Source organism: Pirellulales bacterium (genome assembly GCA_036499395.1).
Lineage (GTDB): Bacteria > Planctomycetota > Planctomycetia > Pirellulales > JACPPG01 > JACPPG01.
Window position 1 is genome coordinate 57,672 of sequence record DASYDW010000017.1, and the last position, 57,671, is coordinate 115,342.

43 protein-coding genes (2 of these 43 cut by a window edge) are annotated in these 57,671 nt (G+C 59.0%); 22 read left to right on the top strand and 21 right to left on the bottom strand.

The features are described from left to right. From VGN12_03160 to VGN12_03175, 4 genes are all read left to right on the top strand, one after another. On the top strand, positions 1-893 hold the 3' end of the coding sequence (locus VGN12_03160; GenBank protein ID HEY4308428.1) for a DUF1549 and DUF1553 domain-containing protein. The gene continues 1,324 nt to the left of window position 1, outside the view; the window shows 893 of its 2,217 coding nt (coding positions 1,325-2,217); its start codon lies beyond the left edge, outside the window; it ends in the stop codon at positions 891-893. A gap of 66 nt (positions 894-959) precedes the next feature. Then, positions 960-2,381 (top strand): DUF1501 domain-containing protein, encoded by a 1,422-nt coding sequence (locus VGN12_03165; protein ID HEY4308429.1) that lies wholly within the window; start codon positions 960-962, stop codon positions 2,379-2,381. Between the two features lie 30 nt (positions 2,382-2,411). Then, complete coding sequence (locus VGN12_03170) at positions 2,412-4,205, top strand: cytochrome c peroxidase (GenBank protein HEY4308430.1); 1,794 nt, start codon at positions 2,412-2,414, stop codon at positions 4,203-4,205. Positions 4,206-4,364: 159 nt separating this feature from the next. Next, positions 4,365-5,555: an acetyl-CoA C-acyltransferase gene (locus VGN12_03175; protein HEY4308431.1), complete on the top strand. Its 1,191-nt coding sequence runs from the start codon at positions 4,365-4,367 to the stop codon at positions 5,553-5,555. Between the two features lie 111 nt (positions 5,556-5,666). Here VGN12_03175 and VGN12_03180 read toward each other — a convergent pair whose 3' ends face one another. The 7 genes from VGN12_03180 to ligD all read right to left on the bottom strand — a co-directional run bounded on the left by VGN12_03180 (position 5,667) and on the right by ligD (position 20,033). Beyond that, complete coding sequence (locus VGN12_03180) at positions 5,667-7,346, bottom strand: response regulator (GenBank protein ID HEY4308432.1); 1,680 nt, start codon at positions 7,344-7,346, stop codon at positions 5,667-5,669. Further along, the gene (locus tag VGN12_03185) at positions 7,331-13,048 is read right to left on the bottom strand and encodes a HAMP domain-containing protein (GenBank protein HEY4308433.1); all 5,718 of its coding nucleotides are present in this window, start codon (positions 13,046-13,048) and stop codon (positions 7,331-7,333) included. Before VGN12_03185 ends, VGN12_03180 begins: the two co-directional genes overlap by 16 nt. A 410-nt stretch (positions 13,049-13,458) precedes the next feature. After that, entirely contained in the window at positions 13,459-14,124 is a 666-nt protein-coding gene (locus tag VGN12_03190) for a UdgX family uracil-DNA binding protein (protein ID HEY4308434.1), read from the bottom strand. 123 nt (positions 14,125-14,247) lie between these two features. Continuing rightward, on the bottom strand, positions 14,248-14,691 hold the full coding sequence (locus VGN12_03195) for a PRC-barrel domain-containing protein (GenBank protein ID HEY4308435.1): 444 nt from the start codon (positions 14,689-14,691) through the stop codon (positions 14,248-14,250). A gap of 478 nt (positions 14,692-15,169) precedes the next feature. Beyond that, a complete protein-coding gene (locus VGN12_03200) occupies positions 15,170-16,597 on the bottom strand; it encodes a mechanosensitive ion channel domain-containing protein (protein ID HEY4308436.1) in 1,428 nt (475 codons plus the stop codon). A gap of 336 nt (positions 16,598-16,933) precedes the next feature. Further along, the gene (locus VGN12_03205; protein ID HEY4308437.1) at positions 16,934-18,217 is read right to left on the bottom strand and encodes an anion transporter; all 1,284 of its coding nucleotides are present in this window, start codon (positions 18,215-18,217) and stop codon (positions 16,934-16,936) included. 193 nt (positions 18,218-18,410) lie between these two features. Next, positions 18,411-20,033 carry a non-homologous end-joining DNA ligase gene (ligD, locus tag VGN12_03210; GenBank protein ID HEY4308438.1) on the bottom strand — a complete coding sequence of 541 codons (1,623 nt, stop codon included), beginning with the start codon at positions 20,031-20,033 and terminating at the stop codon, positions 18,411-18,413. A gap of 422 nt (positions 20,034-20,455) precedes the next feature. On the opposite strand from ligD, the gene VGN12_03215 reads away from it, so the two are divergent. Together VGN12_03215 and VGN12_03220 are read left to right on the top strand one after the other, a co-directional pair. Further along, complete coding sequence (locus tag VGN12_03215) at positions 20,456-21,181, top strand: polysaccharide pyruvyl transferase family protein (protein ID HEY4308439.1); 726 nt, start codon at positions 20,456-20,458, stop codon at positions 21,179-21,181. Between the two features lie 21 nt (positions 21,182-21,202). Continuing rightward, complete coding sequence (locus tag VGN12_03220; GenBank protein ID HEY4308440.1) at positions 21,203-23,032, top strand: hypothetical protein; 1,830 nt, start codon at positions 21,203-21,205, stop codon at positions 23,030-23,032. 95 nt (positions 23,033-23,127) lie between these two features. Here the strand turns inward: VGN12_03220 and mug are convergent, their stop codons facing one another. Both mug and VGN12_03230 read right to left on the bottom strand, forming a co-directional pair. After that, positions 23,128-23,667, bottom strand: coding sequence for a G/U mismatch-specific DNA glycosylase (mug, locus tag VGN12_03225; protein HEY4308441.1), 540 nt, complete (start codon positions 23,665-23,667; stop codon positions 23,128-23,130). Between the two features lie 119 nt (positions 23,668-23,786). After that, a complete protein-coding gene (locus VGN12_03230; protein ID HEY4308442.1) occupies positions 23,787-24,878 on the bottom strand; it encodes an alkene reductase in 1,092 nt (363 codons plus the stop codon). 595 nt (positions 24,879-25,473) lie between these two features. Between VGN12_03230 and VGN12_03235 the strand changes: the two genes are divergently transcribed. Further along, positions 25,474-26,115 carry a sigma-70 family RNA polymerase sigma factor gene (locus VGN12_03235; GenBank protein HEY4308443.1) on the top strand — a complete coding sequence of 214 codons (642 nt, stop codon included), beginning with the start codon at positions 25,474-25,476 and terminating at the stop codon, positions 26,113-26,115. Then, a complete protein-coding gene (locus tag VGN12_03240) occupies positions 26,096-29,539 on the top strand; it encodes a protein kinase (GenBank protein ID HEY4308444.1) in 3,444 nt (1,147 codons plus the stop codon). Before VGN12_03235 ends, VGN12_03240 begins: the two co-directional genes overlap by 20 nt. 126 nt (positions 29,540-29,665) lie before the next feature. Here VGN12_03240 and VGN12_03245 read toward each other — a convergent pair whose 3' ends face one another. The 4 genes from VGN12_03245 to VGN12_03260 form a co-directional block, all read right to left on the bottom strand. Further along, complete coding sequence (locus VGN12_03245; GenBank protein HEY4308445.1) at positions 29,666-31,729, bottom strand: alpha/beta fold hydrolase; 2,064 nt, start codon at positions 31,727-31,729, stop codon at positions 29,666-29,668. Between the two features lie 134 nt (positions 31,730-31,863). Next, positions 31,864-33,126, bottom strand: coding sequence for a hypothetical protein (locus VGN12_03250; GenBank protein ID HEY4308446.1), 1,263 nt, complete (start codon positions 33,124-33,126; stop codon positions 31,864-31,866). Between the two features lie 195 nt (positions 33,127-33,321). Then, on the bottom strand, positions 33,322-35,004 hold the full coding sequence (locus VGN12_03255; protein HEY4308447.1) for a serine hydrolase: 1,683 nt from the start codon (positions 35,002-35,004) through the stop codon (positions 33,322-33,324). A 679-nt stretch (positions 35,005-35,683) separates the two neighbouring features. Next, positions 35,684-36,502 (bottom strand): hypothetical protein, encoded by an 819-nt coding sequence (locus VGN12_03260; GenBank protein HEY4308448.1) that lies wholly within the window; start codon positions 36,500-36,502, stop codon positions 35,684-35,686. A gap of 445 nt (positions 36,503-36,947) precedes the next feature. Between VGN12_03260 and VGN12_03265 the strand changes: the two genes are divergently transcribed. Together VGN12_03265 and VGN12_03270 are read left to right on the top strand one after the other, a co-directional pair. Continuing rightward, entirely contained in the window at positions 36,948-37,427 is a 480-nt protein-coding gene (locus tag VGN12_03265; protein HEY4308449.1) for a hypothetical protein, read from the top strand. Then, positions 37,403-38,344, top strand: a complete 942-nt coding sequence (locus tag VGN12_03270; protein ID HEY4308450.1) for a TlpA disulfide reductase family protein — start codon at positions 37,403-37,405, stop codon at positions 38,342-38,344. The genes VGN12_03265 and VGN12_03270 overlap by 25 nt, the downstream gene beginning before the upstream one ends. Positions 38,345-38,466: 122 nt before the next feature. Here VGN12_03270 and VGN12_03275 read toward each other — a convergent pair whose 3' ends face one another. Then, positions 38,467-39,327: an abortive infection family protein gene (locus VGN12_03275; GenBank protein ID HEY4308451.1), complete on the bottom strand. Its 861-nt coding sequence runs from the start codon at positions 39,325-39,327 to the stop codon at positions 38,467-38,469. 275 nt (positions 39,328-39,602) lie between these two features. Continuing rightward, positions 39,603-39,800, bottom strand: coding sequence for a helix-turn-helix transcriptional regulator (locus VGN12_03280; GenBank protein HEY4308452.1), 198 nt, complete (start codon positions 39,798-39,800; stop codon positions 39,603-39,605). Positions 39,801-40,649: 849 nt separating this feature from the next. Between VGN12_03280 and VGN12_03285 the strand changes: the two genes are divergently transcribed. The 9 genes from VGN12_03285 (at position 40,650) to VGN12_03325 (ending at position 50,353) form a co-directional block, all read left to right on the top strand. After that, the gene (locus VGN12_03285) at positions 40,650-42,992 is read left to right on the top strand and encodes a redoxin domain-containing protein (GenBank protein ID HEY4308453.1); all 2,343 of its coding nucleotides are present in this window, start codon (positions 40,650-40,652) and stop codon (positions 42,990-42,992) included. Positions 42,993-43,131: 139 nt separating this feature from the next. Then, entirely contained in the window at positions 43,132-44,106 is a 975-nt protein-coding gene (locus tag VGN12_03290) for a c-type cytochrome (protein ID HEY4308454.1), read from the top strand. Between the two features lie 7 nt (positions 44,107-44,113). Then, the gene (locus VGN12_03295; protein ID HEY4308455.1) at positions 44,114-44,743 is read left to right on the top strand and encodes a hypothetical protein; all 630 of its coding nucleotides are present in this window, start codon (positions 44,114-44,116) and stop codon (positions 44,741-44,743) included. After that, positions 44,740-46,158, top strand: coding sequence for a cbb3-type cytochrome c oxidase subunit I (locus VGN12_03300; protein HEY4308456.1), 1,419 nt, complete (start codon positions 44,740-44,742; stop codon positions 46,156-46,158). The genes VGN12_03295 and VGN12_03300 overlap by 4 nt, the downstream gene beginning before the upstream one ends. Before the next feature lie 12 nt (positions 46,159-46,170). Beyond that, positions 46,171-46,821, top strand: a complete 651-nt coding sequence (locus tag VGN12_03305) for a cbb3-type cytochrome c oxidase subunit II (protein HEY4308457.1) — start codon at positions 46,171-46,173, stop codon at positions 46,819-46,821. Next, positions 46,818-47,159 carry a hypothetical protein gene (locus VGN12_03310; GenBank protein ID HEY4308458.1) on the top strand — a complete coding sequence of 114 codons (342 nt, stop codon included), beginning with the start codon at positions 46,818-46,820 and terminating at the stop codon, positions 47,157-47,159. Before VGN12_03305 ends, VGN12_03310 begins: the two co-directional genes overlap by 4 nt. Next, a complete protein-coding gene (locus tag VGN12_03315) occupies positions 47,146-47,322 on the top strand; it encodes a hypothetical protein (GenBank protein HEY4308459.1) in 177 nt (58 codons plus the stop codon). The genes VGN12_03310 and VGN12_03315 overlap by 14 nt, the downstream gene beginning before the upstream one ends. Then, positions 47,319-49,658, top strand: coding sequence for a cation-translocating P-type ATPase (locus tag VGN12_03320; GenBank protein HEY4308460.1), 2,340 nt, complete (start codon positions 47,319-47,321; stop codon positions 49,656-49,658). Before VGN12_03315 ends, VGN12_03320 begins: the two co-directional genes overlap by 4 nt. Beyond that, positions 49,655-50,353 carry a sulfite exporter TauE/SafE family protein gene (locus VGN12_03325; protein ID HEY4308461.1) on the top strand — a complete coding sequence of 233 codons (699 nt, stop codon included), beginning with the start codon at positions 49,655-49,657 and terminating at the stop codon, positions 50,351-50,353. The genes VGN12_03320 and VGN12_03325 overlap by 4 nt, the downstream gene beginning before the upstream one ends. A gap of 49 nt (positions 50,354-50,402) precedes the next feature. On the opposite strand, the gene VGN12_03330 is transcribed toward VGN12_03325, so the two are convergent. The 4 genes from VGN12_03330 to VGN12_03345 all read right to left on the bottom strand — a co-directional run bounded on the left by VGN12_03330 (position 50,403) and on the right by VGN12_03345 (position 52,448). Then, entirely contained in the window at positions 50,403-50,804 is a 402-nt protein-coding gene (locus VGN12_03330; GenBank protein HEY4308462.1) for a DUF4405 domain-containing protein, read from the bottom strand. Positions 50,805-50,821: 17 nt separating this feature from the next. Then, positions 50,822-51,214 (bottom strand): hypothetical protein, encoded by a 393-nt coding sequence (locus VGN12_03335; GenBank protein HEY4308463.1) that lies wholly within the window; start codon positions 51,212-51,214, stop codon positions 50,822-50,824. A 96-nt stretch (positions 51,215-51,310) separates the two neighbouring features. After that, complete coding sequence (locus VGN12_03340; protein ID HEY4308464.1) at positions 51,311-51,763, bottom strand: hypothetical protein; 453 nt, start codon at positions 51,761-51,763, stop codon at positions 51,311-51,313. 97 nt (positions 51,764-51,860) lie between these two features. Further along, a complete protein-coding gene (locus VGN12_03345; GenBank protein ID HEY4308465.1) occupies positions 51,861-52,448 on the bottom strand; it encodes an adenine phosphoribosyltransferase in 588 nt (195 codons plus the stop codon). 256 nt (positions 52,449-52,704) lie between these two features. Here VGN12_03345 and VGN12_03350 point away from each other — a divergent pair, with 256 nt between their 5' ends. Continuing rightward, entirely contained in the window at positions 52,705-54,087 is a 1,383-nt protein-coding gene (locus tag VGN12_03350) for a sigma-54 dependent transcriptional regulator (GenBank protein ID HEY4308466.1), read from the top strand. A gap of 51 nt (positions 54,088-54,138) precedes the next feature. Here the strand turns inward: VGN12_03350 and VGN12_03355 are convergent, their stop codons facing one another. After that, complete coding sequence (locus VGN12_03355) at positions 54,139-54,522, bottom strand: response regulator (protein HEY4308467.1); 384 nt, start codon at positions 54,520-54,522, stop codon at positions 54,139-54,141. A 146-nt stretch (positions 54,523-54,668) separates the two neighbouring features. Then, positions 54,669-55,901: a protoglobin domain-containing protein gene (locus VGN12_03360; protein ID HEY4308468.1), complete on the bottom strand. Its 1,233-nt coding sequence runs from the start codon at positions 55,899-55,901 to the stop codon at positions 54,669-54,671. A 449-nt stretch (positions 55,902-56,350) separates the two neighbouring features. Between VGN12_03360 and VGN12_03365 the strand changes: the two genes are divergently transcribed. Together VGN12_03365 and VGN12_03370 are read left to right on the top strand one after the other, a co-directional pair. Next, positions 56,351-56,812: an Hsp20/alpha crystallin family protein gene (locus VGN12_03365; GenBank protein ID HEY4308469.1), complete on the top strand. Its 462-nt coding sequence runs from the start codon at positions 56,351-56,353 to the stop codon at positions 56,810-56,812. 415 nt (positions 56,813-57,227) lie between these two features. Then, positions 57,228-57,671, top strand: the 5' end (the start) of a protein-coding gene (locus VGN12_03370; GenBank protein ID HEY4308470.1) for a hypothetical protein. It continues 744 nt past the right edge of the window; only the first 444 of its 1,188 coding nucleotides appear in the window; it begins with the start codon at positions 57,228-57,230; its stop codon lies off the right edge, out of view.

Consider the following 57,671-nt stretch of genomic DNA (forward strand, 5'->3'; position numbering starts at 1 on the left):
ATGGTGACGTGACCAATCCACGCACTGATGCGCCGGCCGTGCCAAGACTCCTAGGGGACACGGCGCCGCTATCGACTGACGCAAACGACGACCGTCTGGAAGCGCTCGCGGCTTGGGTAGCATCGCCTGCGAATGTGTTTTTCGCCCGCGCTCAGGTCAATCGCGTCTGGTACCAGCTCTTGGGACGCGGCATCGTCGAACCGATCGACGATTTTCGCGAGACGAATCCGGCCAGCAATCCGCCGCTGCTGGAAAGTCTGGCTCGCGACTTTGCGGCCCACGGTTTCGATCTGCGGCATGCGATCCTCGCAATCATGAATTCGCGCGTCTACCAGTTGGATAGCCGCCCGAACGAGACGAACGAAGCCGATGACCGCAATTTCTCGCACGCGCTTGTCCGCAGACTCTCCGCCGAGCAATTGCTCGACGCCGTTCACCAGGTGGCGGGCGTGGCGCCAAAGTTTACCGGCTACCCCATCGGTGTTCGCGCGGGCGAAGTGCCGGGCGTGTTGACGGTGCAAGCGCGCGGCGAAAGGCCCAGCATGGACGATCACTTTCTTACGGTCTTCGGTAAGCCGCCCCGTTTGCTGTCATGCGAATGCGAACGATCTACCGGCACGACGCTGGGGCAGGCGTTTCAAATGATTAGCGGCCCGTTGGTCAACGAATTGTTTGCCAAGGGGGACGGAAGTGTGGCGCGGTTGGCCGGTGATGGTTGCAGTGCGAAAGACCAGGTCGACCAGTTATATTGGAGCGCGCTGTCCCGGCCGCCTTCGGAAGCTGAACTGACGGCGACCGTTGCCTATGTAGAAAGTGCGGCGGACCGGCGGCAAGCGATCGAAGACGTGGCTTGGAGCCTGGTGAACGCGAAGGAATTCCTGCTGCGACATTGAGTAGTGGGCAGAGGGCAGCAGGCAGAGGGCAGTAATCGGAACTTCGGCTTTGTCGCGATTCCATCGATGACTCTTATGCACGAATCGGCCAAGAATGCTGCGAGTTACGCTTGTCACGGCTTTCGCCATGCGCGGCCGTCGCGCCGCCAGGCATTGAAGATCGGCGGCGCCGGGCTACTGGGCCTGAATATGCGGCGCGTGTTGCATGCTGCAGAGTCTGTGGCGGCGCCAGTCGCGCGGGCTAAGAGCGTTATCTTTCTCTACCAGTTTGGCGGGCCCAGCCATCTGGATATGTTTGACATGAAGCCCAACGCGCCGGATGCCATTCGCGGCCCCCACCGTGGCATTCAGTCCAGTGTGCCGGGCCTGATGATTTCCGAGCATTTGCCGCGCATGGCGCAGGTGATGGACCGGGTGACGCTGGTGCGTAGCGTGCATCACCCGATGAAGAATCATAACTCGGCCTCGTATTATGCGCTGACCGGACGTGCGCCGCCGTCGGATGATATTCGTTTGCGCGACACACTGGAGCTGTTTCCGGCCTATGGGTCGGTGGTCGACCGCTTACTGCCATCGAGCGATGACATGCCGTCGTTCGTGGCGTATCCCTATGTCATGCGCGACGGCGAGGTCACGCCTGGCCAGCACGCCAGTTTCCTGGGTAAGGGGCACGATCCGTTCCTCGTGACCGAGGATCCGAATCGCAAGAATTTCCGATTGCCGGAATTGAGCTTGCCCGAAAATCTTTCCATCGATCGGCTGCACAATCGGCGTGAGATGCAGCAATTGATCGATCGGCAGTCGCGATTGTTGGACTACTCGGCCGAAGCCCGCGGCCTGGATTCTTATTACGAACGGGCGCTGGGGATGCTTGATTCACCCCGGGTCCGCCAGGCGTTTGATCTATCGAGCGAGCCCGACGAGGCGCGCGATCGCTACGGCCGGACGACCTATGGGCAGAGTTGTTTGTTGGCGCGGCGCCTGGTCGAGTCGGGCGTGAAGTTCGTTAACGTTTACTTCTCGAATACGATCGGCGGTCAGAGCAATACATCAGGCGGCTGGGACACACACGGCTTCAACAATACGCGGATGTTCCCGATCATCGAGCAGTTTCATTTGCCGCTGACGGATCAAACGCTGCCGACATTGTTGTTGGATCTCGAAGAGCGCGGCCTGCTAGATACCACGCTCGTGGTCTGGATGGGGGAATTCGGTCGCACGCCCAAGATCAACGAAAACGTCAGCCGCGACCACTGGCCCGGTTGTTATACGGTCCTTTTGGCCGGCGGCGGCGTGCGGCGTGGATTCGTATACGGTGCTAGCGACAAGAATGGCGCGCGACCCGACCGCGATCCTGTCCGGCCCGACGATCTGGCGGCCACGATGTTTCATCTATTGGGCATCAATCACGAGACCGAGGTCCACGACGCCAATAACCGTCCCTTGGTAGTCGCGGCCGGTCGACCGATCACGGGCATCTTTGCCTGACCAAAGCGCCAACAACGATAGCGAACTGACATGCGTCGGACGTCTATTCTGCAGTTAGCGTTATTCACATGCTTTGTGGCGGTCGCCGCGGCGCACGGTCGCGAGGTGGAATTGGCGACCTCGTTGCGGCGTCCTGTTGCGCTCGTCGTAGCTGGCAACGACCGCTGGATTTATGTGGCCAACCAAGCCAGCGGCACGATTTCCACCATCGACCTTTCGGCGAGCGAAGTCGATACAGGCGAATCCACCAATGCCCCCGTCCTCGCCGAAGATAAGGTCGGACAAACGCTCACGGACATGGTTCTTTCTCCCGACGAACGATTTCTATTCGTCACTGACGAAGCGGCCGGTCAGTTAATCGTGATCGAGCGACAAGAAAAGTCGCTCGTCGTCGCCGCACGAGTTCCTGTCGCACAAGCTCCCCAATCCGTGCGTGTGACGCGCGATGGACGAACCTGTTACGTGACGTCGCTATGGGGGCAAGCGGTCACCGTGGTGGATCTGAGCGGCCTCGCGTCCATCGACCAGACAAATGCGGCTGTACGCGTTATCGCCGAAACCCCGTTGCCGTTTGCGCCGCGCTGCCAATGTCTGGTCGAGAACGATACTCGCTTGATTGTGACTGACGCTTTTGGCGGTTCGGTCGCGGTGTTCGATACGCAGAATTTGAAAGTCGTCTCTGTTCGCGAACTGCTCGGGCACAATATTCGTGGAATGGCAGTATCAAACGACGGGCGGCAGCTCTTATTGGCTCACCAGGTTTTGAATAGCTATACCGAGACACTGCAGAAGAACGTCTTCTGGGGAGCGGTCATTACGAATGTGGTCCGCACTTTGCCGATCGAGACATTTACCTCGGTGGCAGGCGAGCCATTGCCCGCGACAGGTGCGCAAACGATCGGTGGGCTCGGCGCCGGGGCAGGAGACCCGGCCGGGTTGGCCGTGACCGCGGCCGGTGATGCGATACTGACACTTGCGGGCGTCCAGGAGATCGCATTGCGTCGGGCGGGGCAATTCGGTTGGCAGCGAGAGCGCGTCGGCAGGCGCCCGACTGCTCTCGCGCTTTCGAGCGATGGCAGGCGCGCTCTGGTGGCGAATACGTTCGCAGATTCCGTCACAACGCTCGACGTCGGGGCGTTTCGTGTCGAACGCACCATTAAGCTTGGGCCGCAGTCCGAGCTTTCCGCGGCCCAGCGTGGTGAACAATACTTCTATGACGCCCGCCTGTCCTTGGACGGATGGTTTAGCTGTCACAGTTGCCATACGGACGGTCATTCGAACGGATTAACCAGCGATAACTTCGGCGACGGCGCGGCCGGCGCTCCCAAGAGGATTCCTTCGCTGCTGGGAAGTGTCGAAACCGGGCCTTGGGCATGGGACGGCCACGTGTCACTTATGGAAGATCAAATTCGCAGCTCGTTAGTTCGCACGATGCGATCGCCGAATCCCACGGACGCGCGCGTCGCAGGACTTGCCGAATTCGTTCGCAGCCTGTCGGCGCCGCCGCGGCCAGAGAACGTCAAACCCGACGATTCGCTCGCACGGCAGGGGGAACAAATCTTCGCTCGCACGGGATGCACCGATTGTCATCGACCGCCGACGTACACATCGCCGGCGTCGTATGATGTGGGTATCGTCGATGAATTGGGGCGGGACCGCTTTAATCCACCGTCGCTTCGCGGCGTACGGTTGCGTCCCGCGTTATTTCACGATAACCGTGCGGGCTCGCTCGAGGATGTTTTACTGCGGCATCGACACGGGCAGGCGTCGGAGTCGCCGGCAGAAGATGTAAGGGCACTGCTTGCGTTTTTACGCGGCCTGTAGCTGTTTTGCTCGCGTAATGTCGGAACGTTTGCCATGCCTGCTTGAAGCGCACGGTGCTCGTCGGTACGCTGACGCTGTCTAGCGATGGTCGCGCGTGGTCAGGCGGGTCTGGCAGCGACTTTCTTTTCTTTCAGCACTCACGCCCCCGGAGTGTCAATTATGCGAGAAGCCGTTGTCGTTGCCAGCAGCCGTACGCCGCTTGCCAAGTCGTTTCGTGGCTCGTTCAATCTCACACGGCCCGATGATTTGGCCGCGTACGTCATTCGCCACGTTGTCGATAAAGTTCCGGCGCTTAACCCTGCCGACATCGAAGACGTCGTCCTCGGTTGCGGTTACCCAGAGGGTTCGCAGGGGATGAATGTCGCGCGGATCGCGGCCTTGCGAGCCGGGCTGCCGGTAACGGTGGCGGGTGCCACGGTGAATCGATTTTGCTCGTCAGGATTGCAGTCGACCGCGATGGCCGCACACGAGATTCTGCACGAGGGTGCCGACGTGACAATCGCCGGTGGCGTGGAAAGCATCACCACGACGGCATCGATCAAGACCGACGTAAACCCGTGGATTCTGGAGCATAAACCGGCGCTCTATATGGCGATGGGAGATACCGCCGAGGTCGTCGCCAAACGATACAAAATCAGCCGGCAGGCGCAGGATGAATATTCCTTGCTAAGCCAGCAGCGCACGGCGCGGGCCCAGCAGGAACATTTCTTCGACGAAGAGCTGGCGCCCATGAAAGTGGTGCGCGGCGTCCTGGACAAGAAAACGGGCGAGGTTGTCAGCAAGGAAGAGCACACCATCGATAAGGATGAATGCAATCGGCCCGATACAACGCTGGAAGGACTGGCAGGGCTGAAACCGTATTTCGATCCCAACAGCGGGCAGGGGACGGTGACGGCTGGCAACGCCTCGCAGTTGTCCGACGGGGCCAGCGCCACGCTATTGATGTCGCGCGAGAAAGCGAAGTCGTTAGGCATCAAGCCCAAGGTCGCGTTCCGCGGCTTTGTCGTGGCCGGCTGCGAGCCGGATGAAATGGGGATCGGTCCCGTGTTCGCCATTCCCCGTCTCTTGTCGCGGCACGGGCTGGCGGTGAAGGATATCGACCTCTGGGAGTTGAACGAAGCGTTTGCCGTCCAAGTGATTTATTGCCGCGACCGTTTGGGTATCGCCCCAGAGCGGCTTAACGTCAACGGTGGCTCGATTTCGATTGGCCATCCGTTCGGCATGACCGGATCGCGGCTCGTCGGGACGCTGGCCAATCAGATGCAGCGTCAGCAAGCCCAGTGGGGCGTGGTCACGATGTGCATCGGCGGCGGGCAAGGAGCGGCCGGTTTGTTTGAACTGGTCGACTAGTGGTCACGATCGGGCTGCGGCAACACGTCGCCGGGACGCAATCCGATATCGGCGAAGCGCGATAAGGTCGCGAGCGGTACATCGCGCCTTTGAGCGATGACAACGACCGCTTCAACTACAGATCTGCGGCACTGGTTGGCGGCGGACCCGCTCGACCAAGTTGGCAAGCTCGTGAATGTCTAGCGGCTTCGAGATGAAATCATCCATGCCTGCAGTGCGGCAGCGATCGCGATCATCACTCAGGGCGTGCGCCGTCAGGGCAATAATCGGAATGTCTTTGCCCTCGGGCAGGTCACGGATCGCGGCTGTAGCTTGGAAGCCATCCATGACGGGCATTTGCAGGTCCATCAGCACCACATCGAAGTGCGTGCTTGTCACGAGTTCGACCGCCTGACGCCCGTTTTCGGCGATCACGACGGAATGCCCCCGCCGTCCGAGGGCGCGCTTGACGATTTCCTGATTCGTGCGAGTGTCTTCGGCGACCAGCACGTGCAAACTAACGCCCGGCGAGTCTTGTGGCTTGGAAGAATCTAGCGGTTTCTCCGCCGGCGTCGACAGAGTTTGCGGTGGCTGGTTCTGAGGCGACTGGTTTTTGGGCGTCTGGCTCAGGCCATAGGCCAGCGGCACGACGAAGCCGAATTCGCTGCCGCTCCCTGGCGTGCTGGCCACGGAAATGCGTCCGCGCATGGCGGCGACCAACTCGTTGACAATCGCCAATCCCAGGCCCGTGCCCCCATGCCGCCGCGTGCTCGAAGCATCGACCTGCGTGAAAGGGGCGAAGATCCGTTCCTGATCCGCCTGCGAAATGCCGATGCCGGAATCACGTACGGCGAAGCGCAGCCACGACTCTTGCATGGTGGCGGACTCGACCGTGACCCGAAGACTAACCGATCCGATGTCGGTAAATTTGACGGCATTGGACAACAGATTATCGAGCACTTGTCGCAATCGCAGTGGATCCCCCAGGAATTGATCGGATGCATCGGCTGCGATTGCGCAAGAGAAGAGCAGCCCCTTTTGTTCCGCCTGGTAGCGGATATTCGGCGTCAATTCGTCGATGATGTCGCGCAGCGAGAAGGAACTTTTCTCCAGAACGAATTTTCCAGATTCGAGCTTGGCGAGATCGAGCAGTTCGTTCAGCAACTCCAGCAGGACCGCGGCGTTCGACTTCACGGCGCCTAAATACTCGGCCATCGCTGGTGGCGGAGATTCGGTCAACGCCAGATCGGTCATGCCGATGATGGCATTCATTGGCGTGCGCAATTCGTGGCTGACGTTCGCCAGGAATTCGCTCTTGGCGCGGTTGGCCCGCTCTGCCGCGAGCCGTGCCGCGTGCTCCTGAGCCAGCGCCACGCGCTGCGCGGCTTGCTGCTCGACTTGTTGCGTCATGCGGTACAGGTCAACGAACACGGCGACCTTCGAGCGCAGGATTTCGGGCACAACCGGCGTCAGGATGTAATCCACCGCCCCCAGCGAATACCCGCGCACGGCGAACGCATCATCCGGTGACGCGGTAAGGAAAATGATCGGCGTATGCTCGCACCGGGGATGCTGACGGATCAAGGCCGCCGTTTCGAAGCCGTCCATCCCAGGCATGTTAACGTCGAGCAGGATGACCGCGAACCTTTCCGTCAGCAACAGGCGCAGCGCCTCGCCTCCGGATCGCGCGGAAACAACCTGTTGATCCAAGCCCTCGAGCACTGCTTCCACGGCCAGCAGCTTATCGGGGTTGTCGTCAACGACCAGGATTTTGACTTTTTGTTGTTCGCCCATCATTACACGGTCAGCCATGCACTCAGCACTGCCAGCATCTGTTCCGGATCGATCGGCTTCGAGAGATAGTCCCAAGCGCCGGCTTCGATACATTTCTCGCGATCGCCTTTCATGGCCTTGGCCGTGACGGCGATAATGGGGAGATTTTTGAAGCGCGCATCGCGGCGGATTGCGCACATCGTGTCGATGCCGTCCATTTCGGGCATCATGATGTCCATCAGTACCGCGTCCAGCGCCGGCGCGGCCTGTAGCAAATTGATCGCGTCGCGCCCTGTCTCGGCCGAGACCGTGATTACGTCTTGACGTTCGAGGATGCTTGTCAGCGCGAAAATATTGCGAATGTCGTCATCGACGATCAACACGCGTTTGCCCACCAGGACACGCGCCGGATCGTGCAGCTCTTGAATGGTGCGCCGCGAGGATTCTTCCAGCTTGGCGACGGGACAACATAGGGCCAATGCGACCTGATCGATCAAGTTTCCCGGACCGTCGACCAGCTGCATGCCCACCTCTTGGATCACGTTCGCATGACGTCGTGCTTCTTCGCCTGCCGCGGCATCACGGCCGGAGTACAAGAAGAGACGCTGCGAATTAACGGGCAGTGCGGATTTCAACTGCTCTCCGAGCGCTACCGTCGTTTTCCCCAATCGTGGCGTGAGCACCACGGCGTCGACGGGCTCTCGCGAGATCAGTTCCAGGGCATCCTCGGCCGACCACGACCCCTTGACGTTCAGGTTCAGTCGGGCGAGCGCGGTCGTGATCTCATCACGACTGCCGGCATCCTCGTCCACGACGAGAACCGAATGCCGTTCGGCATCGACGAAGCGTCGCACGTCGATCAGGAACTGTTCCAGTTCACGTGCCGTGTGGATTGGCTTCGGCAGGATGCCTTGCGCGCCGAGATGAATCCCCTCGCGAAGGTGCTCGGGATCGGTTGTCGATACCAGGTAAACCGGTAGGTGACGTAGCGATAGATCACCTTTCAAGCGGCGCAAGACGCGCCAGCCATCAATGTCCGGCAGCGAGATATCCAGCAGGATCGCATGCGGCTGATGCTCCTGCGCCAGCGCCAGGCCGGCCGCGCCTGAAGCCGTGACGATTCCTTTGAACTCTGCGTTGTGCCCGGTCTCCATCACGAAGCGGGCGAAGTCCAGATCGTTGTCGATGATCAGGAGGCGCCGGTCGGTCGCTGCCAGCGAGCTGCGATCGTCGTCGTCCGAGACCAGCGGCGTAATCTGTGGCGTAGTTCCACCGCCATTGGTCGATGTCACCGACGTCGCGGATCGGCGCACCACCTGTCGGCGCACGAGCTTCGGCGGCGTAAAACTCTGCGGCAAGTAAAGCGTGAACGTGCTTCCCGCGCCCGGCGTGCTGACCAGGCAAATTTCTCCCCCCAAAAGCCGCGAGATCTCTCGGCTGATCGCCAGGCCCAAGCCCGTGCCACCGTACTTGCGACTGGTGCTACCATCCGCCTGTTGAAACGCCTCGAAGATAATCGGTTGCTTTTCGGCGGGGATTCCGATCCCCGTGTCGCTGACGGCAAATGCCAAAACCGCGGCCGCGGTATTCAGTCCTTCATGGTCCGGGCTCCAACCCGAACGTGCCGTCGAGACATGCAGGTCAACCCGTCCGTGGTGTGTGAATTTGAACGCATTCGAGAGCAGATTCTTGATGATCTGCTGCAACCGCGTGCTGTCGGTGGTCAGCGTTCGCGGCAACGATGCGTCGATCTCGACGGCGAAGTCGACCCCTTTCGCCTCGGCCACGTGCCGGAAGGTGCGCTCGACGTAACCGTGAATGTCGGTGAAACGCAACTCGCCCAGGTCCAGCACCACGGTTCCGGATTCGATCTTCGACAGGTCGAGAATGTCGTTAATCAGCATCAGCAGGTCATTGCCGGACGAATGAATCGTCTTGGCGTATTCGGTCTGTTTCGGGCTGAGGTTGCCGTCGGGATTCTTCGACAATTGATCCGACAGGATCAGTAAGCTGTTCAGCGGCGTGCGCAACTCGTGCGACATATTTGCCAAGAACTCGGATTTGTATTTCGACGTGAGTGCCAATTGCTCGGCTTTTTCCTCCAAGGCCTGGCGGGCTTGCTCGACTTCCTGGTTCTTCTGCTCGACTTCCACATTCTGATCGGCGAGCAGACGGGCCTTTTCCTGCAGCTCTTCGTTGGTTTGCTGCAATTCTTCCTGCCGGCTTTGCAGTTCCAGAGCCAGAGATTGCGATTGCGTGAGTAGATCCTCGGTGCGCATGTTGGCGGCGATCGTGTTGAGCACGATGCCGATGCCTTCGGTCAACTGATCGAGGAAGGCCTGATGTGTCGGATTGAACCGTTCGAAGGAAGCCAGCTCGAGAACCGCCTTGACCTGCCCTTCGAAGACCACCGGCAGCACGAGGATATTGACCGGCACGGCACTACCAAGTCCCGACGAAATGCGCACGTAATCCGGGGGCACGTTGCTCAGCAGGATTTTGCGCTTTTCGAGAGCACATTGTCCGATCAAACCTTGCCCCAGATCGAGTTGCCGACCGACGTCGTCCGGACGTCCATAGGCGTAACTGGCGAGCAGTTTCAACCGTGGCTTGTCACCGGCGTTATCGTAAATGTAAAAGACGGCATGCTGTGCCGTGACCACGGGGGCCAGTTCCGAAAGGATCAGCCGGCCGACGGTCAACATGTCTTTTTGACCCTGCAACATTCGGCTGAACTTGGCCAGGTTGGTCTTCAACCAATCCTGCTCGGCGTTTTTCAGCGTGGTGTCTTTCAGGTTGACAATCATCTCATTGATGTTGTCCTTCAGAGCGGCGACTTCGCCCTGGGCTTCGACCTTGATTGACTGTGTGAGGTCCCCCTTGGTGACGGCCGTGGCGACCTCGGCGATGGCGCGAACTTGCGTGGTCAGGTTGGCGGCGAGCTGATTGACGTTTTCCGTCAGACCCTTCCACGTGCCGGCCGCGCCAGGAACGCTGGCCTGACCGCCAAGCTTTCCTTCGACGCCGACTTCGCGGGCCACGCCTGTTACCTGGTCGGCGAACGTCGCCAAGGTATCTATCATGCTGTTGATCGTGTCGGCCAGGGCGGCGATTTCGCCTTTGGCTTCGACCGTCAGCTTTTGCTGCAAGTCGCCATTGGCGACTGCGGTAACGACGCGGGCGATACCGCGCACCTGGCCGGTGAGATTACCGGCCATGAAATTCACATTGTCGGTGAGGTCCTTCCACGTGCCGGAGACCCCTTTCACATCCGCCTGACCGCCGAGCTTGCCTTCGGTACCGACTTCGCGTGCCACGCGGGTCACTTCCGAAGCGAACGAACGCAACTGATCGACCATCGTGTTGATCGTATTTTTCAGCTCGAGAATCTCGCCGCGAACATCGACCGTGATCTTTTTCGACAAGTCGCCGGTGGCCACGGCCGTGGTAACTTCGGCGATATTGCGCACCTGGCCCGTGAGATTGCCGGCCATTGAGTTGACGCTGTCCGTCAGATCGCGCCAGGTTCCTTCGACGCCGCGGACGTCAGCCTGCCCGCCCAGCTTGCCTTCGGTGCCGACTTCACGTGCGACGCGCGTCACCTCGGCCGCAAAACTACGAAGTTGATCGACCATCGTGTTGATGGTGTTCTTCAGCTCGGAAATCTCGCCGCGCACGTCGACCGTGATTTTCTTCGACAAGTCGCCACGCGCGACGGCCGTGGTCACGTCGGCGATGTTGCGGACCTGGCCCGTCAGATTGCTGGCCATGAAATTGACACTGTCGGTCAGGTCCTTCCACGTGCCGGCTACACCTTTGACGTCAGCCTGTCCGCCTAGTTTGCCTTCGGTGCCGACTTCGCGTGAAACGCGGGTGACTTCCGCGGCAAACGAACTGAGCTGGTCGACCATCGTGTTGATCGTGTTCTTCAGCTCTTGAATCTCCCCTTTCACATCGACCGTGATCTTCTTCGAGAGGTCGCCGCTTGCCACGGCCTTGCTAACCTCGGCGATGTTGCGCACCTGCGAGGTGAGGTTGCCGGCCATGAAATTGACGCTGTCTGTCAGGTCTTTCCACGTTCCGGCCACGTCGCGGACGTCGGCCTGTCCGCCCAGCTTTCCTTCGGTGCCGACCTCGCGCGCGACGCGGCTGACTTCCGAAGCGAAGGCGCGCAATTGATCGACCATCGTGTTGATGGTGTTTTTCAATTCCAGGATTTCGCCGCGCACGTCGACTTCGATCTTCTTCGACAGGTCTCCCTTGGCTACGGCCGTAGTGACCTCGGCGATGTTGCGGACCTGCGTCGTCAGATTGCTGGCCATGAAATTGACGCTATCGGTCAGGTCCTTCCACGTGCCGGCGACACCTTTGACGTCGGCCTGGCCACCAAGCTTGCCTTCGGTACCGACCTCGCGCGAGACGCGAGTCACTTCCGCGGCGAACGAGCTGAGCTGATCGACCATCGTATTGACAGTGTTCTTCAGCTCGAGGATTTCTCCCTTTACGTCGACCGTGATTTTCTTCGACAAGTCGCCGTTAGCCACGGCGGTCGTCACGTCGGCAATATTGCGCACCTGGCCGGTGAGATTGCTGGCCATGAAGTTGACACTGTCGGTGAGGTCCTTCCACGTGCCGGCGACACCTTTGACGTCGGCCTGGCCGCCTAGCTTGCCTTCGGTGCCGACCTCGCGCGAAACTCGCGTGACTTCCGCGGCGAACGAACTGAGCTGATCGACCATTGTGTTGGTCGTGTTCTTTAGTTCGAGGATTTCTCCCTTCACGTCGACCGTGATCTTCTTCGACAAGTCGCCGTTGGCGATGGCCGTGCTGACGGCCGCGATATTGCGCACCTGGGCTGTCAGGTTGCTGGCCATGAAATTGACGCTGTCGGTCAGATCTTTCCATGTACCGGAAACACCTTCGACGCGCGCCTGGCCGCCGAGCTTGCCTTCGGTGCCGACCTCGCGCGCAACGCGCGTCACTTCGGCCGCGAACGAACGGAGCTGATCGACCATCGTGTTGATCGTGTCTTTCAGCTCGAGGAACTCACCGCGGACGTCGACCGTGATTTTTTTCGACAAGTCACCGTTAGCGACGGCCGTCGTGACGTCCGCGATATTGCGCACCTGGGCCGTCAGGTTGCCGGCCATCGAGTTCACGCTGTCGGTCAGATCCTTCCAGATGCCGGCCACACGTTTGACTTCGGCCTGGCCGCCCAGCTTGCCATCGGTACCGACCTCGCGAGCGACGCGCGTGACTTCCGAAGCGAACGACCCGAGCTGTTCGACCATTCGATTCACGGTGCGGGCCGTTCGCAGGAATTCGCCCTCGACCGGCCGGCCATCGATTTCCATGGCCATCGACTGAGACAGGTCACCGCGCGCGACGGCGCCGATGACCCGTGCCATTTCACTCGTCGGTCGTACCAGGTCGCCTACCAGCGCGTTCATCGAATCGATCGTCCCGGCCCAGGATCCGGTCAGGCCGCCGATCGATGCGCGTTCCTTGATCTTGCCCTCTTTACCAACGACCCGGCTGATACGGTCGACCTCGTTGGTCATGCCCTCCATTTGGTCCATGACCTCGTTGAAGGTGTCGCCAACCTTTCCCCCGAGCCCGACCCAGGTCCTCGGCAATCGGACGGTGAAATCCCCCTTCCGTAGGGCGGTTAGAGCGACGAGCAAGGTCTCGAGATCCACCTGCTCTTGACCGATTCTGTCGGACGATTCGACCACAGCCATAAGAATCGCTCCTTGCGAGAAAATCCGAGAGCCGATTGGCGCGCAGCTCAGCAGAAAGCATCCTTCATCCGGCGGCATCGCGCGCGCAGATGGATCGATTTCAACCATCGTGGTCGCCAGGCGACCGGTGCAAGTCCAGCCCTTTCGTTTTTCTTCCGTCGACGTCGCGGTAATTTACTCCTGATGCAATCGATATGCCGGGGTAGGAAATCGTCCAAGATGCTTCGCCGTTACAGGACGGAGAAACGGCGAAGACGAAAAAATAGGCAAGCTGCCAGCATCGCATAGTTCTCTTAAGGTCAAAGAACTACGCGTCATGAGGACCAAACATCTACGACGATGGTGGGAATTTCTTTGTGCATGCCGCCCATGCGCCTGTTCCGCACCAAACCTGCGGGCCTGCCCGGTACTTACGTCGACTGATTCTTCATTGCGCGGTTTGCCTGGCCAACATGGGTCGCCAGCCATCGACAGGCTGTTTTCAAGTCATCGACCAGTTCGCTGCGCATCCGGTGCCGATCCGCGGGACGGGGCGCGCGTAATACTGCCGAAGGATGATAGGTCGCCAGGACCCACCCGGACGAATCGCTGGTTGCGACCTCGCCGCGACTCTTGGTAATCCGAAAAGCACGACCCAAGAGAGCCTGCGAGGCCGTCGCGCCTAGGCAAACGATCAATTGCGGTGCGAGGATCGCGAGTTCCGCCTCGAGCCAGGGGCGGCAAGCCAGAATCTCGCGCGAGCTCGGCTTGCTGTGCAAACGCTTCTTGCCACGTGGTGTCCATTTGAAGTGCTTTACGGCGTTGGTCACGTAACAGTCCGCGCGATCGATGCCGGCGTCGGCCAGAGCTTCATCTAAGAGCCGACCGGCCGGCCCTAAGAAAGGGCGCCCCGCGCGATCCTCGGCGTCGCCGGGTGTTTCGCCAATCAGTATCAAGGGAGCCTTGGCACGCCCCTGGCCGAAGACGGTCTGCGTCGCGCGGCGGTAAAGATCGCAACCCTGACAATCGGCAGCCGCAGCCTGCAGTTTCGCGAGGCTGTTGGTTTGCGGTACGAATCGAGCTGCAGAGTCGGCCATGACGTCGAGCCCTTGATCATTGACTTCATGCCACTCAGCGCAGCGACATAAAAAAGTCGACCAACCAGCACGCGGCTGGCTGGTCGACGGGTTCACCGGGAAATCTCCAGGCTAAAGGCAATCTCACCGGCGAGCTGTAGGCTCAGGACCGTAAAACTTCTCGATCCCCTGCGAGAACGTCGGATCGGCCATATTGGGCCAGTGCTTGCTGTCGAAGCCCGGCGCGTTTTTCAGGCGATCTTTCGTGACGTCGAGAACTAGACGTTCTTCGTTGTTACTCGTCTCATATTTAAACGCATGCCACGGAACGGCGAAGTATTTATCGCCGACACCGAGAAACCCGCCGAAATCGAGCACGGCATAGCTGACTCGGCCGGTGCGGGCGTCCAGGACAAGATCCTTGATCTTACCGAGGTTATCACCACTGCGGTTGAACACCTTAAGACTTTCAATTGTGCTGACGCGATACAGACCCGTCGGTCCGCTGACAACGGTGTCGGCTGCCCGCAGTGGGCTCACAACGACCAACGTGGCAACCAGGGCGCTGGCGAACATGAACTTGGACATGGCTGATTCCCTCACTCTGACGTGAAAAACGTTTTTCCGAGCACGCGCTCGTATCGAGAGGCGAATTCCGCACAACGCATGCCATCACGCCTGGGCGATTCTTGCACAGCACCTTGCCAAACTGGCTGATTCGCGCCCGAGCTTGATTCAATGAATTGGTGATCTATGTGTTCGCGCCGGTCCGCCTGCTCATCAAAATGCCAAAGACCAATGCGACGATCTTTCATGGGGCGCATCGGCTAGACTCACCAGGGGTGCAGACCACCCGTGCGACGCGGTCACGGTACGTCGACGACGGTCTCGCACCGACCAATGCTTTTGAATTTCCAGGCACTGGCGTTCAACTTCCGCCGGTGAGGGGCAGTTGGCTTCACTGGATGGGTCGTCTTCCGTTGGACGCGATCTCTTTGTCACGGTGATAACTCCTACGCGAAATGCGGAGAAACTTCGCCCGTCCGTAAAGCACATCCGATGCCAATTAATCATCTCCAGCCGTGTGACGGGCCGAACCATTCCGATCGTCCGCGGCGGACAGAAGAAGGTTTTCGCCTCCGTCATGCCGGGCGTCCTTCACTTGCTCCTTGATTTCCGTGGCTTCGGTCGAAAGGTTTCCCTCGGCTTTCGTGGCCACGGCGCCGGTCGATCCGGATTCAGAATGTTCACGAGAAGATCGCGCCCCTGGAGGTTGCTTACCGTGCAAGTCCGGCTTGGCTGTGCTCTCAGAGGGCGTCGTGCGCGCCGCGCGCTCATCAATCGCGTGCATAACTAGCCGCATCACTGACGAACGGACTTTCAACCAACTGTTTTCTCGCCCATTGATCCAGAAGTAGCTTCGCAGCGACACATTGGCGTCGTTGACGCTATCGACCAAAACCGTAGGTTCAGGTTCTGCAAGCACTGCCGGATGATGGGTTAGAACGTCCATCGCCCGTTGCTGCGCGCCATCAACATCGACGCGCGGCACGCCGATCGAAAAGTCGACGCGGCAGTTCGGAATAGTGCTGAAATTACGGATTACGCTCTTATAGATCGTCGCGTTAGGGATTTGCACTTCGTTGCCGTCGACCGTAGCGACGATCGTGGTGCGCGTCGTCAATCGCTGCACGTAGCCCATGATGTCCGCGATTTGCACCAGATCGCCAATGTGAAATGGCTGCTGCATGCTCAACAGGATGCTGGCCAAAAAATTCTCGGTGATATTGCCGAACGCGATGCCCAGGACCAAACCCAACAGACCCGTGCCTCCTAAAATAGTGAGCGCCAGGTGCGTGAGATTGGCAATGCGTAGGGTGACGTAGAGCCCGATCACAAGCACGAGAAAGCCACCGCACCGTGCGAACACTTCGCGCAACAGCGGTGCCTGGACTTTGCGCTCGAGGCCGTGGCGCAGCCACCGCGTCACCGCAACCGCGGCAGCAAAGGAGAGCCCCAGGATCGCCACGCCGCACGCGATGAGCGGCAGTGATCGCACCAGGTTGACCTCCATCTGTTTGAGGCTGTCCACGGCAGGTCCGAAGTCCCACAGCGATGTGTGTACGACCTCGATGTGGTTGACCACCGCGACGACGTCCTCGGTATTTCGCGCCAGATCGCCGGCCCAATCCTTGTTCGCGTCGACCGAAGTACGCCCATCGAGAAACACGACACCGTCCTTGACCGTGACCTGCGGATTCTCGAACAGTTCTGCCACGCGAAGGATTCTCAGCAGGCGTGTTTGAATTTCGTCATCGCGCGCCAAGGGCGCTACGTCGACCTTAGTTGCCGGCGGACTGGTATTGTGTGGCGCCGCAGGGGTCGCCTTCGCCGCATCCTGTGTCGCTGGCGCAGTGGCGTCCGCCAATTGGGCAGCACTGACGATGCTGGTGGCTAGCGATAGAGCAAACGCCAAAAGCGTCAAAAGATTCATCCTCGTCATAATTCGTCGACGCTCGTGCATGGCAGTTCCTCGACCAATCTGAATGGTTGGCGGCTAGTGCTCGTGTGCCGTTGGTGTGAGTGCTTAGGGGCGCAACGGCCTTGCGGGACGAACGAAGTGCGACTCCACGCACGGCGCGCAAACCTTCCAACAGGCGTCACAGCGCGATCCGCCGCCGGCCAAGGACGCCAAAAGATAGTGCGAATGCCGTTTTGCAAATCGCGTGCCACGCTAACCGGGACTTTTCTCCGACAGCACACAGCAGCTTGCAGGCGTTTGAGCGGAAGTTGTTAGCCGCCTTGATGCGCGAGCTTAGGTGCGCCGCGATCAATAGCTGGTCAAGCTCAGCCAGGCGATCCCGACCAAGGTGGTGGCGATCGTCAGCGGCACCCCGACTTTGAGATATTCGACGAACCCTAACTCAGTACCGGCGCGATGCGCATTCTCAACGACGATAAGATTCGCCACCGACCCCAAGATCGTTAGGTTCCCAGCCAATGTGCTCGACATCGCCAAAGCCAGCCATGCTTGTTCGCGCTGCGGAATGATCTCAACGAGCGGCTGGAATAACAGGACTGCCGGCACGTTGGATACCAAGTTCGAAAGTGCAACCGAAAGTGCGCTGATCATCAGTACCGGCGATTGTTGGACGATTTGCCAGCGTTCCAGGTCCCATTGGCTGACCACATGCTTGTCAAAGGCATGCACGACGACGAACAGGCCCGCAAACATGACGAGCAACTGCCAATCGATCGCTCGATAAACCTTTTCGGGCCGGACTCGGTCGATCATCAATATGCCGGCGGCAGCCAACGCAATCATCGCAATCGGCTTGCCAGTGAAGAAGAGCACGATCGTGACCAGCGTCACAGCGACGCTTTTAATGAGCAAGCGGCGATGGACGATTGGCGTAGCCCCATGATTCGGCAACGTGCTACGGGGGCGGCTCGCAAACAGCGAGCCGCGGTAAACAAACACGACGACCGCGAAATCGATGAATAAGCCCACAGCCGCCACGGGCGCCAGCCGGGCGGCAAATCGCAGGTAAGAGATTTCAGACAGCGAGCCGATGATGATGTTCTGAGGATTGCCCGTGATGGTCGCCACCGATCCGATGTTCGAGGCCGTGGCCAGCCCGACCAGGTAAGGTATCGCTGGCCGACCGAGCCGCTGGCAAAGATGTAGGACTAGCGGCGTGAGTGCGACACAGACAACGTCATTGACCAGAAAGGCCGACAAGATTCCGGACAGGCCGATCGTAACCGCCAACAACGACAAGGGCCCCGAACAGTGCATGGCAATGTTATCGGTGACCAGGGCGAAGAAGCCGGCCAGCCGCAAATAAGCGACCACGACCATCATGGCGAACAATAAAACGATGGTCTGGTAGTCGACGGACCGCGCCGCCTCGGATAAGTCGAGCGCGCCGCAAGCCAGCATAGCAGCCGCGCCGACGATCGCGATCCCCGCGCGGTCCATGCGCAGGCCCGGCACTTTGCCGATGGCGAGCCCCGCGTACGTCAAGCCGAAGATGATTCCCACCAGTGGCGCGAACCCCAGGCCGGCAGCGAACGCCATGAGATCGATATCCGCATTCATGGTATTGGGCAACGCTGGCATTCTTGGAGTGATCGCGATCCGCGCGGTGCCGCCTGCGCGGCGAACGAATGCGTCGCGGCGTTTTACGTGCTTCGAAAGGTCGAAGGAAAAACAAAGACCCTGGCAACGGGCGCTCTATGCTAGCAACCGAAAGTAGCTTGGATACCCCGCCGTGTGCCAAGTCGAAATCGTTCCGCCGCGTTGATCACAGCTGCAGGCGCTTGAGCATAGCCTTGGTGATTGATTGGCGGACGTCCGCGATATCGGCCCACGGATCGTGCTTCAGCTTCGCGAGTCGCTCCACGGTATTCGCGATCGTAAACTGATCCGAGTGCATGCGCGGCGAAAGGTCGTCCCAACCGATGGGCATGCTGATCGGAGCCGAGGGACGCGCGCGCGTGGAAAACGGTGCGACGGCCGTGGCCCCGCGCCCGTTGCGCAAATAGTCAATGAACACTTTTCCCCGGCGGGCGGATTTGCTCATGGTGGCAATGAATCGGTTGGGGGCCGCATGAACGATAAAATCGGCGACCAGCTTGCAGAACGTTTTGGCGTCATCCCATTCCGTGCGCGCCGCGATCGGCACAACAACGTGCAGCCCCTTGCCTCCGGTGGTTTTGAGGAACGTCGTAAGTCCCAACTCTTCCAGGACCAAACGCACGGCCTGGGCGGCACTGATCACCTCGGGCCAGGCAACTTGCGGATCGGGATCGAGGTCGAAGATCAAGCGATCCGGGCGCTCGAGCTTTTTGGCCTTCGAGCCCCACACGTGGATTTCCAACACGTTTAATTGCACGAGCTCGATCAGGCTGGCCGTGTCGTTGATCGTCAAATTATAATCGGCCTTCGACGTGAGCGAGACGTCAACCGGCTTCAGGTGTTTCGGTGCTCCTTCGCCAGGATGCTTTTGAAAGAAGCAGGGTTTTCCACAGCCCGCCGGGCAACGCACGATCGCCAGCGGCCGATCGATGACGTGCGGCAACATCCACACGGCAACCTGTTGGTAATACTCGGCCAGGTCGCGTTTAGTGTATTCGTCGTCAGGATAGAGAATCTTTTCGGGATGAGTGAGGTTGACGCCGCGGATAACGTCGGGGGCCGTAGCACGCTCTTTCGGTTTGTGATCGCGAATGGAATGTTTGGCGGCGCCGACTTTCCGGGCATGCGCTTTTGACGTGCCAGCCCGAGCGCCCGCGGTTGCCTTTTTTGCGGGCATCTTTTTGTGCCGCGTTTCGCCGCCTGGCCCCCAAGTGCGATCCGCCTGGGCCGCGATTTCGTCGAGATCACGTTTCGTCGCGACGCTCAGTGGCTTGGCCTCGGTGATTGAATTCTTCGAGTCCGCGAACTCGTCCCGTTCCTTGAAGAGAAACCAGTGACGCTCGTCAGCGGCATCCGTTCTTCCGCCGCGGCGAACGAGCATCCAGCCACCGCGCAGCTTCTCGCCGTGCAGAACGAACTTCAGCCGACCTTCGCGGTAGGCTCGTCGGAAATCCTTTTCGACGGGCTGCCACGTCCCCCGATCCCAAAGCATCACGGTTCCACCGCCGTACTCGCCGGCGGGAATGATGCCCTCGAAGTTGGCATATTCGAGTGGATGATCCTCGACCTGCATGGCCAATCGTTTCACGGCCGGATCGGTGTCAGGCCCCTTGGGAACGGCCCAACTTTTCAGAACGCCATCCATCTCGAGCCGAAAATCGTAGTGCAAATGCGAGGCGTCATGTTTTTGCACGACGAAGATCGGAGCTTCGTGTTTCGTGATCTTCTTCCCACGCGGTTCGGCGGTGCGCGAGAAGTCTCGCTTGCGTTGGTATTCACGAAGTCCCATAAGACCTGACCGTGAGCAAGGTGAAGTTGGCGCTTGGGTCGAGCACGGTTATTGCACAGGCCAATTCTACGTTGCTCGGCCAGACGGGGCGAAACCGGACGGAGGGCGTGCGGCGCCCAGGGGCCTGCTCGTCTCAACTGGTCACTTGTGGTTTCAATAACAGGAGTTGTCCCTCGGCTCCGTGCAAAAGCGGCCGACGTCGTCGCTTGATCTCGGCCCCTGGCTTGCTGAGCCGTCGACGCCGCCACGCCCTCATTGCGGCAGCGCGCCAGTTGGAAGCCGTGGTGATCGTGCGTTGTGAAATCAAGCCACCGCTGAAGCACAAGGCGGTCGTCGTCGCAGTGGATTTCTCCTTGATCGCAGGAACCGTGTTCTGCACTGTTGTCCCGGTAGTTCGATCGCAGTCTCGCGAGGTAATGTCAATGAAGTACACCTCGGGTCTAACCTCGCTCCTGGGAAAGCGCGTGGGCTATGTTCGTCCGCTGGGAAATGTCGGCGACGACCTGATCGAACTGGCGATGACGCAATTGTTCGCGGAATTCGGCGTCCGCTGGTCGCTTTGCGATTTGCCGCGTGTTGCCGATTTCGATCTGCTGGTCTTTGGCGGCGGAGGCAACATGGGCACCCGCTACATGAACAATTACGAGCTACGAAGAAAGGCCTTGGCGGCCGGTTTACCACTGATCGTCCTGCCGCAATCGTTTGCCACTCCGGAAGAGGGAGCGTTCCAGCGCGTCTTCGTGCGCGAACGCGAGAGCTTGCGACTACACCCGGCGGGCATATTGGCCCCGGATCTGGCGCTGGGCTTGGCCTGGCCTGCACCGGGGCGCGCGACGAAGGACCTGGGCGTGTTTCTCCGTCGCGATCGCGAACGGAAAGGCACCCGGCAACGGCTGTTCGCTCGCGATCCGGTCAAGCTTTGCAGGACCGTCGGGCCTTATCTTGCCTTGGCTGCCGCCCATCGACGGATCATTACCGACCGGTTGCACTTCGCGATCGCTGGCTTGCACGCCGGTCGTGACGTAATGGCGTTGGCGAACGATTACCACAAAAACCGCTCGATGCATGACACCTGGCTCGCGGACCTCAGCTGCCGATTTGCTGGCAGCCTAGAGGAAGCCCTTCCGAAGAACCGACGCGCGGCCTAACGATCGATCAGGAGTTCATCCTTGGCTCATCTCGCACTTGCAATCGATTGCGACCACACCCGGCGCCGCGAATTCTCTGGCCGCGTGCAGAAACTGTTCGGTGATCTCCCTCACGCCACGATACACACCGCGGAAGCCGGCGACCTGACGTGCGTATGGGGTTGCAGCGACAACGCGCCGGTCAGCGTCCACCGCAACGCCGACTCGCTGGCCATCCTGATCGGCTATGCCATCGACGACGCAGGCACCTGGCTCACCGCCCAAGATCTGGCCGCACGGTGGCGCGACCCGGCAGCGGCTTCGGACACATTCGATGGCTATCACCTGGGCCTTGTGTATGACAGCAGGCGCGGGCTGGTCACGGGCATCGATCCGTTTGGCCTGTTCCCGCTGTACTTCGCGGAGTTGGGAGCCAAAGGCGATAGCGTGCTTTTGGCGTCCAGCACTCCTGAAGCCATCGCGGCGCACCCACGGTTTTGCTTTACGATCGACCGACTCGGCCTGGCCGGCATCCTTTTCGGACATGGCCTGATGGATAATCGGGCATTGCTCGCCGGAGTAAGGCGGGTGGCCACCGGGCATCAACTGCGATGGACGATCGAAAAGGGAAGCGATCTGGTAGAAACGTATCATCCGATCCCCAGCCCACCGCCGGCGGACGAATCACCAGCGGACTTACGAGAGCGCATCGGAGCGGAGTTTCTCCGCGCAATCCGCCGTCACCGTCCGGGAAATTCCGAAACGTCGATGCTACTGTCCGGCGGTCTCGACTCGCGGCTGGTGGCAGCCTCGCTTGTCGAGAGCGGAATCCCCACGCGAGCACTCATTCTCGGCGAGCCGGGCGACCACGAAGTGATTGCCGGCAGTTCCGTAGCCACGCAACTAGGGCTTACGCAACAGATCATTCCCACCGAATCGAGCAGGATCGATTTCACAAGCGCTGTGCGAGAGACCGTCCGTTTCGGTCATCTCAGCTCGGCTCCCAGCCCCGAGGATTTTGCCGAAGGATTGGCGCTGGCATCGTCACCGGGTCGCTATTTCTGGTCAGGCATGTTGCTCGATCGGGTCTTTCAACCGTTGTGTTTCCTGAGTGGCCGCGATCAGGCGGGAGGTTGGTCCTTCGAGCGGCTCGTGTGGGCGATGAACCGCTGGGGCGTGGCCAGGGCCCGACTGGTTGCGATGCTGGGGAATGACGGTCGCGAACTCGTCGACGCCGTCGTCGCTCAAGCAAGAGTCGCATGCATGAGCGGTCGGCTGCCACCACCCGTTCAGTCCGCTCTGGTGAGATGGGATCAACGCATCAGAAACCACATCGGATCGGTGTTGCATCGCACGACGTTCAACTCCTGGCCCCTGCTTCCGGGCAACGATCGGCAACTTGTAGAATCGATTCTTGGGCTACCGCCCACGGCATATCAGGGCCGCGGGCTGGAAGCCGACATCCTGACGGCGATGCGCCCCGATCTGTCGAGAATCCCCGTGGATGGAAACTCGTTTTCGTTTTTGAGGCTCTCGCAGCGACAGGCCCGCCTGGGCCGAGTGGGGCGCCTGATAAGCAAAGTCGATCGCCACCTGCGCGCTTACTACTGGTTGCGGATGCGTGGCTTCGACCCGCGACGCTATTCGCGCCTGTTCAACATCGACCATCCGCGCTGGCGCGATCTTCGCCGCACCGCAGAGCCATCGCGGTCTCGCCTGTACGGCATGCTCGATGCTTTCGAAGTGGACCGAATTCTGCCCAAGCCCGAGGCGCAGACCCGTTTCTCGAATCCGATCGACGGCGGCAGCCCGATTCGTTTGCTGACAGGCTTAGCCCTGTGGGCGGATCGACCGCATCTCGCAGCCGGCTAAAGTGCAGCCTGTGTATCACGTCGGCCAGTTTCGAGCGTGCTATCCCAGGACGGCGGGACAGCTGCGATACAGATTCTATTCGAGATAACGGGCGGCTATACTGATTCTCGTTCGCCATTTTGCGCCGATTGGTACAGCGCTTCGTGCAACTCGCGATAGGCCTCTACCAGACGAGCGAACGTAAAACTTCGGTTGAGGCCGCTCGGGTTAGGAAGAATCCACACAATCGTGCCTGCGAACTCGGTTGATTGCCGTCCCCAGTCGGGAGCAGCTTGCCCCGTCATCGCAGCAAACGCTCGCTTGCCAAGAAAGGCCACAGAGCGCGGCGCGTATCGGCGCATCTTGGCCTCAAACCTGCGACGAACCATTTTGAACTCGCCATGCCGTACTTCATGGGCTCGTTTTGTCGGCCGTTCGACGACGGCCGTGATGCCGCAGCGGTATTTGAGTAGCCGCCGCTCATGTTCGGGATCAATACGCGCGTCAGTAAACCCGGCCTGATGCAGCGCAGCCCAAAAGCGATTGCTGGGATGTGAAAAATTGTGACCCGATACCGCGGCACTCAGAGCCGGATTGAGACCGCAGAAAATGACGTCGAGATCTTTGGCGAGAATATCCGGACTGTACTTGCTCACGCTGGCATCAGTCTCTGCTTGGCATGGGAATCAGTCGCACTACCGCGGTCTGTGAATAGAGAATTCTGCCTTCGCCGAGAAGTCATTAAAAGAGTCCCGGCACATGTCACCTCGCCAGGTCATGTCTGCGCGAAAGCCGGAAAGTCCGTGTATCCCTTTATCCCAGTGGGCGACTGCCAATCGGCCTGTGATGCCGGTTCGGCAAGCGGCCAATCGTTTCGGAATCGGTCCACGAGGTCCGGATTACTAATGAAGGGCCGCCCAAAGGACATGAGGTCGGCATCCCCATTGGCGATTGTCCTTTCTGCCGTTTCCTTGGTGTATCCGCAGTTTCCCATGAGCGGGCCATGGAAGATCGTGCGAAATTCGGCCAAAGTCATCGGTTGGCCAAGTTGGTGGAAGCCGAAGGCCAGCCCGTCTACCACGTGCAAATACGCCAGCCCGAAACGGTCGAGTTGCTGGGCGACAAACGTAAACTGCTCGCGGTAGTCCGGCGATCCCATGTCGTTATAGGTCCCATTAGGAGCGAGACGTACGCCAACGCGGTGGGCCGGCCAGACCGACGCTACCGCTTCGACCACTTCCTGCAAGAAGCGGTAACGCTTTTCGACACTTCCGCCATACTCATCGCTGCGATGGTTGGTTTTCGACTGAAGGAATTGATCGATCAAGTAGCCATTCGCGGCATGGATTTCGACCCCATCGAATCCAGCTTTCTTGGCTCGCTCGGCGGCTCGCCCATAGTCCGTCACGACGCGCGGAACCTCTGACGTGACAAGTTCTCGCGGGATCTCATGCGGTTGTTTGCCGAGCGGCGTGTGGATATACGGCTCGTTGATTTTAATGGCTGACGAAGAAACAGCGGGCTGGCCGCCGTGGAAGCTGCTGTGGGATGCCCGCCCGGTATGCCATAGCTGGAGGAAAATCACGCCACCCCGGTCATGTACGGCGCGAGTGGTGAGCTTCCAGCCATCCGTCATCTCGTTGGTGTAGATACCTGGCGTCTCGTTCCAACCGTTGGCCTCGTCCGAGATGGTGACGGCTTCGCTGATGATCAGTCCCGCAGAACTGCGCTGTGCGTAGTATTCGGCCATCAGGGAATTCGGCAGGCGCGCAACGCCTGCCCTGCCGCGGGTCATGGGGGCCATGACAATCCGGTTCCGCAGATTCAGGTCATGCAGACGGAACGACTGAAAGAGCACGCTGTCCATCTCTTACTCCTACCTTGATGCATTCGAAACCATGCGGCTTATCCGTAGTCAATGCCAATGGAACCGCTCATGAAAAAAGAAGCAAGATGCCGAACGTCAGATCCCGCGGGGGCCGAGACCGTCGTTCGATCATCGATAATTGCAGGACATAGACGCAAAGAGAGTGCGATGCGCGGTGTCATTTATCGACACATCACGTTGCTCCTGGTAGCCGCGTCAGCTCAAAGTCGAGCGTTACTTCCCCTCTTCGAATTTCAAGCATCGGAGCATAGTCGTGCGCGCATACGCGTAGATGGCAGCACGTCGCTCGTCGGCGTGCTGTTTATGGAACCCGTAGGGAGTAGTGGAAGTGGGGGCAATGTTGCCCACCATCGTTTGGATCCTCGCCCTCAGAACCGCAGTCGCCAGACGCGCCGGGTGTTCCTTGGCATGGACGTCTCGCCGCCCGCCGCCCTCTCCGCAAACGGGGGGGGCGACCCGCTTTTGAGTTCGCGAAACTTACCACAAAATGTTCACCAGGTGGACGGTTTATTGGCCATAATAGCTGCGGTGTAACAAGTCGTTCCGCTGCTTGTTTCCGCGTTTGGGGCCGTGAATGTCGTTATCGTCCGCAGATGACCGCGCTGTCGGTCCGCCTCTTGCCCATTCAATTGCCTCGGCCCAGGGCGGGTCGTATGGCGCACTCGGTCAGTTGTTCGACTTCTATCGCGACTACCTTTTGCGGGTTGCGAACGACGAGTTGCAGACGAACCTGGTCGCCAAGGTAGCTGCCTCGGACCTGGTGCAGGACACATTCCTGCAAGCGGGCCGCGACTTCCGTCGATTCACAGGCACGACCGAAGCAGAATTGAAAGCGTGGCTGCGGCAGATCTTGCTGCACAACTTGCAGGACGCGCAACGACGCTTCCGGACGACACAGAAGCGCGATGTCGCACTCGAAGTGCGATTGCCGTCGACGGGATCCACCTCAGCTCGTCCACTGCATTTGGCATCCCAGTCCCCCTCGCCCAGCCAGCGCATCGTCACGTCTGAGACATGCGAGGCCGTGCAGGCGGCGCTTCGCAAACTGCCGCCTGACTACGCCCGCGTGATCGAACTGCGCACGTTCGCCGGATGGCCTTTCGATCGTGTCGGAGAATCGCTGGGGCGATCGGCCGAGGCGGTACGGAAGCTATGGGGTCGCGCCATCGAACAACTTGCCAATGAGCTTGCCTCGTATGTCAACGATGGACGATGACTCGCTCGATGATCGGATCGTGGATCGCCTGGTCGCGCATCAGGAACTGCACGATGCCGGGCTGACGATGGGCGACGAACAGGCCCATGTGTCATCATCGATCGCAGATAACGATTTGCCTCCGGAACAGGCCGAACGCCTGGCGCGCGCAAAACTCTGCATCGATCTGCTGGCCGCCGTCGGCAGTCAGCCAGAGTCGCGCGCGGAGCGATCACACATTGGATCGGAGACGACCCCGTTCCCACGCCCGCGACAGTTAGGGCGTTTCGAGATTCTCGATGAGCTCGGTTCGGGCGGTTTTGGCATCGTGTATCGCGCCTGGGACCCGCGCACCGAACGGCACGTCGCGATCAAGGTCCCCAAGATCGAGGCCATGCTCTCGAAGGAGCTGCAGGCCCGTTTCGAGCAGGAAGCACGAGCCGCGGCCAAACTCGATCATCCGCACATCGTGGCCGTGCTCGAAGCCGGGCTCGACGGCATGTTACCGTTCATCGTTTCACAGTTCTGTCCCGGCATGACGCTCAGCGACTGGCTGCACAAAAAAACAGGGCCGGCCTCGCCGCGCGAGGCCGCCGAGATCGTTCGCAGCCTGGCCGAGGCGGTGGCTCATGCGCACGAGCGCGGTGTCATGCATCGTGATATCAAGCCCGGCAATGTACTGATGGTGGCCGCGCGTCACAGCGCCGATGAGCGACAGCCAGAAGCCATGATCCCGAAGCTGGTCGATTTTGGTTTGGCGAAGCTGGCCGACGCTGAGCAGAACATGACGCAAACCGGGACACTGCTCGGCACCATTCGCTATATGGCGCCGGAAATGGCGGCGGGTGCCCGCAAACAAGCAGGGCCATCGGCAGACATCTATAGCTTGGGCGCCGTCCTTTATGAGTTGTTGGCTGGCGTGCCCCCCTTCGCCAACGCCAGCGACCTGGAGGTGCTGCGCAACATCAGCACGCACGAGCCGTCGCGTGTCCGCGCGATGCGGCCCAAGGTGCCGGTTGACCTGGAGACAATCTGCTTAAAATGCCTGGAAAAGAATCCGGTTCGCCGGTACCCAAGTGCCCAGGCACTGGCCGATGACTTGCAGCGATTCTTAGACGGCCGGCCGATCAAAGCGCGCCGGGTAACGTCGATCGAAGTCGTCGGCAAATGGGCGCGACGCCGACCGGCGGTCGCGGCGTTACTCACGGTATCGTTGCTCTCGATCGTCGGCGCATTGGTCGGCGTCAGCATCTACAACGTGCATCTACGGGATAGCGCGGCGCAAATCGAGGCGACCAACCTGCAACTGCGCGAGATGACCGAGCAGGCCCAAATCAGTGAGCGGCAGGCTAAAGCCAATGAACGCCAGGCCAAGGACTTGCTTTACGTCGCGGACATGCAGTTGGCACAACAGGCCTGGGACCAAAACAATATCGCCACTCTGGAAGAAACCCTTGGTCGTCATGAACCGAAGAACGGCGAGCCTGATCGTCGTGGCGTGGAGTGGTACTACCTGGCGAACAAGCTGAAGGACGATTCACTGGTTCTGAAGCTCAAGGGGGGCGTCGCCAACTGTGTCCGGTTTAGTCCCGACGGGAATCTGATCGCTACGACGAGCCACGATGGCTTTCTGCAACTGTGGGACGCCGCAACCGGAGAATTGCGCGCCACCATGGCCGAGCCGCAACGAGCCGAACTCAATGGCGCGTGCTTTTCTCCCGACGGAAAGATTCTGGCCGTTGCCAGCAATCGACGTCGCGTTTTGTTGTACGACGTCGAACAGGGCAGCCTCATCGCAATGCTCGAAGGGGGCCATAACAAATGGGTGGCCGACGTCGACTTTTCGCCTGCCGGAGACGTACTCGCTTCGGTAGGAGCGGACGGACAGATTATCTTGTGGGATTGGCAACGTCGTGAGAAACGGAAAAGCATCGTCGCCTACGATAAAGAGTTGCGTGCCATTCGCTTCATCGCCGACGGCCGGCTTGCCGTGGTCGCTGAAGAGTGGGGAGCTCCGAGAATCTGGGATCTCGAATCTGACCGGGTTGTTTCTTCGTTAAGCATGAAAACGCCGCGCGAGGGAGACTCGAAGATTTGGCCTCGTACGCTCGCCTTGAGCCACGATCGCAATCGCCTCGCCGTGGCGCATGTCAATGGTGGTTTCCGGCTATGGGATATTTCCAACCCGAGTGATCCGCAACTTATCAAGGCTCATGACGACGGATCGTGTCGCGCGGTGGACTTTATCGATTCGGATCGCATTGCAGTCGGCTACGATGATCAATTGGTTCAAGTCTGGTCTTTGCATACAGATCAACCGCCGAGGCTGCTGCGCGGACATCAATTGCAGTTAACGTGCGGCTCCTGCTCGCCCGATGGCAAACTCATCGCCGCCGGATCACGCGATGGCACAGTGCGAATCTGGAGTACGGAGCCTCGCGATGAGGGAAAGGTAATCGCACACGTCCCTGGGCCTTTCGAAAGACTTGCCATTGCGCCACTCGGCGATGAGATCGCGCTGGCGTTTAAAAAGCCGGCTGCAGTAATTTGCATTCATCCGCAAACGGGGATATCGACGCGCCCAGCATTGACAGCCGTCGAAGGTTCGCCGTATGCGATGGCGTACTCGCGCACAGGGAAATACCTGGCGGTTGCAACCGTTAACGGATTTGTGCATATCTTTGAAGCCGGGCAATCCACTCCGCTATGGAGTACTGTGTGCAGCACGCTAGAGGCAAAACCTGTACTTCGCTTCTCGCCGGTTGAGGACCTGTTGGTCGTTTTAGCGGACCAACGCGTCCTGGCCATCGACGTACCGAATCGCCACATTCACTGGCAACATCAGTTCAAAATCGGATTGTGGAGTTTGTCCTTTCGGCCTGACGGAAGTCTTCTGTACGTCGGCGATCACCTGGGCGGAATCACGGAATTTCGAAGAGCCGACGGCGTCATCAAACGCAAGTTCGAGGAGCATCGAAATCCTGCGGAGGGGTTGGCGATTTCTCCCGACGGCAAACATCTCGTTTCCACGAGTCCCGATCGGAAACTACTGCTGTGGGACCTGCCCGCCGGCCAGGTGCTGCGCCACTTGCCGACCACGGAGAAGAAAACGACTAACCCTGGCTTTACCTCTGACGGCCGCACAATCATCGCCACGGAAAATGATTGCACTCTCACCTTCTGGAATGTGGGCACCGGACAACGTGTCTTACACCTGGGTCCGTGGGGGGACGGCCATGTGTTGTCGTGGCAACTGTCTGCGGACAATCAAGCCTGTTATTTTGCGGATGCACAAGTCAAAGTAGATTCGCCAAGCATAACCGTGCGGGCGTTGTCCTTTCCGCATGCCGCTTCGAAAAGCCACGCCATTTCAGAACCTAGCAACGACGAGTCAGCGAACCTGCCGTCGGCCGATCGTCGTGTAATTGCAAGCGATCCGAAGTGATAGAATTCCGGCCGCTGCGGCACCTTCGTGTATGGTTCGCTGAGTCTCTCATGTGCCCCGGGCCGGTTTGTGCTCGGTCATAACTTCAGCCGATCTGTTCCGGCTGATCCCCTTCACTCAAGAATCTCACGATTTAGCTTTTGCGTAGGGCGCCAGCTCGGGGATGAGTTCCGATCCGGCGGGGACTTGCAGGTTTGCCCCTTCGAAGTCGTTAGCCGTTGGCTCGAAGCGGCCTCCTAAATGCTTGTGCAGGAATTGCTCGGCCACCGCCCAAAACGAGATCCAACTCTCCGGTTGACTATAGTCGTGTCCCTCATCGGGGTAGATGAGGTAAGTCACGTCTTTGCCATGCTTCTCAAGCGCCGAAACAAAGAGATCAGATTGTTGCTTGGGGACCACGGCATCCTTACCGCCATGCGTCACCAGCAGCGGGCTCGTCACGTGCTGGGCCGCGTGCAGCGGCGACTGCCGGCGCAATAGCTCAAGTCCCTCGGGAGTTTTGGGATCGCCCAAGCGCTGCGCTGTGTCGCGCGAAAACAGGGTCGTGCGGCGGGCGAAGAGTTCCAGGTCCGACAGCCCATACATCGCCACCCCGCAGGCAAACTCGTCGGGATAAAAGGCCAGCGAAGCGAACGTCGAAAGCCCACCGAAGGACCAGCCCCAGATGCCGACCTTCTTTGGTTGGGCAATGCGCTGGTCGACCGTCCAGTGTGCCACATCGACCAGGTCCTGCTGCATCTTGCCTCCCCACTCGCGCCAGCCTTGCTCCAGGAACGATTTGCCAAAACCTCCGGCGCCACGGAACTCGACGCGGAGCGCTGCGTAGCCGCGGTTGGCCAGCAATTGCAGGCAGCGGTTCGTCAGCCAAGAATCCCACGGGTAGGCGGCCTCGGGACCACCGTGAACGAACAACAGCGTCGGCAGCGGTGTGTCAGGCAAGCCGTCGGCGTTGGCATCGCTGCCCAGAGGCAAATAGAGATGGCACGGCAGCCGTAGTCCGTCGCGCGTGGTGGCCACATGCGAGGATCGCTTAGCTAGCGGAAATCGATCGAGCGCGCGGTTGGCCGCAAAGAGTGGTTCGACGGTCTTTTGAGATCGCTTATAAACGTGATATCGGACTGGTTCGCCGTCCAGCGGAGCGACTAGCCACGCGCGATCCTGCGCACTGATCCCGAGCGTGCCAAACGGTCCGCCGAAGCGCTCTTCGAGCAGCGCAAAGTCACTCCGCACCGACTCGTCGATTATGTACCGGCGGAGTCGATCGAATTGCGCAGCGCCGGCCAGCACCCGCCCCGTCACGCGATCGGCAACCGCGATGGGACGCATATCAGCATCGGCGTCCGTGGCCAGGACGGTTTCGCGCCCGGTTGCCAGCTCGACGGACAACAGAGCGGACTTGTCGCGACCCGTGTTGTCGACCAGATACATAACGTCGCCCGCCGCATCAATGCCGATGACGCCTTGGACGCCTGCGCCGGGTGCGCGCCCGGCATTGGAACGATCGACGTCGAGCGTTCGCAAGGCAACCCACTTGTCGTCGTCCGTGCGGCGCAGCAACTCGAGGGTTCCGTCGAAACCGAGCCTTTCTGCGACACGCGGCCGGAACCTGGCGTCGCAGTATACGGTGCGGAATTCTGCCCGTTCCATGACGAGCGATTTTTCCGCAGTCGCGAGATCGATCTTCCACAGGTTGTGAACCCGCGGGTCGCGGTTATTGAGCGCCACGAGCGCCTGTCCAGGCAACTCGCTGCTCAGTCGTTCGAGTCGCGCACTGACGTTTCGAAGGGGCGTCAAGTCGATCGATGAAGTGCCTGCGGCATCGCAACTTGTCAGCCGCACACCGTCGCGAACCTGCTGCTGCACGAGCAGACGCTGACCGTTGGCCGACCACCACAGTCCCAAGGGTTGCCCATGATCGAGTAGCGGCACGCGAGTGCGCGCTTCCAGATCGCCCACAGGCGCGACCCAGGCCGATCGCGTTGCCCCCTGCACCTCGATGTAGGCGATCCGTTCTCCATCGGGACTAAGAGCAGCGACTGGTCGGTCCGTGTCAGCAAATAGAGCCCGGCGCGGGATCAGAGGTGTTTCTGCGCTCGCATGCGCGGAAGCAAGAACCACCAGGCAGACGACAACCGCGTCGCGCCGCGCGTGCTTACAAACAATTCGCGAAGTCCATTCGACGAAAGTCATGGCATCTCCTTGATGACGTTGCGATAACGTTCAGGTCGACGCGGTCCCGCTGGGCCTGATGATATCAAGGCATTCCTGGCGAACACAGGAAAGCACAGCCCACGGCCTGATTAGGTGCGCAACAACCCGTCGAATTATTCCGACTCGCCCTTTTCCTTCCGCCTCGGCTCGATGATCTGGCGTTTTGCGGTTTTAGCGATGTACGTTCCGAGTCCCTCTCGCCAGATGAAGGCCATCGCTTCTCGGATGACCTCGCGAATTTCAGACTCAGAAGGTGGCGGATCTAGTTCACCGAATTGCGATGCTTGCTCGGCCATACGCTGCTCCAAGGCCTCCAATAGCCCCTCCTTGTCTTGGAACGGCGTAAGGTCAAATGCTGAGTACCAATCCCAGGACAACTCGTCACCTGGGGATGGCTCGACCTTTCGCACTCGATAGGCTTCGTAACCAAAAGGCCCAGACCTTACCTCCTCGACGATGCCGAGACTTGGTCCATCGACAAGTACGAAATCTTCATTCTTGGCGACGTTCTTTGTGCAGTCACTCCCGGCGGATTTCTGCCGATTTACGACATACCTGTTCATACCACTCGGTGTGATGCCACTGAGCTGATGAGCGCGGTCGAGCAGGCACATAGCCAGCATGCCACAACTTGCGAACCCGCTAGAAAATTGCACGTACGGTCGCCCGTGTATGGGTCGAAGGAAGTCAAGATGAATGTTCCCGCTCGCTTCGCCGAATCCCTTAAGGTACGTGTATTTGAGCGATGTTCGCTCCAGTGACGTCGCTCTATTTAGTGCGATCTCGAGTTGATGGCTGAACGAGACATTTCGCCTGTTCAGGCCGTTTCTCTCCATGTACCAGAAATGCGATTGCGCCCCAATCTCATTCTCGACAACGTCAAGTTCGCCAATGATAGAGTCTAGGTTGGCTTTAGCGATCTTGCTCGGTTGACCAAAGAAGCGAATCTGTTCGCGAACCTTTCCGTTCTGCCGGAAGAGATCCTGGAGCAAAAGAAAGTGGTAAAAAAAGTGCGATTCGTTTGTCAGCGAAAAGTTGATCAACAGGACTAGGGCCTCTGACAGTTTGCGCTGCCAAAGACTTTGTTCATCGACGAATGATTCAAGCACGAGCCGGTCGACGCCATTGAGGTTCTCCAGCGGGCGGTCAAAATCTGTCGACGTCTCAATTTTCTTCCAGCGGTCCATCGCAAAAGCTGACTTCTGCACCTCGACCAGTATTCGCAATAAAATAAAGTTACGACTATTCCCTCTGTCAAAATGCACATGCTGCGGCAGTTCTGCAAGAGGAATCAGCGATTCAAGAAACGTCGCGGTCCCATTCAGCGCAATCCCTATGAACAGATCGCGATAATCTCCGATGTCTTTAGGTTCCATGAGAATCTTCTCGGCATTCCTCTAGGTGAGCACGGTGCCGTCGCTGACGCGAAATCAATCGGAACCGTATTAAGCCGGCTGGCTGAGTGGCGATCTAGCAATCGAAGACGAGAGACCGAAACATCACTTTCAGGGGCGCGGTTAGAACTATCTCTCTGCTGGCCGAGCACGTGCATCGGCAGTGTGGTTGTTCTCCTACGGCCGCTTCTCGAGTCGGATTCCGCGGACGCGCCATAGATCGACCGTTGCGGCATGCACCCGACCGTTGTCATCCCGTAAGAACTGAATAATGCGATTGTCGTCGTTGCTGCGCTCGTGCGGTACGAAGCGGTCAGTCGTCGTTGGGTCCAAGCGTTCCCAGCGACGATTATTCACCTGTAAGTGAAGGCTTTCCTCGCGAACTACGAAGCGGTAGGCAGCGAGCAACTCCGCATTGAAGTAGGTGCCGGCATACTCCCCTAGCTTCTCCTCATTAACCGGAGAGAGTGTTATCGGGCGGCACTCGGATTTCCAACCATCGCCGTCCGAGATCGTCAGCAAAAACGGTCCGTCCGACGCGGTGCGTCGAAACTGCAACGTGTCGCCGCTCTTATCGTGAGCGCGAAACAGCGTGGCGCTCAACGGCTCGAGCGGGATGCGATGGTGTACGTAATCGTGGTAGATCAAAGTGCCCTCGGAAATCTCGATCGTACATACCCGTCGGTCCGCGAGTTCGTAGGCACCGACCTTGTCTTGCAACTGTTCAACCGGAACTGACACGACCGGCCCCTCTCCGATCGAAGGCGGCGTCGATGCCGGCTCGGTGAAGTCCGACGTTAAAAGCCGATCGGCAATCCGCTTGGCATGAACGAACGGGTTGAGATCCGAGTTGCTGAGGCAAATCACCGAAAATCGCTGGTTCGGATAGCGCACGACGGCAGCCTGGACGCCTGGCATGCCGCCGGTGAACTGAATCCGCGTGAGCCCGCGATAGCCGCCCGTCGGTTCCATGTCGAGCACGTTGCGATTATCGAGCAACGTCCCTGTCGCGAAGAACTGATCGAGAAGCGGCCCGCGAGTCAGCCGGTTTAAGTCGAAGTTCGCCAGCCAGCGGATCTGGTCGTCGATACATGACTTCAATCCACAGCCCCCAACGACACGGGCGTTGAACGTCCACCGACGGTATCCGCCGCCGCGCCGCTTGTCATAGCCCACGACACGGTTAGCAACGGGGAATGTGGGGTCATCTTCAAAAAATGTCCGAGTCATCTTCAACGGCTCGAACAGATTCTCACGGGTGAACTCGGCAAGACTTTGGCCGCTAACCCGTTCGATGATCAGGCCCAGTAGCACGTAGTCGGAACTGCTGTATGCGAATCGCGATCCAGGCGCCGTTGCCGCCTTCCACCGCGTCAATAGTGCCAATATGTCTGCACGCGTATAGGCGTCTTCCAGGTTCCAGCCGGCAAGTTGCATGGCAAACCAATAGTCAGGCAGACCACTTTCGCATCGCACCAGGTGCCGAATGAGGATGGGGGGATTGCGAGGATGCATCTCCGGAACGTACTTGCAGATGTCGTCATCCGGTCCGATTTTGCCCTGATCCAACAGAATGGCTAGGGCTGCACAAACGAATGACTTCGCGATCGACCCCATCTCGAAGATGGATGTCGTGGTGATCGGCGCACGGTCGTCGAGATTCGCCGAACCGAAGCCGCGAGCGGCGATAATGTTGCCGTCTCGAATGATCGCCACGGCGCCGCCAGGCACGTCGAGACTGGCCCAAGCGTGGAATTGCTCAGCGGTTTCGTTGTCGACGGCACCATCGTCGGCCCAAGCGTAGTGAGCGGCAACGACGACTGCGACAAAGAACAGCAGCCCTTGGAAACGCGGTTTCATGAAGCCAGCGTAACAAAGTCAAAAGACGTTTGCTTCGGGCCGAATGCGTTCCGAGCAACCTCGCGCTGCCTGGTGATAGGTCGAGGCCGGATTCAAATCACGACCGAGCAAAAGTCGACTGGCCAGTTGAACTGGAATTATCGACTGAGGAATCTCGCGCAACGCCTTTGAGCCAAACGAGAAACGGCTCTCACGTGAAAATGCATTGAGCCGACATGAACCAAAATCGGGGCGACAGGATTTGAACCTGCGACCTCTTGACCCCCAGTTTGACTTTACGATTTTCGTAAGTCGGTAAACGGTGGTCTCCCAAACACTTGTGGCCATCATAATCTCGCGATTTGGTGGCGTAAATGGCGTGTTTGGCAACGATGCCGTGATTTTAGCGTGCATTTTCACGCTCGCAGCGCGACCTCTTAACTCTGGTCGAGACCCACCCATGAAGACAACCATCGGGTTCGTCATCGTCCTCTTCCTCGTGACACCGATCGCTTCGCCTACAGCGTCCTGGAGCCGCTGTCCGTCACGCTCGGGGGTGGCCGATGACCACATATCATGAACTCGTAGAGGCTCTGCGGTGGATGTTGATCCGGCAAGAGCCGGGGACCGATCTGGACGCCGTTCGCCAGATGCTGAAGACGCTGTTGGTTGAATGAAGTGTCCGGCGTGAACAACGCCATCAGGGAAAGTCAAATGCGACTGCGGCGGGCTCGGCCTTGAGTTCAATCTGACCTGTAGTGGGCGACAGCAAGACGCCACGGGGCAGGTACACGTATCCCGTTTTGCCTTCTCTGGCGATGGATAAGGTCTCGTCGTCTGGTGGCACAATCTGCATGACGCCATTGTCACTAATCGACACGTGGCCTCCCCCATCGATCCTGAAGCCAGGGAATTCGACTACAATTCGCCCACGTTTATCAGTCCGGATTCTTAGGTTCTTACCGTTGAAGTTGGAGGATAGGTGGGTATTGTCCTCTTTTACTTCGCTGACGCTGGAATCGGTTGCCGGACGATTGGCATTGCTTGTCTGCTCTTCAGACACCGCCTTGTCAGCCACAGCTTTTGCGCGCGCAATTTGCGCTTGCAGCAGAAAGTCCTGCGCCCGCAAAACCTCGATTGCAGTGCCTTTAGCGCTCGTCCGTCTTTGCTCACTCTGCTCTACTATAAGACGTGCATTCTCGATTGCCTGATCGCACACCTTGATACGATCCTGCTTAGTTTCAGCGTATTCGAGGCGCGCGGCGAGTAGTTCGCGTTGTGCTGTCAGGACTTCCACATACTCAGTACGTCCATTTTCAAAGTGCTTTTTCACGAATGTGCAAACTTGTTCCAAAAGCGCTAACCGCTTCTGTTCGAGTTCTTTTACGGTGGCCTGTGGTGCTTCTGCGCGGGGTTCTGGTGGCGCTTTCGTCTCAGCTACCTGCTGACTAGACGACACTTGCCACAAACAAATGCCAAGTGCCAAACAACCGACAGCGACCAGCGCATACCGCTTCATGAGTGTCCCTCCAAAAAGAGAGCGTGAAGAGTCGATCGACACAGCGGAAAGTCGTCCGCACCAGGACGTTTAAGTTTATTGAGTGCCAGAGTGGCGTGTCAAATGCACCCAACAGCCGGTAAAAGTCGCCCGACGATGGTTGCCGGCGTCGGGCATCCTTGACGCCTGCGGCTGTGATCGGAGGAGCCGGATGCTGGATGCTGAAGACCCTTATGCTGGAATGACGATCGCCGCGAACGAACTGGAACTAGCGGCGGCGGGTCTTGGGAGATTTGGCGCGTTGAGGCCATTTTGCCATTCGACATGACCGCACGGCGATTCTAGCAACCATATTCCGACGATTCCGTAGAAATCTTGTTAGCTGCGGGCCAGGAACGCATGTAGATTTGAGCACATGCGCGGGCGATCCGTCTATTGACTCATCTATCTACAATGGAGGGATTCCATGACGATATTGCGAAGGGCGTTAACTGTTGCTTTGGTTAGTATCGCAGTCTTGCATCTAGCTTTGGAGTACGCTTGCTGCCAAGAACCGAAGGACAATACGGTAGATCGTGACGAGGAAATCTATGGCAAGTACACGATCGGTCCGAAGTCTTCCACACCGCTCGACATAGCAGTTACGGAGTTCAACGACAAAGCGTCGGATCACGCCTTCAATTCCGACCAGCCTGGGCGCCAGCGGGAACTAACCGAGGGTGACACGCCCCAGTCGTTGACGGTCGAGGAGCTTCTCGCGGCGATCAAAAACCGTGACCGCACAAAGGACCCGCAGCCCGAGCGGACCAGCCAGCTTTTCGAGAGCATCCTCAATACGAAGCACCTGCCGCCCCACAGCGTACTTGGCTTCCGCGATGGCTGGGTTGCGCTAACCGAGGAGGACGGCAGAGAGCGGCGCACGTGGAATATTCACTTAAAGACATGATGACGGGCAAGAATCAGGGGATGCAGTTCGCCATTCGTGAGCAGGAGTTGGATCGGCGGAAGTGTCTCAAGCCGCGACCCGGATTTCGGTGGATACAAGAGCCGCAGCCGCGCGCGAAGACAGGGAATTGGGCCGGTTGGTATGACCACAACGTGAAGGTGTCATTCGACCAGAACTCTGCGCAGGCCTTTGTCGTGAACACCAATCGTTCGGCGGAGGTGTTTTCCCTGCAAGTCGTGGCTTTTGACGAGCGAGAAGAACGCTACGAGTTGGATGGCCGTGCGGTGGGCGCCTATGGGCGATTCATCGCTGAGAGTTTTCGCCTTGATCCCGCGCAGCTACCGCCGGACCGGGTGAAGTACGTGGGCATCGAAGGGGTAACCCGCCAGGATCAGGCCGCGGTTGCTCGGCGGCTTGCCCAGTTGGCAGAGGCAGAAGGTAATAATGTGCTGCCGCTTCCCAAGATCGACGAGCCGTTTGACTTTGTGCTCACGGCTGGCAATCGGCGCATTGAGTCTGCGCAGCTGCGGGGTAAGGTCGTCGTGATCGACCTGTGGGCCAGTTGGTGCGCACCGTGCTTGAAGTTGATGCCGGAGATGAAGGAGTTGTACGCGCAGTGGCACGACAAGGGTCTGGAAGTGATCGGCGTCAGCTTTGACCAGGATGAGGGGCAGGCTCAGGCCGTTATCGACCGCATGCAGCTCCCCTGGCCGTCGAGCACCCTGCCAGCGGATTGTACGGCCCGCAAATTATGGGACAGCCGCGAGGGTGTCACGTACCTGCCGACCTTATTAGTCGTCGATGCTCAAGGGATATTGCGAATGGAGTTGGTCAACGATGCGCAAAAACTTGCCAAATGCGTCGAGGGTTTGTTGTCCACGCCTTCGACGCCGGCCGTAGATGGTCAGAAGAAGTAAGGCCGCCGCGTTGTTCTTAGGCAAAAAGACGACAAGAGGGGCAGGAACCTGTCACGGCCGATTGGCCGCCACAAGGGCAACCTATGTCAATCTAGCGGCGGGATTGCCAAATTCAATCAGGCTCACTCGCTGTGATGTTGATGCGTCTCGAATAGGAACTTCGCCAGCACGCACGCCGCGCCCGAAGCGAGTCGCGCGTGTCGTGGAGTCAAGCCTTTCGCGCGTCCATCGCGCCCGTGGCCCGTGCCGTATGAGTTCCGTAGTTCGGCAAGGCTCTGAGTGATTGCCGCAAGCTGGCCGAGTAATTTGCGAATTGTGTCCGCCGCTTTGGCTGCTTCGGGGATGCCATCCGGAACCAGTTTCAATTCTTCACGGGTTCGCTTGACGAGTTCCATCAACTCCCATTTCTTGTCGATGACTACATTCCGGTCCGCCAAGATTGTCTTGCAAACAGTTTCGATAAGTTCCTTGGACGTACCGATTGCCAAGTCCGGATCATCTTCAATCTGATTCTCGATTCGTTCGATCTGTTGAATCAGGTTCGGGGCGTCGATCCTCGTGGCTTCTTCCTTCAGTTTTGCGGCCACTGGCAACCCGGCAATAGGAACCAAGCGTCCATCTTGGTAGTCGAAGCCATCGCGGCGGATAATCGCTGTCAGGCTCTTGAAATAGCGCTCTTGTGCGTCGTTTAGCCAACGGCCGGGATTTGGAACTTCCAACTCGGCCAGCACTGCCGCATAGACGGCTAGGAACTTTCGCACGTCGGCCCATTTGCCGAAGTCCAAGGTCGCATAATATTGCTGTACCAGAGAACGCCGCGCGCCCGAAGTGCTCGGCACGAAACTCAGGTCACAAGCTATGTCGGCGCAATCAAATTCCTGTTCGATTGTGCGCAGCGTTGTGTTGACGAAATACTCTTGTAGTTCGTGCCGCGCTTTTTTGCTGACTAGTTCGGCCTTGGCCGGCAGAACGACCATGTTCATCACCTAATCCTGAATTCACAGTAGACACCCCCGGATTCTAGCAGGTTCGGTGCCTGATTCATCGTGCCGAGCTATACTTGAAGCATGGCCATCGACGCTGAAAGCGCAGGAATCCTCATCGGCAACGGCTTAGACGTTCCGACTTCTCTTGCAGGGTCCGTGATTGAAGATCAACGGCCGCCAGTGCCGCTGAGCCGCAAGGATCGAACGCTGCGAAGCTATGGCATGCTTGCTGGAATATTGGCGTTCCTTGCCTGGACAATCTGGCGAAGCCTTTAGCGGCCTACCCTCTTCAGCCGCAAGCCGAAATAGTGGCAAAGGTCGGACGCCTTGCTCAACGACAATTCGCGTCTGCCACTCATAAAGCGCGACATTGCTGCCGTATCAATACCCGTGGCCTTGCAAATCGCGTATTTGCTTTCGCCGCTCTTTTTGACTTCCCGCCGGAGTTGGTCGGCAAGATCGACTTTCATGCTACTTGCAACCTCCGGGAATCAAGAATCCGGTGGATAGCTGCTGCCGACCAAGCCCGGCCCTCTTTCGTCGGGGCGCCCGATGCCGTGAGTTCGTGGGCAATCTGGCGCAGGCTTCTACCGGACGCCCGTAGCTCGCGCATCCGGTCAATGGTGCCTTGTTCGGCCGAGTTTGGGACAAGCCGTTTTCCATCGGCCGCAAGATCGTATCCGTAACGGAGTCGGCCACAGCGTTGGCCAGTCTTGATCTTGTGGCGTAGGGCTTCCCGCGTCCTTTCGCCCGTTGTTTCCCGCTCCCACTGCGCGACCGACAACAGGACGTTGAGCACCAAGCCGCCCGCTGCCGTTCGCGTGTCGATGCTGTCCTGGACGCTGAAATGCTGCTTGCCAGCTCGTTCAAAGCGGGCTCGCTGCAACTTGATCCATCCGTGGCCAGAAGTATTCTCATTGCACATTGTCCTCGCTTTTAAGCGTCCCCCTCAGCCGAAAACTCAAGCAGGCGGGCCAGGATCGTCTCCGTAATTGTTATGAGATCCACCATCACGTAACGTGCTTGCCAATCGCGGCTCATAAGACCCATAACTGCGCGCGAATCCTGGCGGTAAATGTGCGGTTGGGCGCGCAAGAACGTGCGGCGTCGCGCACTTCGACGCGCCGGTGCGATTCAGAAGCCCTAGCGAGTCGACTCTTGTTCGAGTGCGAACGCCAAAACAAGGCCCGGCACGCAAATTGCGTTCAGATGACGCCAAACGGAATGCGAATTCTGTTTTGCGATATTTTGATCGCGGCACCCCAGTGACACAGGCTCTCTGGGGCGAAAAGGGCAGCCCCTTTACGGAGTCAGTCTCTATGCGCAAGTTCCTCGTCGGATTAGTAGCCGTGGCGGCATCGAGCCTCACCTGCTCTGGGGCTGAAGAGGCGACGCAGAGCACACCGATCGGCCGTAAGATCGACGCTTTTGTGGCGCGAGAATTTCGCGGCAAAGAGACTTCGCTGGCGGACTTTAGCGACAAGCGCTTGGTTGTCGTGGCGTTTCTGGGAACCGAGTGCCCGCTGGCAAAGCTGTACGGCCCGCGACTCGCTCAACTCTCCGACGAATACGCGTCGCGGGAGGTCGCGTTTCTCGGCGTTGATTCCAATCGACAAGATTCCGTTACTGAGATTGGTCACTACGCACGCACCCACAACATCGACTTTCCGCTCGTTCGCGATACGGGGAACGTAATCGCCGACAAGTTCGGAGCGGTTCGCACGCCGGAAGTGTTCGTGCTCGACGCTGACCGCGTGATTCGCTACTGGGGGCGTGTCGACGATCAGTTCGGCTTTCAGGGACAGGGAATCGCTTACCAGCGCAACAAGCCGCAAAGCCGAGATCTCGAAAATGCGCTCGACGAATTGCTCGCGGGAAAACAGGTCAGCCAGCCGGTGACGGTGGCGCAGGGCTGCCACATCGGCCGAGTAAAGCAGCCGACGGGCGACGGCGAAATCACGTATTCAAAGGATATCGCCACGATTCTCAACGACAACTGCGTGGCCTGCCACCGCTCCGGCCAAATCGGCCCTTTTCCCCTGACAAGCTACGACGAAGTGGCCGGTTGGGCAGAAATGATTCACGAAGTTGTGAGCGAGCAGCGTATGCCTCCCTGGCACGCTGATCCTCGGTTTGGCCACTTTCGCAACGATGCCAAGCTGAGCGATCAGGCGAAAGAGCAGATTTTCCAGTGGGTCTCAGCCGGCGCCCCTGAGGGAGATCCTCGCGATCTGCCCCCCGCACCGCGATTTGTCGACGGCTGGATGATTCCAACCCCAGACCAGGTCGTGTACATGCGCGACAAACCGTTCGAAGTTCCCGCGCAGGGAACAGTGGAGTATCAGCGGTTCGTCGTCGATCCGGGCTGGACCGAGGACAAGTGGATCAAGGCGATCGAATGCCATCCTGGCAATACCGCCGTCGTGCATCACATCATCGTCTACGTGGTGCCGCCAGGGGTGACGCCTATTGGGGCAGCAGGGCGCGTGCAATCAAATTGGCTGGGCGCGTTTGCTCCGGGCCTGCGGCCGGAAGTCCTTGACGACGGCCTGGCCCGCTACGTCAGCAAGGGCTCGAAGCTGTTGTTCGAGATGCATTACACGGCCAATGGCTCGCCGCAGCAGGATCGCAGCTTCACGGGATTCGTCTTCGCGGACCCAAAGTCGGTGAAGAAGGAAGTTGCGGTGCAGAATGCCGGAAACTTTACGTTCAAAATTCCGCCGCACGAGGCCAACTACCCGGTCGAGGCTGACTATCAGTTCCGCCAGGACACATTGATCCTCACGCTGTCACCACACTTACACGTGCGAGGGAAGGATTTCCTCTACGAATTGCTGTACCCAGACGGAAAGAAGGAGACGTTACTCTCGGTACCGCGTTACGACTTTGGCTGGCAGACGACGTATGAACTTGCCGAGCCGAAAGTCGCGCCGCGCGGGTCGACACTGCATTGCACCGCGCATTTCGACAACTCGGAAGACAACCTCGCCAACCCTGATCCGAATGCCGAGGTCCACTGGGGCGAGCAGACGTGGGAAGAAATGATGTTTGGCTGGTTCGAAATGGCCCTGGTGAACCAGGATTTGACGAAACCGGTTAGCGAATCAGCATTCCGGGTGAAGGATTTCCTCCAGCAAGCCAAGGCCGCCGACGTTGAACTTCCGGAGCAACTCGTCGCGCTAGCACGGCAGACCCTGGCCTCGGACCGGCAATTCTCGCTCGCGAGTTACCAGCTGTTCGAGCTTGTACCGCAACTTGATCGCGTGTGCGTTACCCTGATCGATGGCGATCACTTGCGATTGAAGATGGTCGAGGAGAGGCCCGGCCTTAAGACTTCATTTCGCAGTCGCAGTACCGTTGTTAAAGCCGCTGGGCAATCGCTCGCCGAATACGCGCTGCAGGACCAAGTCACGATACTGTCGGAGCTATCCAGCACACGTGGCTCAGTCATGGCAAAAATGAGCAGCCGCGATATTCGCTCGAGCATGCACGTCCCCGTAACCATTGACGGACATCGCGCCACGGTGAACTTCTGGAGCGCCGAGGCAGATGCCTTCCCGCCTCCTGCGGCACGACTGCTGGAACAGTTTGCACGTCTTATCGCGGCCGGACCGGCGCCACCGCCTGACAACGCGCGGCCGAACGATAAAGTCGCGCCGTAAGCATCTCTTTCATCACCCCGTACAAGTTTTCGCGCTCGCCAATGGGCGTGAGCCGCTACCGCTATTTTTGCAACGAGGTAATGTCATTACTCCCTTACGTCACCTTCGGTATCTTCCTGCAAAGGCTTGGGGCGCCACGTTGGTTGCGCTCCTGTGCGTCGGTTGCGGCCGTCCGCCCGAACTGGCCTTCGTTCCCAGGGCCGAAGTCGCGACCCTGCCCGAGAACTTGCAGGCGATCATCCGCGATCAGTTAGCCCAGCATTGCGGTACACCGACACATCCCAAGCTGTTGGGCGCGGAGGACAGTCCGCGCGATCGACTGATGCACGGCGCGGCAGTTTATCAGCAACGCTGCGTCCACTGCCACGGCACGACGGGCGATGGCGCCGGTCCGGCCGCGGAAGTCATGTATCCTCGCCCGCGCGATTACCGTCGAGGCATTTTCAAGTTCACGTCGACCCCTTATGGGGCGAAGCCGCGCCGCTCGGACCTGGCGCGCACAGTACGCCACGGGGCCAAAGGGACCTCGATGCCGTCGTTCGCGCTCCTGTCGGACGACGACGTCGAAGCCGTTATCGATTACGTGCTGGCGCTGACGCACCGAGGCGAATTGGAGTTGCTGTTGACGCTCGAGGCGCAGAACGAGGACGAGATCGCCGCCGAGCGAGTGCCCGACATCATCGACGAGGTGTTGACCCCCTGGCGCGCTGCGGCCGATCAGTACGTCGAGCCAGTTTCGAAAATGCCGCGCTACACGTCCGAGTCGATCGAGGAGGGAAAGAAGGCCTTCCTGTCCGAGACCGCCGGTTGCTTCAAATGCCATGGCCCCGACGGCCGCGCCGAAACTACCGACAATTTGAAGGGCTTCACCGACGTGTGGGGCTTTCAGACACGCGCCGCGGACCTGACCTCAGGAATGTTCCACGGAGGAAATCGTCCCGACGATATCTACCGACGCATCTTTTCGGGCATCAATGGTACCCCGATGCCGGCCTTCGACGCCAAGCTGGCGGACCAGCCCGACTTATTCTGGCATCTGGTGCACTACGTGCAATTCATTTCGGGCGAACGTCGCAGTGCGGTGATTAAGCAAGAACAGGCCTTGCGGAAATAGGGCGGCTATGAACGACGATCAAAAACGTGCCGAGTTGGCAGCGTTAAAGATGCGAGTTGCGACGCTCGAGGCCGAATTGGTGCAAGGCATGGCGGCGTCCCAACCCTTTCATGGCTACTACACGGCTTATTACGTCGTGACAGGCGCCATGCTGGGGATCTTCGGCGCCGCGACCAGCCTGCTCTTCAATGTCATAGGCTCGTATTTGTGGAGCGAGCTCACGGGAAAAGAACAGCATCCGCTGCGTTTGATCCAGGTGTATCTCACCTTTCCACTCGGCAGTACGGCGCTGGATATCAACAGCGGCGTCACACTGGCCATCGGCAGTTGTTTGTACCTGGGCACGGGCATGTTGTACGGTGCGCTGTTCCATGTCGTGCAATCGCGGTTCGCGCCCAACGCCGGCTTCTGGGCTCGAATGGCCCTGATGAGCGTCCTATCGCTCGCCATCTGGCTCGTGAACTTTTACCTGCTGCTCTCGTGGCTACAGCCTTTGTTGTTCGGCGGTAACTGGATCGTGACCGAAGTTCCGGCGTGGGTCGCGGCGTTCACGCACCTGGTGTTCGGTTGGACGATGGTACTGATCTACCCCTTCGGCATTTACGTTCCCTATCGCGTGCAATCGGAGCAATCATGATCGTCGAGTCCACGACCGCGCAAAGTCTGCCGCAGGGTGAGCTTGTCGAAGGGCGGCTCGTCCTCTGGTACTTCGCCGCGGCGCTTGGCTATTTGTTCCTTTCGATGCTGGGTGGCATCTTGATGGCGCTGCAATTGATCGACGCCAATCCGCTCGTCGGTATCGAATACCTGTCGCCGGGACGCTGGCGGATGATTCATACCAACGCCGTGGCCTACGGCTTTCTGGCCAACGCGTTTCTGGGCGGCCTGCACTGGTCGATTCCGCGATTGACGTTGCGCCCCGTGGCCAGTCGCGCCCTTTCCTATTTCATTTTCGTCGCCTGGCAGGTGGTCGTGTTGAGTACGGCCGTGGGCATCATGTTCGGCCAAGCTCAAGGCGTGGAATGGGGCGAGACGCCCGTTTGGATCGATCCCTTGGCACTGGCCGGCCTGGCGCTGGTGGCCGTGAACTTCATGGTGCCGATCGTGCGCACCAAGGGGCCCCTGTACGTCACGTTGTGGTATTTCATGGCGGCCTTCATCTGGACGTTTCTCACCTACGCCATGGGCAATTTCGTGCCCCAGTATCTTGTCTCGGGCACAAGTGCGGGCGCCGTCGGTGGGTTGTTCATTCACGACCTGGTGGGCTTGTTCGTCACGCCGCTGGGCTGGGGCCTGATGTATTACTTCGTTCCCATCTTGTTGAAAAAGCCCATCTGGAGCCACGGTCTGTCGCTGGTCGGCTTCTGGGGATTGGCCTTCTTCTACCCGCTCAATGGCATCCACCATTTTCTCTACACACCCATCCCGATGTTCCTGCAATACGGGGCCATCATGGCCACGATCGCCGTCGAGATGGTCGTCACCACGGTCATCATCAATTTCTTTGCCACGATCTGGGGCTCGACCAGTGAATTGAAGACCAACATCCCGCTCCGCTGGTTCTATACCGGGATGGTCCTCTACTTCGTGACCTGCTTGCAATGTGCTATGCAAACGACGCTCACCTTCCAGGCGCTGATTCATTTCAGCGATTGGGTTGTAGGCCATGCCCACCTGGTGATGTTTGGCGTGTTCAGTATGTGGCTGTTGGGCATCATGACGTATCTGATTCCGCGACTGCTGCACAAACCCTGGTACAGCCGCCAACTTTGCGAGTGGCACTATTGGCTGTCGGCAGCGGGTATCGTCGTCATGTTCACCGATCTTACATTGGCCGGCATCTTCCAAGGTTTCTACTGGGGCTCGCTGCAAGAGTGGGACGTCTCGGTCGCCGGATCGCAAAATTTCTGGGTGGTGCGCTTGTTCGCCGGCCTGGCTATGTTCTCTGGCTTGTTGGTCTTTCTCTACAACATTTATCGCACGTTGCTCAGCCCCCCGGGCCAGCCTGCCGAGCTTTCGCAGACGCCCGCCAGCAAATATGCAACCTCCTGAAAGTGACCCCTCATGTTTGAAACCAAAGGTGGCGTGCTGTTGATTGGCGGATTGGGATTTTTCCTGTTCGCCTTCGTCTCGAATGCGCTGGTGCCGATTTTCATGTATCAGGACCTGCCTGAGCAGACGCTCGCCGAGCTGCCGAACGCGAACTTGATGTACGAATTCGAAGATTTGAGCAAGCGCTTTCCGGAATCGTTCACCGAACACTTCGGCGAGCCGACCAAGGAAAACTGTGCCGAGGCCTTGCGGCTGGGCCGCGAGATATACATCGGTGAAGGGTGCTGGCATTGCCACAGCCAGTTCGTCCGACCGGTGTCGAATGAATCACGCCGCTGGGGCCCGGTATCGAAAACCGAGGAATATCAAAATGTGTTGCAACGACCTGTCATGTTCGGCACGCGCCGCGTGGGGCCCGACTTGAGCCGCGAGGGGGGGCGTCACTCGAACGACTGGCATGCCACCCACTTCTTCCGTCCGCAGTCGGTCTCGACCGACTCGCCCATGCCACTCTATCCCTGGTTTTTCGATGGTGCGCCGAATAAGCCGAACAAGCGCGGACTCGCGATCATGACCTACGTCCAATGGCTCGGCTCGTGGCTGGAAAGCTATCCGTACTACGAAGCCTATGTGCCGGTCGACAAAATGGAGGCCTCGCCATGAGGGAGAAACGCGTTAACTACCGGCGCCGACTGTTGGGGCTGCTGCTGGCCTTGGCAATCTTGCTTCCCAGCTTGATCGGTTTCGGCAACAAGTTCCTGGAACTGATCCGCATCTATCGCGGCGACGCCGACGGCGCGTTTGCCGTGGCGCCGATCACGAATTACATCCTGGCCAGCACGGGCTTCCTGCTCTTGTTTTTTTGGGCCGCGGCCAACGGCATGTTCCGTGACATCGAACGACCGAAATACGCCATGCTGGACAACGAGCGGCGTCTGGACAAGCCGGAACGCGCGCAGTCCTTCTGGCTGGATGAGGAGCCCTCGTATGTCCGAAATTGACGACGCATCGGAAGAGTTCGAGCATCAGTTCCATAACTACACGACCAATCGCATTCCCTGGTACGTGCGAATGGTATGGATCGGTTTCTGGTGCTTCGCGGTCTATTACACGATTAGTTACCTCTTTCCCGACCTGCAGCACGAGCTGGTACCTCCTCCATGACCGACATAGGTCTCCGGGAATGTTGCGCGTTTTGCGCCTTACCCCTGTCGCGCGGATGGGGGGCACGGCGCCGTGACGCGGCCGTCGAAGCCGAGCCGCAATATTGCTGCTACGGCTGCGCGCTGGCGCATACCGCGACCACGTCAGACGCCCCGGCAGGCGCAGTCCTCACACTGCTCACGCGGCTTGGCGTCAGCATCTTTCTGACTATGAACGTCATGGTCTTCAGCATGGACCTTTGGTCGCAAGACGTATATGCCGGCGAAGCATCCTTGACCAGTGCCTTGGCAGAACCGCTGCGCGACGCCTTTCGTTACTTGTGTCTGCTACTTTCCTTGCCCGTGGTGTGGCTACTGGGCCAGCCGCTGGCCGCCGGCGCCTGGCAGCAGGTGCGGCGCGGCCGCGCGAGCACGGATTTGCTGATGGTGCTCGGCGTGGCGGCGGCCATGACGTATTCCGCGATCAGCGTTGTCCGCGGTAGCGGCCACGTCTATTTCGAGGTCGCCGACGTCGTACTCGTCATGGTCACCGTCGGACGTTGGCTGGATGCGACGGGCAAGCTGCAGACCACGGCCGCGCTCGACGCGCTCGAACATCTCTTGCCAGACCGCGTGCGCGTGATGCGCGGTGGCGAATCTACGCTTGTCTCCTGCGACGAGGTCGGCCGCGGAGACTGCCTGCACGTGTTGCCCGGCGAGCGGTTTGCCTTCGACTGTTGCCTGCGCGCCGGCACGGCCGACGTCGACCAACAGGTGATCACCGGCGAAAGCCGTCCCGTCACCAAAGGGCCGGGCGATCACGTGTACGCCGGCTGCGTCAATCTCGATGGGGATTTGCTCATCACGGTCACGGCCGAGCGACAAGACGGCGCTTTGGCGCGAATGATCGAATTAGTCCGCGCCGCGCGGCAGGCCAAGGGATTTCATGCCCGGCTCGTTGATCGGGTCAGCGCCTGGTTTTTACCCGTCGTCGCGGTACTGGCACTGGCCACGTTTGGCATTCATGCGGCGCGCGCCGGTTTTGAGCAAGGTTTGCTGTCCGGACTGGCCGTGTCGTTGATCGCTTGCCCCTGCGCCCTAGGGCTGGCGACGCCGATGGCCGTGTGGGCAGCTTTGGGCCGTGCATCCCATGATCAGGTGTTGGTGCGCAGCGGTGATGCTCTCGAGCGGCTCGCGCGAGTGCGCGCTGTGGCGCTGGACAAAACCGGCACGCTGACGACGGGCGATGCGCGCGTTCGGGTCTTGATGACTGGCGACTGGGTCGTCGAAGAAGACGCCAACCGCGCGGTCCCGTCAAGCGAGTCCGCCGCGGCGATCCTGCAAAGAGCCGCGATTCTGGCCGCACGGTCCAACCATCCTTTTTCGATCGCGATTGCCGAATTCGCTCGGCGCGAACACGCTGACATTTCGGCGGCAACCAATGATCAAGGCCGCGTACAGACTCTCCCAGGGCGCGGCCTCACGACCCAACTGCCTGACGTGGGCGCTACGTGGCTGGGCAATGCGCGGCTGATGCGGGAAAACGGACTCGCGACGCCGCGTCGACTTGCGGAAGCCGCGACGCGCGCCCAATCCGACGGATGCTCGCTGGTGTGGGTCGGCTGGGAGGGTCGCGTGCAGGGCGCTTTTATCTTGGACGAGCAGCCGCGTCCTGAGGCAGTCGCGGCGATTCAAAGGTTACGGCAGCTAAACGTGCATGTCTGTATGTTGACCGGCGACAACGCAAGCCGTGCGAAAACGCTGGCCGAAACGCTCGACGTCGGTTTCAAGGCAGAACTGCTGCCCGGCGACAAGCTCGATGCGATTGCGCGCCTGCAACAGGAATGGGGCGCTGTCGCCATGGTGGGTGATGGCATCAACGATTCACCGGCGCTAGCGGCCGCCGATGTGGGAATCGCGATGGGCTGCGGGGCTGACGTGTCGCGGCAGTCGGCGGGCGTCTGCTTACTGGGTAACCGCCTCGACCGCGTCCCAGAAACGATCGCGCTCGCTCGAAAGACGGTAACGATCATTCGGCAGAATCTCTTCTGGGCTTTTTTCTATAACGTGGGAGGCGTCGGCCTGGCAACGCTCGGTTGGCTGAACCCAATCTGGGCCGCCGTCGCGATGGTCACAAGCAGCGTGCTGGTCATCGGCAATTCATTGCGACTACGCGGTCCGGCCATGCTGGCGGCAGGCCGGCCGGCCGTCGCGATCAACGACGATGCAGCCTTGCAGCACGAAGCAGGCGTGACCGGTCTCGACAGCGACGTTCCATCAGCCGATGGCGAGCGTCCCAGGGATGGCAACGAAATGGCTGACGATTCGGTTGGCCTCCATAAGGAGCAGGCCGCATGATCGAGCTGGCGATGATATGCCTTGGTGGCTTGCTCGGCTCGGGGCACTGCGTGGGCATGTGCGGTCCGATCGCGCTGTCGGTCGCGGGCCCGAAGCCGCATTGGATCAGCAATCTCCGACGGCAACTGATCTTTAGTTGCGGCCGGATTTTCACCTATGCGGTCGTGGGCGCGATGGCTGGATACGCCGGCATGCGAATGTCCGGCCGTGTTTCAACTCTCGTGAACCTGCAGGCGATCTTGGCGGTGCTAGCGGGGGTCATGTTGATCGGCCAGGGACTGGTTTCGGCCGGCTTCGTCTCATGGCCGCACTCTAAGCGGCTGCCAGCCTGCCTTGCGCCAGGACTATTGGGCGCGTTCTTGCGAGACCAGCGGCTCGGGGGGACGCTACTGGCTGGTGTTTTCACCGGACTCCTGCCGTGCGGCCTGGTCTATGCCTACGTGGCACTCGCGGCCAGCTCGGGCACCGCACTAGGAGGCTTGATGCGAATGACCGCCTTCGGCGCCGGCACCGTCCCGCTGCTCGTCGTCGTGGGAGCCAGTGGCTCGCTCTTGACATTGACCACGCGCGAGCGAGCACTGCGCATTGCCGCCTGCTTCGTTATCGCGATGGGCGTCGTTTCCCTGGCGCGCGGCGCTGGCTTCCTCAGCACGCCTGCGGGCGAAGTTGCGGCTGGCTGTCCCATGTGCCGATAGCCCGCGGTCCCCCGGCACTTGGCCCAGGTTTTGCAAACCGTCTTGGGCTTTAGTAAGGCGGCGGCTGAATCGTCAATGCGGCCACGGCGATCGAAACGCCCACAATATTCACCACCAGAATCAGCAGTCCGACGCCGTAGACGGTGCGGCTCGCTTCGTCGATGCGCGAAGGCGTTTGTCGCCATTCGGTCAGCCGATTCGAAACGACGCCGCAGATCCAAGTCCAGTGCAACATGACGTGGACGAGCACCGCCAGCGTGAACAAGCACAGAATTGCGAATTCAAATTGAGCCCAATCGTCGTACGAAGCTCCCCACAGCGTCCATTGCGCGGCGCTCGTCGCCGGCGGAAACACAAAGCGCAACACCACGGCGCAAAATGCGATCGTCACGAAGACCAGGAACAAGGCACAGTCGAGCAAAAAATTAATCGTCGTACGTGTCATGGGCATGGAGCGGCTTGATGGTTTCAGTCTTTCGCATCGCGCATCAGCTTATGGCAATTGACGCAACTAAGCGTGAGCTGCGAATAGGCCAAGGCTACGCCGTCCATGTTCTTCTTTTCGGCCTGACGAACCAGCTCGCTGTTGGCAAAGCGGAAGATGTGCAACTGCGTGCGGTACTCGTCGGCATTCTTGCGGCGCGCCCACTCCTCGATCTGGTTCAGGTTCTTCATGCTCTGCGCGGCAGTCGAGATTTTCTCGAAATCGGCGGTTGCCAGGCCTGCCAGGATGTGCGTCGAGAAGTCGAGCTTCTTCTTCATCCAGTAATTCTGTGCTTCCTCTTTCGCGGGCTCGGCACTCGCCAGCCAGCCGGAACAGGCTGTCGCCGCCACGACGAGGGTGACTAAGATCCATTTCATCCGTTGAATCTCCTATAAGTTTGGAATGTTTCTAAGCACGTACGCCGCGAGGACGTGCGGCCAGAATTCACGACGAGGGCGGAGCACGACGGTCCGTTATTTCGTCCCCTTCTGAATGCTGCGCGTATGCTTGTGGCAATTGACACAGCTCATTGTCAATTGCAGATAACTCAAGGCCGCGGCGTCAATATTCTGTCGCTTGGCGGCCTTAGCCAGCTCGTCGCTGACGCGCTGGAACTCGGCGCTACGTTGTCGATACTCGACAGTTTGATAAACCTGCCAATGCTCATCTTGAGTAAGCAGTCCCAGCATCTCAGCGCTCTTCGCGATCTCGTCAAAATCTTCGAGTGCGACGCCTTCGAGAACCTTTTGGACATATCGCAGCTTTAATTGCATGAGCCCCGCGACGTCATTCGATTTGATTTCGTCCGCTAGCCCGCCTGCGCTCTTTTGCTTGGGCGGAGTCGTGTTCTCCTGCGCCCACGCGGCGGAGATGAGCGTGGCGGTAAGTAGTGCGGTCGCATAAGCGACCTTCATGTATAGTGACATTCTTGCGAATTCCTTCCTCACTTTGGATGCCATGCCACGCTTCCGCAGCCTGAGCACCGAAGATTGTTTTTATGCCCGAACCAATGTCGATTGACGATTACGGGTATTCGATCAGGCTGCGTGTGTCGTATCGTTTCAGTCGCTCTGCCCCGCCGAAACTTGTTAGCTCGATCAGAAATGCGCAGCCCACAACAATGCCCCCGGCATGCTCAATGAGCCGACAGCAACTGTCGACGCTTGCGCCCGTTGCCAACAGATCATCGACAAATAGGATCCGTTGTGATGGGTTAATATTATCCCTGTAGGCCAATAGAGTGTCTTCATGGAAATCGGTCAGCGCGTAGTCGAACGCTTGAGTACTGAATTGGACACGAGTCGGTTTTCGAACGGGTAGGAAGCCTACATCCAGTTCCAAGGCCAGTGGCGCCGCAAAGATGAAGCCTCGTGGCTCGGCAGCCGCGACCGCGTCGATGGATATGTTGCGAAAACCGCTCGCCATCTGCGTAACGGCCTCGCGGAATCCTTTAGAATTGAGTAACAGCGGCGTGATATCGCGAAAGACGGATCCCTGTCGAGGAAAATCGTGTCGCGAGCGGATGTATTCGCTGAGTGCGGTTTGACGCATCATTCGCAAGCCTCTTCCACTCAAGTGGATGGTTGAACGGTAGTTTTGCGACAAACGCATGTTGCGTGCCGCCGCAACAATTTGGCGCTACGAGCACGATTGCCGGTAGATTGCCAGATGAAGCTTGCGGCATTTCAGGCTAGAATCACTCGAAGTGTGCGATTGAGCACATCACTAGCGCGACATTTCGCACACCCGTCGTCACAGCCCGCACATCGGAAACCTCCAACCCTCAGGCATTCCGGCGTTAGGCGTTGGACTGCCGCCTTTTTTTCTTCATGGCACCAACGTTGCTCTTGGGAACGAAATCAGTCGCATGTGTCTCGGTCTTCACATCCCTTCGATGAATATCGCGATGCTCAAGCCCACCGACCTGCTTATCGTCGATGATGACCCTGAGTTTCGTGCATCTGTCGTGCAGCGATTCGCACGCCGCGGACATAATGTTCAGGACGCCGGTGACGGCGAAACCGCGCTTGCGCTCGCGGAACGCCGGCAATTCGACGTGGCGGTGATCGACATGATGATGCCCGGCATGTCGGGAATGGAATTGCTCGAACGCCTACGTGCTCAAAACCCCGAGAGCGAAGTGATCGTGCTCACCGGCCAAGGGAGCGTGGAATCTGCCGTGCGGGCCATGAAGCTTGGCGCGTTCGACTACCTGACGAAGCCCTTCCCGCTGACGGAATTGGAGACGTTGATTGAAAAGGCACACGAGCGCCGCCAGCTGCGAAAGGAAAACCAGCAACTCCAGGCGGTTCTCGGACGTAATCAACGGGTCGAGGGAGACATGGTCGGCAACTCAAGGCCGATGCAGGAGGTCTATCGCCTGATTCAAAGAGCCGGGCCCACAGACAAAGCCATCTTGATCCAGGGAGAAAGTGGTACTGGCAAGGAACTTGTCGCAAAGGCCTTGCATCGACACAGCCTGCGTGCGGATAAGCCGCTGGTCGTGATCAATTGCGCGGCCCTGCCGGAATCACTTTTGGAAAGCGAGCTGTTTGGACATGAAAAGGGTGCCTTCACCGGCGCTGCCGTGGCCAAGCAAGGCTTGTTCGAAATGGCGGACGGTGGCACGCTCTTTATCGACGAGATCGGCGAGCTCGCCGGCTCTTTGCAAGCCAAGCTGCTACGCGTGCTCGAGGACGGTTCAATGCGGCGAGTCGGCTCTGTGAAGGAGCGGCGAGTCGATGTTCGTTTGCTAGCGGCCACCAACCGGAACATGGCCCAGGAAGTGGCGGCAGGCAGGTTTCGCGAAGATCTGTACTATCGAATCAACGTTATGTCGTTGCAACTGCCCCCGCTACGGGAGCGAAGCGGCGACGTACAACCACTAGTAGCAAAGTTCTTGGGGCCTGATTGGAAAATTGCCGACGACGCGATAGCCGCGCTATGTCGTTATCGTTGGCCGGGTAACGTGCGTCAGCTGATCAACGCGATCGACCGCGCCAAAATACTCGCCGACCCACCGACAATTCGCTTACAGGAACTGCCTGCTGAGATCGCGCACTTTGCCGACATGCAGGTCAATGGCGACGGCCAAGCTGAGCTGGAAGAAGAGAGCCTGGCCGCCATTCAACGGGCGCATGTCGTCGAGGTCTTGGCTCGTGAGCGCGGCAACAAAGCTAAAGCAGCACGCGCATTAGGGGTCAATCGGCGCAGTCTCTATCGGCTGTTGGAAAAATACAATATCCAATGAGCGGTCCGTGCAACTTGTGGTTTGCCCTCGCAGTCGCAGCAAGAGGGCTACCTACACCGCTCCATTATGATCGCTATGCACGGCTGACTGGATAGCCGTCAGCATTCGCTGGAACTCGCACGGCTTGGCGAGCAGCAATTCGTCGGGCACGCCCAATGCCTTAAAGGGACCGCGCGCACCGTCCGCGATTTTTGAGCTGCAGACTACGGCGGGCAAGCCAGTATGTATCGCCAGGAGGCGGCGATACGTCTCAATTCCGTCAATTCCCGGCAGGTCAACGTCAAGGATAACTGCGGCGGGGCGCGGCTGCTTGGACATCAGACCCAGTGCCTCCTCCCCAGACGCAGCCTCGATCACCTCGTAGCCGCGCCGACGCAGCCGTCCGGCGATCGCCTGGCGGGTCATGACGTCGTCTTCAACGTAAAGAAGTGACATTGCCATCGGGGGGAGTGGAATTATTGGGATTCGTTGGTTATCGAGACTAGTAGGCACTTTCCATGCCATACCTTAGTCTTCGATTCCCATTGCCCGGAATCCCGTGGATTTTGCGGGGAGTGCGCGAGGTGTTGTGCGTTAGAGACTCAGGCAGTGTGCGGTTCCTTCGCCAGGCTGAAATAAAACCGGCTACCCTGGCCAACGATGGACTCCACCCAAGCTCTGCCTCCGTGGCGGGCAGCAATTGACCTGACAAAGTGTAGCCCTAGACCGCGCCCTTTGTGCCCCTGCTCGCCGTTGCCGCGACGGAAAAAGGGCTCAAACACCTGACTTTGCAACTCCGGAGGAATGCCGGGACCATTGTCGGCTACGCAGAAGACGTGTTCTTCGGCTGTGGGAAGGTATTCGACCGCAATTTGTGTGGGCGTCTTATCGGCATAGTGGATGGCATTAGCGATTAAATTGGCAAAAACCTCGCGGAGCGCGATGGGATCGGCCCATACTGACGCATCATCATCAAGCCCCTTGAACTGGACGTCCTTGCCGCCGGCATAGTCGTCCAAGCGATCGCCGACCTCCCTTACTAGCTGGCGGGCGTTCACTGTCGAAGGTTCGCCGGCGCGATCGGGCTGGGATAGTATGTTCTCCACGACCTGATGTGTCTTCAAGCAGCGACGGTGCGCAGCGAGTAGCGACTCTCGCGCCTCAGAGGGAAGGCTTTCGCCGAAATCCTCGGCCACCGTCTCGCAAATCGCGGAGATCGATTGCAGGGCGCCACGCACCTCGTGCCCGGCGAGCTTGGCATACTGTTGCGAGCGGAGCTCCGCCTGGAAATACATGTCGACCGCGTGTTGCAGCTCTTCCTTTTGCTGGCGCATCCGCTCGGTCGCCGCGGCGAAATAGGTCTGCAAAGCCAGGTCGATGTCGAGAAAAATGACCTTGAGAAGGGCCAAGAGCTCGGCGGGTATCTTGGCCCCCAACTGCTCGGCAAAGAACGGAAACGCTAGCTGGACGTATTGGTTATACGCTCCCAGATACCATTTGGGCTCGAGCCCGACGGCGTTATGGATTTCACCGACGCGAACTCGCTTTTCGAAGTACTCCTCGTCGTAATTACCTGAGACCAGTTCTTCGAAATAGGTCATTTGGGCGACCTTCAGCCGCGCCAATAGTTGCGGGTCCGCGAGCAACCTGGCCGTCTCGGGATGGGATAGCAGGTGCCGGTAAAAACCCTCGGCCAGCTGCGGTGCAAATTCCGCGAATCGCACTCGAAGGGCGGAAATCATCTGCTCATCATGAGCAGTGATGCCCAGGAAGGACTTCCGATCGTCGCGACTATCACCATCGAGTTCGTACTTGCTTAGATATTTTGCGGCCATGAGGCACCTTCCCCGAGTTTCTAGCCTCTTTACGCAAACGTGCGGCCGACTTCCCATGGCTCCCGCACAGGTGTGCCCCCACGCACATCAGCCCAGCATCGTATCCGCTTACCGTTCAACTGCCAGTCTGCTACTCGCGAAACTCAGCGAATACAGCAAAAAGGCCTACTCGCATAGCTGGGTGCTCTCGACATCGTGCTGACCCGCGTCTATTTCTTCCGAGCGGGTGTGCGAATACGGCACGACTGCAAGTAAGAACAATTGTCCATTGTTGGCTAGCCTAGCTATTTGAAATCGTTAGAAACCCGCATTACGACGGGAGTTTACCGCCGCAACCCGCATTTTTTTAGTGGCAAGGCGCAATGGCACGCGAGGTGCCTTAACCACGGTCAGAAATGGGTGAAGGGGCTGTAGGTAAGACCACGGATCATTTTTTAGGAGCACTGACCATGACAACCGTTCTGACATCGCGACGCCCGCAAGCCCGCCGCAATTGGTTGCAACCGTTTGCTGTCCTGCAGGAAGAGCTTGGAGAGCTCACGTCGCGCGTATTGGGCGAGGCCAATGAATTCTGGCCACGCGGCACGATGGTACCGTCGCTCGACCTGACCGAAACCGAGGGGGCCATCGAAGTAAAGATGGACCTGCCCGGAGCCAAGCCAGAGGAAATTGATATTCAAGTGACGGATAACTTTTTGACCGTCAGCGGCAGCCGCAAGGAAGAAAAAGAGGAAAAAGGCAAGACCTGTCATCGGGTCGAGCGCCATCAGGGAACCTTTTCCCGCACGGTCACATTGCCTTGCTGTGTCGACGAAGCGAAGGTCGACGCCCAATACAAGAACGGTGTCCTGACAATCAAGATGCCTAAGACCGAGGTTGCCAAGGCTTGCAAAATCAAGGTGCATGCCTAACGGCGGGGGCAACAGGTGGGATCTTCTCAATCGTCAAGGATCTTGTGGGGGAAACAGCTGTGAACCGGGCGACCAGCGGAGACAAAATAGGTGTTCGGGCGCTGGAACCGGCCGGTAGGAAGCAGTGTGGCGCTGGTCCGCCACATTGCAACCTCCGTAGATTTTATGTGGATACAGACGCGATCGTCGACGCGAGTGCGCGACGGCGATTCGCGAATTCCTCCTATCCGGAACTGCGCGAAGTGCACTGTGACTTCTGCGAGGGGGTGCTCAAGCTCACGGGACGAGTGTCGAGCTTTTACCTGAAACAAATGGCCATAACCCTCGCACGACAAATCGATGGCGTATTCCAAGTTCGCGACGAATTAAAAGTTCCAATCGTCATAGAGAATCGGCCTTTGCCGAGGAATCGATTATGAACCCCTTATCGCAAAAAGAGTTGGCCGCGCTGGCTGGCACAAGGTCCGGGCCCTGGGTCTCGCTTTATGAGACAGTGGGCGTCACGAATGAAGCAACTGACGCGGCCACCATCCGCCTTAAGGATCGGCTACGCGAGTGCGAAAACGCACTGGTTCGCTCAGGCATGCGTCCAACGGACGCAAGAGCGCTCGTATCTCCGATTTCAAGCCTTGTTGAAGATAACCTCGCATCTGTTCGCGGTTGCCGAGGATTGGCGATCTTCGCGTCGCCAGAAGGTTGCCGAATCGAGCGGTTGCCGGTCGAGGTCGAAGACGTGGCCTGGGTCGGGCCGCGTCCGTATATTCGTCCCCTCATCGCGCTAGTTCAGCGGAATCGACCTTTTTGGCTACTGGGAATCAGCCAGAATAGAGCCAGACTTTTTCGTGGCGACATGCACGGT

Excerpts from the sequence above, each read along its gene's own strand:
- VGN12_03165 (HEY4308429.1), top strand. The coding sequence starts at position 960 with ATGACTCTTATGCACGAATCGGCCAAGAATGCTGCGAGTTACGCTTGT.
- VGN12_03170 (HEY4308430.1), top strand. The coding sequence starts at position 2,412 with ATGCGTCGGACGTCTATTCTGCAGTTAGCGTTATTCACATGCTTTGTG.
- VGN12_03175 (HEY4308431.1), top strand. The coding sequence starts at position 4,365 with ATGCGAGAAGCCGTTGTCGTTGCCAGCAGCCGTACGCCGCTTGCCAAG.
- VGN12_03180 (HEY4308432.1), bottom strand. The coding sequence starts at position 7,346 with ATGGCTGACCGTGTAATGATGGGCGAACAACAAAAAGTCAAAATCCTG.
- VGN12_03185 (HEY4308433.1), bottom strand. The coding sequence starts at position 13,048 with ATGGCTGTGGTCGAATCGTCCGACAGAATCGGTCAAGAGCAGGTGGAT.
- VGN12_03190 (HEY4308434.1), bottom strand. The coding sequence starts at position 14,124 with ATGGCCGACTCTGCAGCTCGATTCGTACCGCAAACCAACAGCCTCGCG.
- VGN12_03195 (HEY4308435.1), bottom strand. The coding sequence starts at position 14,691 with ATGTCCAAGTTCATGTTCGCCAGCGCCCTGGTTGCCACGTTGGTCGTT.
- VGN12_03200 (HEY4308436.1), bottom strand. The coding sequence starts at position 16,597 with ATGAATCTTTTGACGCTTTTGGCGTTTGCTCTATCGCTAGCCACCAGC.
- ligD (HEY4308438.1), bottom strand. The coding sequence starts at position 20,033 with ATGGGACTTCGTGAATACCAACGCAAGCGAGACTTCTCGCGCACCGCC.
- VGN12_03215 (HEY4308439.1), top strand. The coding sequence starts at position 20,456 with ATGAAGTACACCTCGGGTCTAACCTCGCTCCTGGGAAAGCGCGTGGGC.
- VGN12_03230 (HEY4308442.1), bottom strand. The coding sequence starts at position 24,878 with ATGGACAGCGTGCTCTTTCAGTCGTTCCGTCTGCATGACCTGAATCTG.
- VGN12_03235 (HEY4308443.1), top strand. The coding sequence starts at position 25,474 with ATGTCGTTATCGTCCGCAGATGACCGCGCTGTCGGTCCGCCTCTTGCC.
- VGN12_03240 (HEY4308444.1), top strand. The coding sequence starts at position 26,096 with ATGTCAACGATGGACGATGACTCGCTCGATGATCGGATCGTGGATCGC.
- VGN12_03245 (HEY4308445.1), bottom strand. The coding sequence starts at position 31,729 with ATGACTTTCGTCGAATGGACTTCGCGAATTGTTTGTAAGCACGCGCGG.
- VGN12_03250 (HEY4308446.1), bottom strand. The coding sequence starts at position 33,126 with ATGGAACCTAAAGACATCGGAGATTATCGCGATCTGTTCATAGGGATT.
- VGN12_03255 (HEY4308447.1), bottom strand. The coding sequence starts at position 35,004 with ATGAAACCGCGTTTCCAAGGGCTGCTGTTCTTTGTCGCAGTCGTCGTT.
- VGN12_03260 (HEY4308448.1), bottom strand. The coding sequence starts at position 36,502 with ATGAAGCGGTATGCGCTGGTCGCTGTCGGTTGTTTGGCACTTGGCATT.
- VGN12_03265 (HEY4308449.1), top strand. The coding sequence starts at position 36,948 with ATGACGATATTGCGAAGGGCGTTAACTGTTGCTTTGGTTAGTATCGCA.
- VGN12_03275 (HEY4308451.1), bottom strand. The coding sequence starts at position 39,327 with ATGAACATGGTCGTTCTGCCGGCCAAGGCCGAACTAGTCAGCAAAAAA.
- VGN12_03280 (HEY4308452.1), bottom strand. The coding sequence starts at position 39,800 with ATGAAAGTCGATCTTGCCGACCAACTCCGGCGGGAAGTCAAAAAGAGC.
- VGN12_03285 (HEY4308453.1), top strand. The coding sequence starts at position 40,650 with ATGCGCAAGTTCCTCGTCGGATTAGTAGCCGTGGCGGCATCGAGCCTC.
- VGN12_03295 (HEY4308455.1), top strand. The coding sequence starts at position 44,114 with ATGAACGACGATCAAAAACGTGCCGAGTTGGCAGCGTTAAAGATGCGA.
- VGN12_03300 (HEY4308456.1), top strand. The coding sequence starts at position 44,740 with ATGATCGTCGAGTCCACGACCGCGCAAAGTCTGCCGCAGGGTGAGCTT.
- VGN12_03305 (HEY4308457.1), top strand. The coding sequence starts at position 46,171 with ATGTTTGAAACCAAAGGTGGCGTGCTGTTGATTGGCGGATTGGGATTT.
- VGN12_03310 (HEY4308458.1), top strand. The coding sequence starts at position 46,818 with ATGAGGGAGAAACGCGTTAACTACCGGCGCCGACTGTTGGGGCTGCTG.
- VGN12_03315 (HEY4308459.1), top strand. The coding sequence starts at position 47,146 with ATGTCCGAAATTGACGACGCATCGGAAGAGTTCGAGCATCAGTTCCAT.
- VGN12_03320 (HEY4308460.1), top strand. The coding sequence starts at position 47,319 with ATGACCGACATAGGTCTCCGGGAATGTTGCGCGTTTTGCGCCTTACCC.
- VGN12_03325 (HEY4308461.1), top strand. The coding sequence starts at position 49,655 with ATGATCGAGCTGGCGATGATATGCCTTGGTGGCTTGCTCGGCTCGGGG.
- VGN12_03330 (HEY4308462.1), bottom strand. The coding sequence starts at position 50,804 with ATGCCCATGACACGTACGACGATTAATTTTTTGCTCGACTGTGCCTTG.
- VGN12_03335 (HEY4308463.1), bottom strand. The coding sequence starts at position 51,214 with ATGAAATGGATCTTAGTCACCCTCGTCGTGGCGGCGACAGCCTGTTCC.
- VGN12_03340 (HEY4308464.1), bottom strand. The coding sequence starts at position 51,763 with ATGTCACTATACATGAAGGTCGCTTATGCGACCGCACTACTTACCGCC.
- VGN12_03345 (HEY4308465.1), bottom strand. The coding sequence starts at position 52,448 with ATGCGTTTGTCGCAAAACTACCGTTCAACCATCCACTTGAGTGGAAGA.
- VGN12_03350 (HEY4308466.1), top strand. The coding sequence starts at position 52,705 with ATGTGTCTCGGTCTTCACATCCCTTCGATGAATATCGCGATGCTCAAG.
- VGN12_03355 (HEY4308467.1), bottom strand. The coding sequence starts at position 54,522 with ATGTCACTTCTTTACGTTGAAGACGACGTCATGACCCGCCAGGCGATC.
- VGN12_03360 (HEY4308468.1), bottom strand. The coding sequence starts at position 55,901 with ATGGCCGCAAAATATCTAAGCAAGTACGAACTCGATGGTGATAGTCGC.
- VGN12_03365 (HEY4308469.1), top strand. The coding sequence starts at position 56,351 with ATGACAACCGTTCTGACATCGCGACGCCCGCAAGCCCGCCGCAATTGG.